The following is a 47,751-nucleotide window of genomic DNA, read 5'->3' on the forward strand; positions in this document are numbered from 1 at the left end:
TACGGAGAACGGGATCGCCGTAGACGCGAATATCCAACAAACTCACGAGCTTTTTCTCTATCGCTGTACGTGTTGCCTCACGAGGCTGACGTCGTCGAGGTCGTTGTCTCGGCGCGCTTCGCGCTCGTCACGCGCGCGATTCGGCCGCGCTCGACGATGAGCCGCGATTCGTCCGACTTGATCGTCACCTGATCGTCCATCGACCTCACCGGCGCGCCGTCTTTCATCGTTTCCTTGATGAAGATCACTCGCCCGACGATGCCGCCGGTCGTCACGATCTCGTCGCCTTTCTGCAAGTTGCGAAGCGACTCCTCGTGTTGCCGTCGCTGCTTCTGTTGTGGCCGCACCATGAGGAAATAGAAGATCGCGAGAATCAGCGCGACCTGAATGCCTAACTGGAACAGTGGCGACGGCGCGGACCCACCGCCGGCTTGAAGTAGAAAGAAGGCGGCTGTCGAGGTCATGCCGGAATCGTCGGTCGGGAGTGATAGCGGGCGAGCCAATCTCGGCTCCATCCGCCGAAAGTACCGGCGCGAATCATTTCACGCGCTATGGCCATCAGGCGAACGAGGAAATGTACATTGTGCAGCGAAAGCAGGCGATGGCCGAGGATTTCGTCGGCGACAAAGAGATGGCGCACGTACGCGCGCGTGAAGCGACGACAAGCGGCGCAATCGCAACTCTCGTCGAGCGGCCGTCTATCCGTTCGAAACTCGGCGCGCTTGATGTTGATGCGTCCGTCCGCAGTGAACGCGGCGCCGTTGCGGCCCATTCGTGTCGGTGCCACACAATCGAAGAGATCGACTCCGCGCCGCACGCCTTCGACGAGGTCTTCCGGAAAACCGACACCCATCAGATATCGTGGCCGGTCCGATGGCAGCACGTCGGCGACGACCTCGAGGATGCGATACATGTCGGGCTTTGCCTCTCCGACGGACAACCCACCAATGCCAAAGCCGATCCAGTCGCCGCTCGACAGTATGTTCCGCGTTGCCTCGAGTCGAAGTGACTCGTGAATCCCACCTTGAACGATAGGGAAGAGCGCCTGCGCAAGCCCAGGCTCGGCATTCGTCGATCGCGCCAACTCGCGGGCACATCGACCGAGCCAGCGCACGCTGCGCTCGCTCGCGTCGCGCGCGGTGGCTTCGTCGCTCTGGCCCGGGATGACATGATCGAACTGCATGATCACGTCAGCGCCGAGGTTGCGCTCGATTTGCGTCACGGACTCGGGCGTGAACCGGCGGCTCGATCCATCGATGTGGCTGCGGAACTCGACGCCATCTTCGTCGATTGTGCGGAGTGCCGCTAATGAGAAAACTTGAAACCCGCCGGAGTCGGTGAGGATCGGCCTCGACCAGCCCATGAAGTCGTGGAGGCCGCCGAGCTCTCGGATAAGCGCGTCGCCAGGACGAAGATGGAGGTGATAGGCGTTAGCGAGAATCATCTGCGCGCCCATCGTCTCGAGCTCCGCGGGATCGAGCGCTTTGACGGTTGCCAGCGTGCCGACAGGCATGAACGTCGGCGTTTTCACGTCGCCGTGCGGCGTGCTAAACACCGCAGAACGCGCGCGTTCTTCCCGCGCCTCGACCTCGAACGAAAACGCCTCCGAGTTCTCTACCACCGAGCACCGAACACCTAGCACCTCTCTCGCCCCTATCCCCAGCGCCTCGCCTGTCAGATGACGACCATTGCGTCACCATACGAATAGAACCGATAGCCGTTCGCGATCGCTCCTCGGTAGGCCGCCATCGTTAGGTCATAGCCGGCGAACGCCGCCACCAGCATGATCAGCGTCGAGCGAGGGAGATGAAAGTTCGTGATGAGGTGGTCGACCGAGCGAAAGCGATACGGTGGCCGGATGAAGATACTCGTCTCGCCTGCGCCGGAGGCCACGCATCCCTTTGCGTCGGCCGCGCTCTCGAGCGTGCGAACGCTGGTCGTGCCGACCGCCCATATCGACCCGCCGCCCGAGCGCGTCGAGTTGATCCTCGCGGCCGCGTCCTCGGCGATGGCGTACCATTCCTCGTGCATGACGTGCTGCCCAGGGTCTTCGACCTCTACCGGCTTGAACGTTCCCGCACCGACATGTAACAGCACCTCGGCGCGCCTAACGCCGTGCTCGGCCAGCGCGTCCAGAAGCTCGGCCGTGAAGTGGAGCCCGGCTGTCGGCGCCGCGACGGAGCCCGCTTCGCGGGCGTACACCGTTTGGTATCGCTCGGCGTCGTCGGGGACGTCCGGACGTGGGATGTACGGCGGCAGCGGGACGTGACCATACCGCTCGATGAGCGCATCGACTGGCTCGTTGCCAATGAGTCGCACGATCCGCGTCCGACGTTTGGTGACCTCGAGTATCTCGACCGAGAAGTCCGGAGCAACGGCAACCGTGCGTCCTGGCTTCAGCTTTCCTCCCGGTGATACCAACGCCTCGTAGCGATCACCCCTCACTGGCTTGAGCAGCATGATCTCTGCCGGTGCACCCGATGGCCGGGTTCCGAGCAATCGCGCGCGCACGACGCGCGTGCGATTGACGACGAGCAAGTCGCCCCCGGGAATTATCTCGACGAGATCGCGAAATTGACGATGGCTAATCGAGCCGCTCGCCCGATCGACGACCATGAGCCGGCTCTCATCGCGCCGCGCGACTGGCTGCTGCGCGATGAGCTCTGGCGGAAGATGGAAGTCGAAGTCAGACGTGCGCACGTGTGCGATTGGTGGCTGGCTGTTGGTGGATGGCAGTGATGTTCACCAACCACCAATCACCAACCCCTAAAACAAACTCGGCTGCCCGCTCGGACTTGGCGGGGTGTATCCGAAATGCCGGTACGCGAGCGGTGTCGCGACGCGGCCGCGCGGTGTACGCTGGAGGAATCCGTGCTGGACGAGGAACGGCTCGTACACCTCCTCGATGGTTGTCGAATCCTCACCGATGGCGGCGCCGATGTTGTTCAGCCCAACCGGACCGCCCTCAAATTTCTCGATGATCGTCTTGAGAATTCGCGCATCCATGTCGTCGAGCCCAAACTCGTCGACGTCGATCATCCGCAGGAGCTGGGAAGCGACCTCCGTCGTGATGACTCCGTCGGCCTTCACCTGGGCGTAGTCGCGCACGCGCCGGAGGAGACGGTTTGCAACACGTGGCGTGCCGCGGGACCGGCGCGCGATCTCGTGCGCCCCGCCTTCGGCGATCTCGACATTCAGCACCATCGCTGACCTCGCCACGATCTGCTCGAGGTCTTCCACCGGGTAGTAGTTGAGACGCTCGACAATGCCGAAGCGCGCGCGCATTGGCGGCGTGAGCATCCCAAAGCGGGTCGTCGCGCCGATGAGCGTGAAGCGCTCGATAGGCATCGTTATTGTCTGCGCCTTTGGCCCTTCGGACAGTCGAATGTCGATCTTGTAGTCCTCCATCGCCGGATAGAGGAACTCCTCGATGATCGGCCGCAGGCGGTGAATCTCGTCGATGAAGAGGATGTCTCCCTCACGCAGGTTGGTGAGAGTTCCGACGAGATCACCCGGTTTTTCGAGGGCCGGACCCGAGGTGGTGCGAATGTTGACTCCAAGCTCGCGAGCAATGAGCTCGGCCAGCGTGGTCTTGCCAAGTCCAGGAGGACCGTAGAACACCGCGTGATCGAGCGGCTCGCGACGTGCGAGAGCGGCATCGATCCAGATGCGGAGGCTTTGCTTCACCTTCTCCTGACCGATGAATTCGGCCAGGCGCTGAGGGCGAAGAGAAAGCTCGACGACCGATTCGTCGGCGAGCGCCTCCGGCGTTGTGATCTCGGCGCGTGACATCAGGATTATTGGGCAAAATTGAACGATAAAGATACTCCGAAGAAAGTCCGAACTATACGGGTAGCTGCCTGCTGATTTCAGCGAGAGGAGGTGGAGTGCGTGCGGAGCGCGCACGACTCCAAATAGGCGTGGTGCGAGCGCAAATGAGCGGCTCGACAACCGTCCGCTCGCCGAGCCAGCGGCGCAATTCTCGCTGTTTGCGGGCAAGCTTGTCTTAACAACTCAGTGTTCGCGTAACGCACTGCAACGTGCTACCAGCAGCAGCGCGTCTGCGCCGGCGAGTAGGGCTGACTCTTTTTTCGAGGAGATTGTTCATGGGACGCGATCGGCTTCTGCGCGTGGGCGTGGCGAGCCTGGGGATGCTGGCGCTGAGCGCAATGGTTCACCCAGTCTGGGCACAAAACCCGGGGCAGATCCTCGACAGCCTGAGGCGACGCTTTGTCGTGCCGCTGGTGCCCTCGCTCGAAGTGGCAGCGACGGCGTCGCGCTTTGCACCGGCGCAAAACACCTCGTCGCAGTCGGCCTACGGAGCGAACTTCGGGGACGGCTTTGTCGGCGCCGGCTTCGCCAGCCGAACACGTAGCGGCGAGCATGCGGACGGATCTGCGGTTGCCGGCTTTGGCCTGTGGAACGCACGTGATTACATAGGCGTCGAGGTCAGCGTCTTCTCGTTCTCGACCGTCGACGAGGGTTTTGGCCAGAACGGCGCGTTCGGAATCAAGATCCACCGTGCATTCCCGGGCAACTGGGCGGCGGCCCTCGGCGGCGAGAACCTCGCGGGCTGGGGCTCCCTGGACGCGCCGAGAACGTACTACGGAGTGGTCTCCAAGGTCTGGCGTCTGCGGCAGCGCGAGGGCGATCCCTTCGGCAGCCTCACGACGAACCTGGGCGCCGGTGACGGTCGCTTCAGCCCCCAGTTCGACAGCCTAACGAGCACATCGCAGCTCGGGAGCGTCGGCGTGTTCGGGAGCGTCGGTCTCCGCGTCCACGAAAAGGTGACCGCGATCGCCGATTGGGGCGGCCAGGATCTGGCGCTCGGCGTCTCCATTCTTCCGCTGCGCTGGGTACCGCTCGTGATTACGCCCGCGTATGCGGATGTGCTCCACCGCGACAACCACCACGGCGCCTTCGTCCTCGGTGTGGCGCTTGGCTTCAAGTTCTGGCAGGTTCGAAACATCTTCTTGCCGCCACAGAGGTAGCCCATGAAAAAGTTGATGATACTCGGGCTGGGCGTGGCGACGTTAGGCGTCGCCGTCTCTTCCCGCGCGAGCGCGCAAGCAGCCAACAACAACACAACGATCCCCTTCGTCGTAGTGACGCTGTTCACGCCGGGAACGGTCGGCGTGCCAATGGATCTCGCCGTCGCGAACGCGGTCCAGAACGAGATGGACCAGTTGCTGCGCAACAAGAACGTCGTGTCACCGATCACGGGCGTCGCGATTCCGCCGGAGATCACGACAGCCGCGATCGACATGATGACCACGGCGACGCCAACCGTGCGAAGTCAAATGGAGAAGGCGCTGTCTGGCGCTGGCGTGAGCAACGGTGTGCAGGAGCAGCTTCTCTCCAATCTTCCGAGCTTGCTGTCACGTCCGACGGCGGGTCAGCTCCAGACGGTGCTCAGCGCCTTCGATGGCTTCGTCAATAACGCGAACGCGGCATTCCTCGTGAATCCACCGGCAGAATTCCTCGCGTTACACGCGATTTTACTCCAGGTGAGTACGTCGGCGAATCGAGTGCCGCATCCGTAGAGGGGCTAGGGGCTGGGGCTAGCGCATAAGGAAGGGGCTAGGGTCAGCTGACTCTAGCCTCTCTTGCGCTAGCCCCTCGTCGCTCCCAATCACACCTTCTCTCTCACCTCGACCAACCGATCCGCCGCTCGGCGAAGCGTATCGAACTTCTTGCAGAACGCGAAGCGCACCAGCGTTCGCCCGAGCTCACGCTCGTGGTAGAAGCTCGAGCCGGGCACCGTTGCGACGCCGATCTCTTGCGTCATCCACTTCGCGAAGGTCACGTCATCCAGATCGCTCAGTGCGGAGAAATCAGCGAGTATGTAATAGGCGCCCTCGGGAACGGCGAAAGAAAAGCCCGCTTCATTGAGTGCTTCGACGAGCACGTGCCGGCGCGCCCGATAGTCGAGCGCGAGGTGATTGAAGTAGTCGGGATCGAATGCGAGGCCGACTGCACCAGCGGCCTGCAATGGTGCCGGCGCTCCGACTGTTAGGAAATCGTGAACTTTTCTAATCGGCCCCGTCTGAGCCGGCGGTGCGACTGCATAACCGAGGCGCCAACCCGTGCAGCTGAAGGTCTTCGATAGGCCCGAGATCGTGATCGTCCGCTCGCGCATCTCGGGCCACGTCGCCATCACGTGATGGTCGCCCGCATAACGAATGTGCTCGTAAATTTCGTCGGTAATCGCCCAGACGTCGTACTTCAAGCATAGTTCCGAGATCAGTGTCATCTCGGCGCGCGTGAGAACGCGACCCGTTGGATTGTGCGGCGTGTTGATGATGATCGCCTTCGTCCGTTTGTTGAACGCTTTCCGAAGGCGATCACCGTCGAGCGTCCAATGGGGTCGCTCGAATGGGACGAAGACTGGCGTGGCACCCGCGAGAATGGCATCCGGTCCGTAATTCTCGTAGAACGGCTCGAGCACGATCACTTCGTCGCCCGGATCCATGAGCGCCATGAAGACCGACGCCATGGCCTCCGTTGCGCCGCAGGTGACCGTGACTTCGCGGTCGGGATCGACCTCCATCCCGTACCATCGACGATACTTCTCTGCGATCGCGATGCGGAGATTCGCCGAACCCCAGGTCACGGCATATTGATTGATATTGCCTTGAATCGCCGCACATGCCGCGTCCTTCATCGGCTCGGGCATCGGAAAGTCTGGGAATCCTTGCGCGAGATTCACCGCCTCGTGCATTTGCGCGATGCGAGTCATCTCGCGGATCACCGACTCCGTGAACGTCGACGTTCGTCTCGCTGCGAGCATTACCGTCCACCTCCGCCGCCGACCTTGGTGAGTGCACGACGAATCAGCTCCGGCGCGTTCATTCCCTTGCCGCCGTCGTCGAGCGCGGCACGGACGGCCCGCTCGGCATCGCCTGTAGAATAGCCCAGCGAAACAAGAGCGCGAGCCGCATCTTCGGCAGTCGCGCCCCCTTCGCCGCGCCCGACGCCACTCGGCGCGGCCGCACGAACCTCGTCCAGCTTGTCCGCGAGATCGAGCACGAGCTGCTCCGCCTTCTTTCGGCCAACCCGCGGGACGCTCTGAAGGGTGACAATATCCTTTTCCCGAATCGCCCGTACCAGTCGCTCGGCCGAGAGCGTCGACAACAGCCCGAGCGCCAGCGCCGGACCCACACCCTTTGCGCCCAGCACGCGCTGGAACACCTGCCGCTCGAACGCACTCGTGAAGCCGAACAGTTGCCAGCCGTCCTCCTTCACGACAAGGTAGGTGTGCAGCCGAACCGCTTCGCCGATCTTGGGCAGCGTTTCGTAAACGCTCAATGGCACGAGCAGCTCGTACCCCACGCCGCCCGCGGTCATGATCTCGACGCGGTCCAACGCCTTGGCCAGCAGCGTCCCGGCGACGTGAGCGATCACGTCTTCCTCTCGTCGCCCGAGCGCCGTGCCGCGAGTCTCGCCATCGCGCGTTCAACCGCCGCGTCGCGCCGTCCACGTTGCGCACGCTCGGTCGTCTCGCGAGTCGCGGACGAGATCGTCGGAAGCCGCGAGCTCATGAGGTACGCTAGCGCCGCCGCGACACCGTCCGCGGCGTCGGAAGGTTGCGGGACGGCCTTCAGGCGCAGGAGTCGTGTGAGCATAAATTGAACTTGCTCTTTCGTCGCTCCACCAGCGCCGACCACTGCCTTCTTTATCTCAGCAGGCGGGAATTCGTGAATGTCCAGATGCGCCTGATGTCCGGCGAGAAGAATCACGCCCCGAGCGTGGCCGAGAACGACCGTTGTCCGCACGTTGCGCGCATAAAACACGTCCTCGACCGAAAGCGCATCTGGTCGATGCCGAGCGATGAGCTGTGTGACGCCGTCGTAGATCTCGGCGAGACGAGACGGTAGTGGATCGCGCGGGCGCGTCCGTATCACTCCGCACTCGACGAGGGTCGCGAGCCCGGGCCGGTCACTGCGAACGACGCCATATCCCGTGTTGGCAGTGCCGGGATCGATGCCGAGTGCGAGCATGACAGAAGGTGCTAGGTGTTTGGTGCTGGGTGCCAGGGGTGCGAAGTCTAGCACCTAGCGCCTAGTGCCCCGCGCTTACTAAGCGCGCACCATCTGTTCGACGTCGATATCGAAGTTCGCCCACACCTTCTGCACGTCATCGAGCTCTTCGAGCGACTCGATGAGCTTGAGCAATGTTTCGGCTTCCCGCCCCTCGACTTTCACCGTCGACTTGGGGACCATCGCGAGCTCGGCTTCAACAATCGGCAGGCCCTTGCTCTGCAAAGCGGCGCGCACGGAATGAAAGTCACCGGGTGCAGTCGTTATGACGTATTGGTCCTCTTCGCGACGAAGATCTTCCCCGCCTGCGTCGAGGACCGCTTCCATGAGCGCATCCTCGTCCCGGCCCGCGCCATCGATGAGGATCTGGCCCTTCTTCTCGAACATCCAGGCGACGGAGTTCGGGGTACCAATATTCCCGCCGCCGCGCGACATCCGATACCTCACATCAGCCACCGTGCGGGTCGCGTTGTCGGTCACGGCCTCGATCATCATCGCGACGCCGCCCGGGCCATAGCCTTCGTACGTCACTTCCTGGTAGTCCACGCCCTCGAGCTCTCCCGTCCCCTTCTTGATTGCGCGCTCGATGTTCTCCTTCGGCATCGAGCTCGCGCGTGCATTATCGACGGCCGTTCGGAGACGAGCATTGCCGTCAGGGTCGCCGCCGCCTTGCTTGGCGGCAAGCGTGATCTCGCGAATCAGCTTCGTGAACAGGGCCCCCCGCTTTGCGTCGGCCGCCGCTTTGTAATGCTTGATCTGCTTCCATTTACTATGACCAGCCATAGCCAGCTCGGTTCGGGGACGAGTCGAGGACCTCGTGACCAATATAGCGTTAGCCCGCTCGCACCCCACCGTCGAAGCGATGAGTTACTGCCCGACGCGAATAGCGACTGCCGCCCGGAATCCGCCGAGATCCGCCGTCCCATCGAGCGCCGCAAAGCGGCCGAACGAGTAGCCAGCGCTCGGCGTAATCGCGAACCCGCCCGCGTCGACGCTATATCGCAGACCAAGCGTGCCGAGCATGCTCGTGCTCAGATTCTCCTGCGTCCAGTTCCGCAATTCGACAGAGGGCTCGAGCACGCCACTCATCGCGCGAAACCCGAGACCCACCAGGACATTCACGATGTTCTCTCGCCCGGTGCGCTCGCCAGTGAAAATGGTCCCCGATCGCCGATAGAGATCCCACGCATTCACGAGGAGATTGGCCGGGCCGAATGAGTCGTTGAAGCCGGCCTGCGTGATGTAGCGATCGCCGGTGTTGTAGATCGATTCGTCAATGTTGTCGTTCCCGAATTTCGAGTATGTGAAACCGAACGCGACGCGTCCTGTGCCCAACGGGTGATCCAAGCCGATGCGTCCGCGATACTCGTTCCCCGGTTGAAAGCGCGGCTGCGCGCCCGTGTTATCGACGAATGGCTCGTACGCCGCGCTCTTTCGCAAGCTGCCGCCGAAGCCGAGGTTCCACGAACCAAGCGGTCGTGCGACCGCGATTCCGGCCGTCGCGCCAAAACCTGTCCCCATATTCGATATGGGAAATGCGAGAAAATCGTTTCCGATCCGAAACGCAGCCAGCTCCTCCGCCTGCGTCGCCGTCTCTTTGCCTGTTGGGAGGTTCAGGCCGGCCGTGAGGACGACAAAGTCTGTTCCGAGGCTGAGATTCGCGCGCACTTGCGTGTCCGTCAGCCCGCTCACGTCGCTCGCCGCCTCGGTGCCAGTGCCGTTAGGCCGGACGCGTGCCGAAACGAACGAGGTGCCAACGTCGAAGTTCAACATCGACGAGACCGGAACAACGACATAGATGGGGAGCGTGAATTCCGAGATCGTCTCGTTTATCGGCGACCTGACCTGATATTGAACGAACTGCGGAGCGCCACGAAGGTTCGCGTCATACACTGATTGGGCGGCGAGCGGCGCGGCGAACGACGTGAAGAGCGCCGCCGTGGCGATGAAATAGCGCATGGTCATCTCCTCACGGCCGCTTGACGACGATTTCGACCCGCGCCGTCTTCTGGCCTGGATTGTCGATTCCCGTGCCCTCGCCAACTGGATCGCGCAGCGGCGGTCCGGTCAGCGCGCCCGCGGCATTCGATGCTGCCGCGCCGGACGCGGATGGATTGAGGTCGCCCGCTACGCCGAGGGCGGTGCCGCCCTCGCTGCTCGTGGCAACGGTGCCTAACGCCGCTTGATCGGCGATTCGGCCTTCGGCGCTCCCGGCGAGATTGCTCTCGATCGACCGCGAGTTGAGTTGGTTGCCCGCGATGAGGAGACGAGTCTGCTGGCTCTTGGCCGCCGCGGCGGCAAAGCCTGGGTCGAGCTGGGCCGCGTTCTGATAGAACGTCTCCGCGGCTTCGAACTGCCCCTCGTCCTCGAGCAAGAGGCCGCGACTATAAGCGACGAAAGCCGCCAGCGATCGGGTCGGTCGCTGTTCGATTTCGTTCCGCTCCGCCGTCGTCAGCGTCACACCGAGCTGCTGAAAGAGTCCGAGCGCGATGTTCTTCTCGAGCGTCAACAGCTGGTCGAGCGCGCGATTGTCGTTCGTCGCTCCGGCAACGCGCGTCGTCGGTACATCGATCACCGCTGCGTCCACACGAAGGTCTTGCCCCCGCTGTAGAATCGAGCCCTGCACGAGTCGTCCCGCCTGAAGAATCTTTCCCGCGCGGACATTGCTCGACGAATCCGTCGCACCCGTCTTCTGGAGCCGGATCTCGTCGAGCACCGCTTGCAGCCGGAGTCGCTCGACGACGGTGAGACGCGACGAGCGAGCGAGATCCGTCGTCAATAGCTCCGCGAGTCCGCGTTCGAGCGGTTTGAGCGACGTGTCGGCACCGCTGAACGCGAGCGGGAGTACCGCGACGACGTTGGGCGTCCCAGGCACCTGTGCGAGTCGCTGCTCGTCCCGAACTTCGGCGCGTGCGGTCTGCTCGAGCTGCTTCCGCTGCAGCGCCGCGAGCCGCGCCTCGAGCGCGTGACGTACCCGGCTCGTGCGCCCGTATTCGACGTATGACGCGTATGCCGTGCGCGCCGCCGCGAAATCGTTTTGGTCCTCAGCCGTTAGGCCAAGATAGAGCGCCGTCGTGCCGTCGCGTGGATTCAGCTTCGCCGCTTGCTCGAGCGCCGTCCGCGCTTCCGTCAACTTTCCGGACTTGTAATACGCGATACCGAGTGAGCGGAGCACGGGCTCCGACTGCGGATTGCTCGATCGCTCGCGCTCGAGCCGGGCGATGGCTTCCGGGCCGGCCGCGGCGCTCCCCGCGGTCGCGCACGCTCCCGCGCCTAACGCGAAAGCAAGGAAGCCAAATGTTCGAATCATGTTCATCCTCGCACTCCTACCGATCGGGATCCAGCATGTCCTCGAAGCGCATCCACTGTGCATAGAAGTAGAGATCGACGTAGCCCACGCTGCCGTGACGGTTCTTGCGCACCAGAAGCTCCGTCGCGCCCTCGATGTCGCGCGCGCTGTCGTACATGCTTTCGCGGTACAGCGCGAGCACGACGTCCGCGTGATGCTTCACCGCGCCGAGCGCCCCGAAATCGTCGAGTTGCGGCCGACGGTCCGGGCGGGCACCAAGCAATGGAAGCTGAGCCGTCGCCAATATGGCGATGCCAGCGTCCAGCGCCAACGATTTTAACGCGCGTATTGCCGACGCCTGTTCCTCCGCCGCGTCGCGTCGCCCAGCGCCAATGCTTTGAATTGCGTCGATGATTACCAGATCTGGAACGCCTGCCTCGTCCCAGCCCTCGGGCAATCCGTCCGCCGAGTCGCTCGACATCCGCCCAAAGCGCGGCAAACGCTCGCGAAGACGCACTACGGCCGCACCGACGCGCGCCCTCGCCAAGTCATCGAGCGTCCCTTGCCGCAGCTCATCCACGCGAACGCGCCCTTCCATCGCCAGTACGCGTTCCATCAACCGCTGTGGTGCCATCTCGGCCGAGAAATAGCCGACCGAGTGATGCTCCGCCGAGCGCAGTGCGATCGCCAGCGCGAACGCAGATTTTCCGCTTGCTACGTCACCGCCAAGAACTGCGAGGTCGCCGCGCCGAAACCCACCGCCGATGCTTCTGTCCAGACTCGGAAAGCCGCAAGTGATGGTGTCGGTGTCGGGGGCGCCCTCGGCAATGGCGTCGATCTGACCGAGTAGCTCCGGCAACGAGGACGCTGTAGTCTCGGATGGCGGTGACTGTGGTGAGTCGCCCGTTGAGCTCATGGCCGATAATGTCCGCGGTGGTCAAGAGGGGCAAGCACTGCGGGCGTCAGGGGCAATGAACGCGCGCTCCAACCGATCGAGTTCCAGCCGCGCCGCCGCGTCGAGATAAGGATCGATCGCGGTCACGACATTCGCCAATGCTTGCCCTACGTCCGCGAGATCGCCTGCGGTGGCATCGGCGAGCTTGGTGAGTGATGCGCGAACCGCTGCAGGCAGCGCGACGCTTCCGAGCCACCCGCGTGCAGCTGCCGAGCGTTCGCCGCGCATGGAAGCGGAAAGTTCTCTCTGAGGAAGAGAATCATCGACGAGGCGTGCCACCAGATACGTCGCGAGCACCACTTCGCGCGGTCCGCCAAGAGGCGCGCGCCCAGCGAGCGCCGCAAGCGCGCGAAATCTGAACGCCGGCGACGACAATGCGTACGGGGGCGCCGCTGGTACGAAAGAGCTGTGCGAACCGTTCACGACGACCAATCTGGAGAGAGTGCGCCTCGCGTGGGAAGCGCTTCCCGGCTTCGACGACGCTCGGCTACATTCTCTCCGCATGGCCGCATATGCGAAGTCCGTGCTCTGGGTGGACGACGAAGCCGAGCTTCTCGAGCCACACCGCATGTTTTTGCGGGACAAAGGCTTTACTGTCGAGTCGGCGACGAACGCCGAAGACGGAGCCGAGCTACTCCGTCGCCGTGCGTTCGATCTGGTGCTGCTCGACGAGCAAATGCCGGGAACTCGCGGCTTGGATGCGTTTCGCGAATTCCGGGAAATCGCGCCGAATCTCGACATTGTGATGGTCACCAAGAGCGAGGAAGACACCACGCTCATGGAAGCGCTCGGCGCTGAGGTCAGCTCGTATCTCGTGAAGCCGGTCACTCCGCGACAGGTCTATGCAGTCGTCGCCCGCCTGCTGCAGGGAACTCGCATTCATCAACAGGTGCTCGCGAGGCGATTTGTCGAGCGCTTTCGCGAGGTGCAGGCCGAGTCGTTTCGCGACCTCGACTGGCGTGGATGGATCGACCGATTCACCGAGCTCACGCAATGGGATCTGGACCTCGTGGCGGCAGGCGAGACTGGCCTTACTGAGACGCTTCGCGGTCTCTATCCGGACATGCGTCGCGAGTTTGCGAACTTCATCCGCCGTGCGTATCCGCGTTGGGTGAGCGAGCTGTCCGGCGACCGACCGCCACTCTCCGTCGATCTCGTCCACGAATTCCTCCTTCCGATCGTGGAGCGCGATCGCCAGGCGCTATTTGTCGTCATCGACTGCCTCCGACTCGATCAATGGCGATTCATCGAGCCAAGCCTCACGACGCTGTTCGAGATCGAGACGACCCACTATTTCTCCATCCTTCCAACAGCGACGCCGTATTCCCGGAACGCGCTCTTCAGCGGTCTGTTCCCGTGCGAGATCGCGGCGCGATTTCCGGATTGGTGGGGCGAACGTGAAGACGAAACACTCAACGCGCACGAACGAGAGCTGCTCGAAGCCCAGCTTTCGGAGCTCGGGAAGCGAGTACCGATTCGCTACGAGAAGATCTCGTCGGCGGGTGAAGCCGACGACCTCGAGCGGCGTCTCGGTAGCTTCCTCGCGGGCGATGGCATCGGCGCGTGCGTCTTCAACTTCATCGATCTGCTCACCCACGGACGTTCGGAGTCGGCGATTCTGTACGAGGTGGCGCGCGACGAGACCGCACTGCGCGAGCTCACGCAACAGTGGTTCCGTCGATCCACGGCGTTCTCGCTCTTCCGTGAAGCGGCGCGTCGAGGCGTGAAAGTGCTCGTCACTAGCGACCACGGCTCCATCCATTGCCGCACACCCGCGACAGTTTTCGCGAAGCGTGACGCGACGCCGAACCTTCGCTACAAGTTTGGTGAGGACCTGCGCGCTGAGAATCCAGATTACGCGCTGCTCTTTCCTAATGAGGATTCGCTAAAGCTGCCTCGGCGCGGTCTCGGCGCCAACACGCTTCTCGCCACCGGCGACGCCTTCTTCGTCTATCCAACGAAATTGCGCGAATACCAAAGCCGCTACCGCGGCTCATTCCTTCACGGCGGTGTGACGCCCGAGGAGTGCATCCTGCCCGTCGCGCTGCTCACTCCGCGCTGATGTATCGACGCCTCCTTCGATTCCTTCGTCCGCACTCGGGCCGCATGCTCGGCGCGATCGGCGCGAGCGCGCTCGCGGCGATCTTCGACGCCTATTCTTTCGCTCTCCTGATCCCGTTTCTGAATGCCCTGTTCGGGATGCCAACGCTGCTTCCCGTGAAGTCTGGTTGGCTCACCGCATTCCTGAATCGCACGATCGGGATGCTCCTCGATCCCAACGACAAGATGGGATCGCTCCAGATGGTGATCGTCATCATCGTGGTCTCGGTCGCGATCAAGAACTTCTTCATCTGGCTGGCCGGGAATCTCGGCGCGCAGTTGCAGGAGTATGTCACGCGTGACGTCCGCGACGCGGTCTACACCCATCTCCAGCGCTTGCCGCTCGGTTTCTTCGCGCGCACCAAGGTCGGTCAGATCATCTCGCGCGTCATCTCCGACACGACGCAAGTCAAGGCGGTCATCACGACGCTGGTGACGCAATCATTTCAAAGTGCGGCGCTCGTCCTCGCCTACATCGCTGTGCTGCTGTCGATCTCGCTGCAGCTGACACTCATTGCACTCATCGTCGCGCCGCTCGTCATCGGCGCCCTTCAGCCATTGCTCAAACGGCTGCGTCGCGGTTATCGCCGCCTCGGCGACGACTACGGCGAGATGACGAGCGTGCTCCAGGAAGCCGTCACGGGTGTTCGACTCGTGAAATCATTCGGCGCGGAGCCGTACGAGGAGCGACGCTTCCTCGAGGCGAGTAACCGCTACTCCGACGGCCTGATGCGCATCACGCGCGTCGCGTTTCTCTCGCAGCCGATAACCGAGTTTCTTGGGACCTTGGTCGCCGTTGCCATTTTATGGATTGGCGCGCGCATGGTGCTCGTCGGTGGAACACTCCAGTCCGCCCAGCTGATCACCTTCCTCGTCATCGTTATGCGTCTGCTGCAACCGCTCAAGCAGCTCTCGCAGGTCCCGACGACAGCGCAGCAAGCACTTGCGGCGAGCGATCGTTTGTTCGAGGTCCTCGATGCGCCGACGGAGCTGATGACTGACAAGGGTACTCGCACTGTGGACGGTTTCCGCGACGCGGTCGTGTTCGAGAAGGTCTCGTTCGCCTACGAAACCGAGCCCGTGCTCGTCGATGTCGATTTCACCGCACGCAAGGGAGAAGTCCTTGCGCTCGTCGGACATAGCGGCGCGGGGAAGAGCACGCTGGTCGATCTCATCCCACGGTTTTACGAGCCGACGGCCGGCCGCATTCTCGTCGACGGCATCGATACCCGTAATATCAAGCTCGCGTCCTTGCGCGGCCTAACGGGAATCGTCAGCCAGGACACCGTGCTCTTCAACGACACGGTGCGCAACAACATTGCATATGGCGCCGCCGGTCGCTTCAGCGAGGAGCAGATCGCGGCTGCCGCGCGCGCCGCCAATGCGCACGGATTCGTTTCGGAACTGCCGCACGGATATGATACGATCCTCGGCGAGCGCGGCACGCGCCTCTCCGGTGGCCAACGCCAGCGGATCGCGATCGCGCGGGCCCTACTCATCGATCCACCCATTCTCATCCTTGACGAAGCGACGTCCGCGCTCGACACCGAATCCGAGAGGCTCGTCCAGGAAGCCATCGATCACCTCCTCGCCGGCCGCACGGTCTTCGTCATTGCCCACCGGCTATCGACGATCATTCATGCCGACCAGATTCTCGTGCTGGACCGCGGACGTGTCGTGGAGCGCGGGACGCACCAGGAGCTGCTGAGCTGTCGCGGCGCCTACTTCCGGCTCTACTCCATGCAATTTCGCGACGAGCCGGTCGAAGGACTGCCACCGGCAGCGACGGCGCAAGCCTGACGCTCGTTATGCGCCTGCTCTTCTATGTCGGCGATAAAGGCTGGAGTGGATGCGCGCGCGCGTTTGTCGCTGCGGCGCGAGGACTTGGCGCCCGGGGCCACCAGGTCACCCTCGTCTGTCCCGGCGGCAGCCCGACTGCGCGTCGCGCCGAGGCATTGGGCGTCGACACCGTGCCGGCTGATCCCGAGGCCACGGCCGCCGGCGATGTGTGGAATCTCCGGCGCATCCTTCAGGAGCGCTTCGTGGAGGTCGCGTTCGTCCACAGCGATCGCGAGCAGCTCGTCGTGAGCTCGGCGATGCGACTCGCCGCGCGCGGTGCCATCATTCGTCGCGTGCCTGCTTTTCTGACGCCCGCTTTGATGCGGAGTGGCCGGCTCGCTCTCCGGATCGCGAGCGCGGGACTGATCTTTACGACCGAGGCCGAGCTGGCGCAGGCGCAGGCTTCGCCCGCGCTCTCAGCGATGCCGCTTCCGCCCATCGTTGCTCCTCTCGGCGTCGACGTCGCGAGTTACGAATCGGTGCGCCCGCTCGCCAGAGCAAGCATCGGCGTGCCGGCGCAAGGTGTGCTTATCGTGTGTAGCTACGAGCCGAGCGCGCGATTTCGCCTCGCCACGGCGATGCGCACGCTCGGTCTCTTGCTTCCGCGACATCCCGGTGCCCACCTTGTTGTGCTCGGTCCCGGCTCTCAAGACGACGATTTGCGCATGCATGCAGCCGCGCTTGGTGTGAGCAATTACGTAACTTTCCTCGGTCACCGCCCGGATGACCTCGCGATCCTGCGCTCCGCTGACGCCGGCTGGGTCGTCGCCGGCGCCGATGATGGAGCCTTCGCCTTTCTCGATCTCATGGCGATGCGCATTCCGGTCCTCGCCGAGCGTGGAACCCTGCCGGAACACTTCGTCGCCGACGGAATCACGGGGTTGCTGCTGTCGCCGAGCGCTCCGTCGCATACCGCCTCGACGGTTGCGCCCTTCTTTGCACACCAGGAGCTGCGCACCGCGATGGGCAATGCCGCTCGCACGCGGGTGCAGCGCGACTTTGATGAAACGGATATGATCGACGGCTTCGAGCGCGCGGCGTCAGCTGGCGCAGACCGAAGACGGTGGTCGGCGCGATGACGCACATTTCCGACGCTCGCACGCCGGATGCGCACGTTAGGCAGTCGAGCGCGCAACGGGCAGTGTCAGCGCCGAGCGACGCATCCAGTACGGCGCGGCACGTCCGGCCGACGATCGCACATCGTGTCGAGTACGGCGCTTTGCGCGGTCTCGTCGCCCTCCTCAAGCGTCTCGGTCTGCGTTCGGCGAGCGCCGTGGGTGCAGGCCTGGGCACCCTCGGCTATCGGCCACTGGCGATCCGTCGTGACGTCGTCGAGCGGCAGGTGCGTGCCGCACTTCCCGAGCTACCGCCTAACGAATTGCGGCGGATTGCCAAGGCAAGCTACGCGCACCTCGGCCGCACAACGGCGGAGACCGCGATTCTCCCACTGTACGATCGCGACCGCATCATCTCGCTCTTCGACGAGGTCGAGGGCTGGAGCATCGTGGAAGAGCGACTCGCGCGCGACAAGGGGCTCATTTTCGTCGCTGGACACCTGGGCAACTGGGAACTCGGTGGGGCTTACGTCGCGGCGCGCGGAGTGCCAATCCAGGCGGTGGCCCGCTACATGGCGAATCCACTGTTCGATCGGTACCTCACGCGGACGCGCGAGCGCATCGGCATGATGATCGTGCACGATGATGAGGCCGTCCGCCGGGTGCCTCGCGCGTTGCGCACCGGACACGCCGTCGCATTCCTCATCGATCAGGGCGCAGTCGGTCTTGCGTCGACGTGGGTGCCCTTTTTCAAGCGGCTCGCGAAAACTCCGCGCGGTCCCGCTGTCTTCGCGCTTCGTCTCGGTGCGCCGATCGTGTTCGGCGCCGCCATCCGCCAACCGAGCGGGCGCTTCCGGCTCAGCTTCGAGGCAATTGATTCGACGCCGACGGGCAACCTGGAAGCCGACGTCGAGCGCATCGTCGCCGACTACACGGCCGTGCTCGAGCGCTGGGTTCGCCGCGCGCCGGAGCAGTACTTCTGGCATCATCGCCGCTGGAAGCATCAGCGACCAAATACGCCGCCCGAGCTCGGAGAGCCGACGTGAGCGAGTCGCGCGCGGGCCGTGCCTTACGAGGCGATCCACGCGCCTGGTTCGGCGCTGGCGTCGTATCGCTGCTGATTCTACTCGCCATCACGGCCCCGCTCGTCGCTCGTCACGATCCCGTGCACATCGATCTCATCAATCAACTGAGCCCTCCATCCGCGGACCATTGGCTCGGCACGGACATCCAGGGGCGCGACGTGTGGGCGCGGCTCGTCTACGGCGCGCGGATCTCGCTCTCGGTCGGCATCGTGTCACAGGGTATCGCGCTATCACTCGGAGTGACGCTCGGGCTCATCGCGGGTTTTTATGGCAGATGGGTCGACGAGCTCGTTATGCGTCTCGCCGACATCACCTTGGCGTTTCCGACTCTCCTGCTCCTCATCGCGATGGTGGCGGCGCTCCAGCCTTCGTTAGGTGTCGTCTTCGTGACGATTGGCGTCGTCGGCTGGGCGGGCATGGCGCGCCTCGTCCGTGGGCAGGTGCTCGTCGTGCGACAGCTCGAATACGTGCAAGCGTCGCGCGCCCTCGGCGGTCGTGATGTCCGGATCATCGTGGTTCACGTACTCCCGGCCGTGCTCGCGCCCGTGATCATCGCCGTCACGCTCGGCGTCGCCGGCGCGATCATCGCCGAGTCGTCGCTCTCCTTCCTCGGCCTGGGTGTTCAACCTCCGACCCCAAGCTGGGGCGCGATGATCGCCGACGGACGCGATCTCAGTCAGCTCCGCCACGCACCATGGACGTCGGTTTTCCCCGGACTCGCGATTGGCGCCGCGGTGCTCGGCTTCAACATGCTTGGTGACGCGTTGCGTGACGCACTCGATCCACGCGCGGCACGCGCCGCGATACCGCGCGGGGCCGGACTCGCCGACATTGCCCGGCCGTGACCACACCACCAAGAGTTACCCATCTTGCCATTTGACGTTGACGCGTTGCGCGAGCGCGAATTCCCCTGGGCGGCGCGCGCCGAGGCGATCTACCTCAACAACGCCAGCACCGGCCCATTGCCCGAGCGCACGCTTGCCGCGATTCGTGAGTTCGACGCGCGCCGCGCCGCGCCGTATCGCCTGTCCGACGAGATTCAGTTCGCGACGTTGGCTCGCGGTCGGGAGTTGATCGCGCAGCTCATCGGTGCGGAGAGCACGGAGATCGCGCTCGCCGTCAACACGTCGTACGGCATCAACGTCGCCGCGTTCGGCTTGCCGTTAGGCCCCGGCGACGTCGTGCTCACGCCTGATCGCGAGTTTCCCGCCAATGTCTATCCGTGGATGCAGCTCGCGCGGAAGCGCGGGGTGGTCTATCGTCGCCTGCCGACCTGCGACGGCGCCGTCGACGAGGACGCGCTCCGTCGCGAGCTCGAGGATCCCGCCGTCCGCGCGGTCTCCGTCTCCTGGGTGGGCTTTGCGAGCGGATACACGGTCGACCTCGAGGCGATCGGGCGCGCCTGTCGCGCACGCGGCGCGTTTTTCATCGTCGACGCCATCCAGGGACTCGGGCCGCTCACGCTCGACGTACGTGCCTGTCACGTCGACATTCTTGCTTGCGGCGCGCAGAAGTGGCTCCTCTCGCCGTGGGGTACTGGCTTCGTGTACGTGAGGCGCGAACTCATTGCCGAGCTCGAGCCCAACGTCGTGAGCTGGATGGCGGTGAAGGGCAGCGACGACTTCCGGCGTCTCGTGGACTATGACCTCACCTGGCGCGACGACGCGCGCCGCTTCGAGTTCATTACCCTGCCATTTCAAGACTTTGCGGGGATGAACGCGAGCCTCGAGCTCATGCACGAGATTGGTCCGCGCGCCATCGCGGAGCAGGTTGGTGTGCTCGCTGACATCGTCGTACTCTGGGCGGCGAGTCAACGCGAGGTGGAGCTCGTCACCCCATCGGTGCCTCGTCACCGCGCAGGCATCGTCGCATTACGGATGCCCAACGCGGAAGGGGTAAGCCGTGTGCTCCGCGAGGCAGGCGTCAGTCACTCTTTTCGTGAAGGCGCGATCCGGCTGTCGCCACACTTTTACAACACCCGTGAGGAGATCCGCCGAGCGCTGGGAATCATCGAAACTGCGCCGACGCACCGGTCCTGACGAGCCTAACGAATGACTCGTACGACGGCGTAGTCCCTCTTGCCCTTGCCGAGAATCAGGTACGAGCCCTGCAGCAGCACGGCACTGGCATCGACGTATCGCTCTGTCGCCCCGAGCTTCCGTTTGTTCAGCGAAATACCGCCCTGCTCGAGCAGCCGCCGCGAGGCGCCATTCGATGGCGCAAGCCCCGCCGCGACGAGCAACTTGAACACGTCGAGACCCTGGGCGCCGTCGCTCACCGCGGACTCGTTCACTTCGACGAAGGGTGCCTCGGCGCTCAGCACCTCGAGCGCCGCGCGTGAGAGCGAGTCCGGCTCGAGCCGGCCGAAGAGAAATTCCGAGACCTCGATGGCCGCTCGCAACGGCTCGTCACCGTGCACGCGCGCCGTCATATCGCGCGCCAACGCCTGCTGCGCTTCACGACGCTCGGGCCGCGCCTCGGTCGCTTGATCGAGCGCTTCGATCTCGTCTCGACCCATGAGCGTGAAATACCGCAAATACCGACCGACATCTCGATCGTCGATGTTCAACCAGAATTGATAAAACTCATATGGCGACGTCAACGACGCGTCGAGCCACACTGCGCCCGCCTCGCTCTTGCCGAACTTCGTGCCGGACGCCGTCGTCACGAGTGGGAGCGTTGCCGCCTGCGCCTCCGACGCCTCCGTTCTTCGAATGAGCTCGATGCCGGCCGTGATGTTTCCCCACTGATCGCTGCCGCCGAGTTGTAAGAGCGCGCCGTATCGACGATACAATTCGAGAAAATCGAATGCCTGCAGCAGCATGTAGCTGAACTCGGTATACGAGATGCCGCCGTCGAGACGTGTCTTCACCGATTCCTTTTGCAACATGTAATTCACGGTGAAATGCTTTCCGACATCGCGCATGAACTCGACGGTGCGCATGCTGACCAGCCACTCTGCATTGTCGACCAGAATGGCCCCGGTGCCGTTGCCACTGGAGTCCTCAAAATCTAGAAAGCGCTCGAGCTGCGCCCGAATGCCACGAACGTTGATCTCCACCTGCTCCGCTGACATCAGCGTTCGCTCCGAGGGCCGACCGCTCGGATCACCAATGAGCCCTGTGCCTCCACCAACGAGCGCGATCGGTCGGTGTCCGCTTCGCTGCAGATGCACCAGCGCCATGATCGGCACGAGACTACCGACGTGCAGGCTCGTCGCGGTCGGGTCGAAACCCACATACCCAGACGCCACGCCACGCTGCAACAAAGCAGCGACTCCCTCGGTATGCTGGTAGAGCAGACCGCGCCATCGAAGCTCGTCGAGCAATGCGTGCGTCATCGTCTCCATGATCGTCAAAAATAGACGCGTGATGCAGAGCCCGCAGCTATCTTGATTCTATGCGTGTATTGGCTTCCTTCCGACGCTTTCGTTCACAACATCCGCGAATCGTTCGCGGCTCGCTCATCGGCCTCGCGTTCGCGCTCTCGTTCGCGGTCGGCTTGTTCTACGCCAGCTGGGCACTCGTCTGCCGAGCCGGTCGGTGTCCGGCCGTCGAAGTCCTCGACGAATACACGCCGCGACAGACCTCGAAGCTCTATGCGGCCGACGGTCGATTCATCGCCGAGATCGGTCTCGAGCGCCGGACCGTCGTCAAGATCGATCAGATCCCGCCAGTCGTCCGCAATGCGTTCATTGCAACGGAGGACAAGCGCTTCTACGAGCATGCCGGCATCGACTGGAAGCGCGTGCCGAGCGCGATTCTCAACGACGTTCGCACGCACAGCTGGAGTCAGGGTTTTTCGACGATCACGATGCAGCTCGCTCGGAACATTTTCCCCGAGCGCATCTCGCGTGAGAAAAACGTCGTCCGCAAGTTGAAAGAAGCGAAAGTGGCGCGCGCGATCGAAGCGAAGTACTCGAAAAATCGCATCCTCGAGCTCTATCTCAATCAGATCTACCTCGGCAATGGCGCATACGGCGTCGAGAGCGCGGCCGAACGCTATTTCGGAAAATCCGTAAAGGATCTGAATCTCGCCGAAGCGGCGACGCTCGCCTCGATTCCGAAGGGCCCGGGTCGGTACGATCCACGTCGCTTTCCTGATCGGGTCATTCAGCGGCGGAACACAATTCTCGAGCTGATGCGTCGCGACGGCGAGATCACCGACGCCGACGCCAGCCTCGCCAAGGCCTATCCGCTGCGCCTCGCGCGAAAGACCGACGCTGGCGAATTCGCCCCGTATTTCGTCGAGTGGGTGCGCCAGCTGCTCGACGAACAGTTCGGTCGGCAATTGTATGAGCAAGGTCTAAAGGTCTATACGACGCTCGACGTCGAGCTCCAGTCGGCGGCTGAGCGCGCGCTCGAGACCCAAATGCGTGCGATCGAGGCGGGGAAGTACGGCGCCTACAAGCACCAATCCTACGAGCAGTACGCCGCGCAGGCCGTCGACAACGACAACGAGAGCGCGGCTGCAAACTCCCCGTATCTGCAGGACGCTTTCGTCGCCATGGATCCGCGTGACGGCTCCATCCGCGCGCTCATCGGCGGACGCAACTTCGACGACTCGAAGTTCAATCGCGCGGTGCAAGCGTTGCGTCAGCCGGGTTCCACATTCAAACCGATCGTCTACGCCGACGCGATTCAGAATGGTCGTCCCCCATCATACATCCTCGACGACTCACCATTGAGTTACACGCCTCCAGGTGGCCAAACGTGGGAGCCGCAGAACTACGACAGCAAGTTCGAGGGGAAGATGCCCCTCCGACGCGCGCTTTATGAATCTCGAAACCTCGCCACGATCCGCCTCGGCATGGAGCTCGGCGAGGCGAGCGTCATCGACGAAGCGCGCAAGTTCGGCTTAACGACGCCGATTCCGCCGTATCCATCGATCCATATCGGCGCCGCGTCCGTCTATCCCATCGAGCTAGTCGCGGCATACTCCGCGTTCGCCACCCTCGGCACGCGGTCGACGCCGATGGCCATTGTGCGCGTCGAGAATCAGAAGGGCGACGTCCTCTGGGCCCCGCCGCCCCAGCGCACCGCCGTGCTCTCTCCCGAAGAAGCATGGCTCATGGTCGACATGATGAAAGACGTCGTCCGTCGCGGAACGGCCGCGGGCACCGTCGGATCCGTGTTTCATCTTCCCGCAGGTGGCAAAACGGGAACGACGAATGACGGCACCGACGTTTGGTTCATCGGCTATACCTCGGATCTCGTCGCCGGCATCTGGATGGGACTCGATCGTCCGCAGAAAATCAAAGCGAATGCACAAGGCGGTGTTCTCGCAGGGCCTGCTTGGGCCGCTTTCATGAATCAAGTCTACAAGCGCAAGCCAGCTCCTCCGGATTGGCCGCGTCCATCCGGACTCGTTGCGCAGTCGATCGACGTCACGACGAATACACTGTGGACGCAGGGCTGCGGCGGCGTGCAATCCACGGAGTACTTCATTCCTGGAACCGAGCCGACTCAAACTTGCGCGCCGTCGGTGGCGCCTGATACAACGGGGCTTGGCACGCCGCTCCGGCCGGACACGGGCGGCGCAGCGAATTCCGCCACGCAGCCGTCCAATCCGTTTGCGAATCCTGTCGTCGTTCCGGGAGCGGTGCCGTCGCCGCGACCCGCGCGGCCGACCGATGGCGACTCGATCCGTCGTCGCGATTCATTGGTCTTCCCGCGGACACGCACGCGCGACACGACGCGCCCGCGACGTGACACGACTCGCGTACCGCCGCTGAACCCGGCGGCGAAGTCACGCTGACGATCGCGGAGTGACCACCGGACCGTCCAACGGGTGGCTGCCCGTCGACTGCCACGCGCATACCACGTTCTCGGACGGCCAGCTCACGGTTGATGAGCTGATCGGGCGCGCGCGCGATCGCCACGTTTCGCCCAGTGTGAGCGATCACATCTCGTCTTACATGGACAGCGCCGTGTCGACGGTCGACGAGGTGCGCGCCTATCTCGACGAGCTCGCGCACTACGACGTGCTCCGCGGCGGTGAATTCTGCTGGCATGACTCGTTATGGCGCGAGATCACGAACGACCTTGTCGCTCGATTCACGCATCGTCTTGGCTCGCTGCACGGAATCTGGTTGCCGAACGGAGAGCTCGTCTACGCGTTCTCACGCCGCTTCCCGAACGTCTCGCCCGACGAGTACATGGAGGCGCATGTGGAGAATCTCGAGCGCTTCGCGCAAGAGATGCCCGTCGATGTCCTCGCGCACCCGACGCTTCTCCCGCTGGCGCTCCGTCTCTTTCCACCCGAAGCCCTGTGGACCGAGCAGCGCGAGGAACGCGCCGTACATGCGCTGGCTGACGCCGGGATCGCGTTCGAGATCTCGAACCGCTACCGGCCGCACGAGCGTTTCGTTAGGCGCGCGTGGAGCGCCGGCGTCCGCATCTCGCTCGGCTCCGATGGACATACCGAAGCGCAGGTCGCGGACATCGAGTTTCCCCTCTCGCTCGCCCGAGCGATTGGCGTGCCCGATCATGAGCTCTACGATCCTCGTCGTCACGGTTCGCGCACCGGCTTCTTTGAGCCGGGCGCGAAGCGCTCCCGCTGATCCAGCACGTGATCCGCTACCGCGCCCAGTTCGTCGTCCCCGTCGCGTCGCCGCCCATCACGGACGGCATTGTCGCCGTCGACAGTGGCCGTATCGCTTACGTCGGACCCCGCGACGGCCACGAACCCACCGCGGACGTCGTAGACCTTGGCGATACGCTGCTTCTGCCCGGACTGATCAATGCGCATTGTCACCTCGAACTTACGGCGATGCGCGGCTTTCTCGAGGACCTGGACTTCCGCACCTGGATACTACGCCTAACGAATTCCAAGCGCGCGGTGCTCTCTCGAGAGATGCTCCTCGATGCCGCCCGTTACGGTATTGCCGAGGGCCTTCGCCACGGCATCACCACCTACGCGGATACTTGCGATTCCGGCGTCTCGTTCGATGCAATGCGCGAGTGTGGTGTTCGTGGCATCATGTACCAGGAAGTATTCGGTCCCGACCCTGCGCAGTGCGGTGCGTCCCTCGCGGAGCTTCGCGAGAAGGTGAACCGGATGCGTCCATTAGAAACGCCGCTCGTTCGCATCGGTGTTTCGCCGCATGCGCCGTACACGGTTTCGGATTCACTCTTCTCGGCCGTTGCGCAATACGCAAGTAACGAGTCGCTTCCGATCGCGATTCACATCGCCGAGAGCCAAATCGAGTACGATCTCGTCGCAAGCGGCAGCGGGCCACTCGCGGACGGGCTTCGCGCGCGCAAGATCGACGTCGCAAGCCGCGCGCGAACGCCGATCGAGTTGATGCAATCACTCGGTGTACTTGCAGCGCGTCCTCTCCTCATCCACTGCGTTCACGTCGATGACTCTGACATCGCGCAAATCGCAGCCTCCCGTTGCGGAGTTGCGCATTGTCCGGCGTCAAACGCGAAGCTTGGACACGGTGTCGCACCTCTCGGTGCTATCCTGAGCGCCGGCATTCCGGCCGGCGTCGGCTCGGATTCGGTGGCCAGCAATAACCGCATGGATCTACTCGAGGAGGCACGTCTTGCCGCGCTGCTTCAACGGGCGTGGCGCGGTGACCTGCGTGAGGTGTCTGCCCATTCAGCACTCACTCTCGCAACGCTCGGCGGCGCACAGGCGCTGGGCATAGCGAACGATGTCGGCTCGCTGGAAGTCGGTAAATCAGCCGATCTTGCGGCTTTCCCCCTCGCTGACGTCGGTCCCGTCCACGAGCCTGAAACCGCTGCGGTCTTCGCTTTGCCAGGCACGCCAGCATCCTTTGTTGCGGTAGCCGGCGAGATCCTCGTTCGGGACGGCGAGCTTCTCAAAAAGGATCTCGCGCTCGAAAAACGTGTCCAGGAGAGCGCGAATGCTCTCGAAAGGTGGATGAGAATCACATAACTCAGGGTCTTGCGCCTCCGAGGCCTCCCGAATCCTCTCGAACGCCGCAGGCCAATTTGGCCGAGTGCGCCTTGTCGACTATTTTGCCTGCGAATAGCTTCCGAAGTACACGTACCCTTCCGGCGCGCCCATTCGTCGTCTGGAAGGAAGTTACAAGTGAGCGTTTTCGAGCCGTCCACCTCCCCAATTGACGAAGCGCGATCTTAGCGGCGCGCGGCCTCAATTGGACTGCTTGCGACTGCAAGCGAGCAAGCTGTCGAGCGTCACGCGCACGAAGGCCTACGGAGGTTTTGCGTGGTCGTTGGTTGTTTGGCTCTGAATGCGTCGTTCGAGCCTCTCACCATGGTCCCGATGCGAAGAGCGCTTCGCCTCGTGATCGATGGCAAGGCGGAAATTGTCGAAGCGGATCAGGATAAGGTCGTCCGCTCCGAACGCCTCACGATGCCACGCCCTGCCGTTATTCGACTCACGAAGTTCATCCACGTGCCACGTCGCTTTCGTCGTCAGGTGACGAACACGTTTCTTTTCGCGCGCGATCGTTACCGCTGTCAGTACTGCGGACGCCACGCGACAGAGCTCAAGATTCGGGAGGCACTCACGCGCGATCACCTCATTCCGCTTTCACGTGGCGGCACCAACGATTGGAACAACGTCGTCACTGCGTGCAGCCCGTGTAACACGCGGAAGGGGAATCGGCTGCCGGAAGAAATCGGGATGCACCCGCTTACGCATCCAGTCGAGCCGCACTTCGTACATCTGAGCTGGGCGGTTCGACGCCTCACGCCAACTCAGGCGCGATACATCAAGACGTTTTACGGCGACGAAGTACTGCATCAGATCGAGCTTCTTGAGCATCGCGGGTCCGGGGCCGCTCAAGTATCGGCTGCGCTCGGTCACGCTCACCACGGCGGCCACGGCCAGCGGCACCCGTGAAGTGAACGCATCGAGAACCGAAACGCCGCGAGCAAAGCTCGCGGCGTTTTGTTTTCACCAACAACGAGTCACCGCCACCCATCAACTACCCTGCCGTGAACGTTTCCGAGCGTTGCTCATAGTGCCGCCGTTCGCCGCCTAACAAGCGCGAGAGCAGCGTACCGATACCGTTCTTGAGGGCGCTCGCCGGATTCGTCTTCCCGCGCACCGCGGGCTGAAATTCGCCATGCAACCAGCGCTGGAGCTCGTCCAGGTCGCTCACGTCCAGCGTCGAAATGTCGAGGAAGACGTTGTAGTAGTATCGGCCACCCTGCGCGCGCGGCCGTAGAGGTACCCGATACGGTCGGCTCAGAGGCGCCTCGGCCGATGTCAGCGTGGCAAACCCGCCGAAATCCTCGAGCGAATTTCCATTGCGCCGCACCGCCCGGTAGACCTGCGCTGCGGGATCGTACTGCACGAGCACTTCCCACTCGGTCGACCCTTCGATGTCGTTGAACAGGCCCTTCTCGCGCCAGAGCTCGACCTTGTAATGGATCTTCGTCGGAAATCCATTGCGAAGCAGCTCACGCGTCGTTGGATCCGACAGCAGGTTCTTGCCCACGATGCTTGGCGATTGCGTAGCGGCGAACGTGCCGCCTGGAACGATGATGTCCAGCTGCACCGGACTCTGAGCCCGAGCCGTTGATACCGGGGCCAAGCTCAGAGCAACGCCAAGCGCGATCAGCGATCGAGTGGACAAATCGAGAAAGGTTAGAACCTGTGTCGCAGCCGCATGAACAATCGCAGCGGCTCGCCTGACGAGGACAGCGCCTTCGCCATGTAAAAACCTACACCGCCAAAGTCGAGACCACCGCCGATGTCTGTTCTGAAGCTGCTGAGCGGCGGTATGCGTCCGCTCGCGTATGTAAGCGATCCATCGGGCGGACCGACGAGCCAGCCGCGTCCCGCATCGACGAACACGACCCAATTGCCCGTGCTGCGAAAGTGGTGAGCCCGCGCTCGCGGCGCGGCATCGTCTTCGCCGCGCCCGATTGCGTCATCGTGCGATTCCCAATCCGGCTGAATATCGAAATGCAGATCGCCGCGATACTCGGCTTGCAGGAGCGCGATGCGATCGCAGAGCGCAGGCTGGCCGGGAAACACCGGTCCCACATTACAAGTTCCTAAATCAACTCCGGATGCATCGCTGCGGAAACCGTATCCTGGCATGACGCCCGGTCCATCGGCCGAGACGCGTCGCTCGATCGGGAGGGCATCGCCGCTCAGCCATCCGCCGATCAAGGCTCGGAGATTCAGCTGCGCCTCCGGCGATACCCGATTGTACCGGCGCGCATCGAGGAACCCCCTCGAGTACGTCGTCGGGATCGGCGACGTCCAGGACACATCCGTCCCTCCAGTCGTATTCGTGGCCACGTTCACTCGCTCCAACGTCCCGACGCCTCGCTCCCAATCGGCGCTGACTCGCCAGCCGGACCACGGATTGTCTTCGTCGTTTCGTGTATCGACGACGAACGTGCCCGTCGCGATGTGCAAACGGCCCTCATCGACCGGTGGATTCGGCCGCCAATCCACCTCGCTTCGAAACAAGGTGAATGGGTTGCGGGCGTCGCGCGTTATCCAGCGTTCATCGCCAAAACCGCCCGTTAGGCTCACGCCCCGCCATGCGAACAGCGAGGCCGTCGCGCTCGCGCCATGACGCTGGTAGTAGTCTCGATAGTCGCGGTGTCCCAGGAACGATGCGAGCCCGACCTCGAGATCCGAGAGCTGCCATGGTTCGATGCCATCGACGACGTTGAACAGTCGTCCACCGAGCGCGAATCCCTCGAGACGTCCAATGCGCAACTCGCCGCGCACATTGTGTCCAACATCATCGTCGCGCGACGAAAAGCTGCTGCCGGTGCGCAGAATGGCGTATGCGTCCAGCCGCGTGCTGCCCCACGGCGTCGTTCGATTGATCTGTGGACCCAGGTTGATTGGCAGCCCCTCGACGCGATTGTAGGCGCCAGCCGACGCGATCTGCAACCTGCTCCAACTTCGATCTGCTCGCCGATGCTCCCATCGGCGCCACCATGGGTCGCCCACGTCAGCGAGTGTGTCTCGATCCGCGATGATCTGATCTCCATCCTGCTGGTAGCGCAGCGGCTCGCGATAAATGCGGATCTCGCCGCCAATGTCCGCGACGTCTCTCCCTTCGACGTCGCCGCCAACCACGAGCAGGTCGCCATCGATGCGCGCCGAAGGCCGCAGAATGACATCCGAGTTCAACGCAATGACGCGCCCGGTAACGTGGCCGCCAATCGTGAGTGGCCCGTTCAGCACGGCGACGTCGCCGAAGATCTCACGTCCTCGTTCGATCTCGAGCGGTCCGCTCAGTCGCAACCCAGTGCTCGCGTTGAACAGCGACGCGGCCTCACGGGCAACGTCCGCCGGGAGGCCGCGGCGTCGAAAGGCAGTATCCGGCGCCGTGCGATCCTGGGCTGCGGCGACGGCGAAGCACGCCGGCAGCATCGCCACCGCGATCGCCAAAGAAGTCCGCATTGCTACTCCACCGAGTGAAGGGTCCGCCCGTCGTTGGGCACCCCACGTACCCACCCCGCGCCCCGATTATAACGATCGTTCCGAGAAAGAGTTGCCTTCTCGACGGATCTCCGAAACATTCAACACCTGTCCACCACAGGTCACAGCCAGAGCGTGTCGCTCCGACGCTGTTCATCTGTGGCGGTTTCCAGCTCTCGAGCCGTCCGTCGCGCCGATCAACTGCGTTGTCCGTCCGTCGCGCCTTCCCCCATGGTAATACCCAGTCGGCGCATTCTGCGATAAAGATTTGGACGGTCCGTCTTCAGTCGACGCGCGGCTTCGGCGACGTTGCCGCTCGCCATCGAGAGAGCGCGCGTGATCAACATTTTCTCGTAATCGTCCAGCGTCTCGCTGAGCGAGGAATCGAGTGAAGCCGGATCAGGAAGCGGCGCTTCGGGCGGCGCACCGCGACGCCCGTCGCCATCGATCGCCAGAACCGTCGAGACGTCCTCTCCATCGACCGGCAGCCCGGCGTGAAGAATCACGAGACGCTCGACGATATTCGCGAGCTCGCGGACATTCCCTTGCCAACGATGCCGCGTCAGTAGCGCCATCGCGTCTTCCGTCCAGGCGGGCTGAGCTTGCCCCGTGCGCATTCGGTGAAGGGCAGAGAAGTGCCGAACGAGCGAGGGTATGTCGCTGGGCCGCTCGCGAAGGGGTGGAATCGGAATCGGAATCACATTTAGCCGAAAGAACAGATCTTCTCGAAATGTCCCCTCATGCACGCATCGACCGAGATCTTTGTTCGTCGCCGATAGAATGCGCACGTCGATGCGAATCGGTTTTCCCCCGCCGACACGCTCGATCTCCTTCGCTTCGATTGCGCGCAGGAGCTTCGCTTGGGCTTCGGGACCCAAATCTCCGACCTCGTCGAGTAGCAGCGTGCCGGTGTGAGCGAGCTCGAAGCGACCAATGCGTCGATCGGTCGCTCCCGTGAACGAGCCTTTCTCGTGACCGAACATCTCACTCTCGACGAGATCACGGGGGATGGCCGCGCAATTCACGCGAATGAAGGGGCGATCGCGCCGCGCGCTCGCGCCGTGGATCGCGGCCGCGACCAGTTCCTTGCCGGTTCCCGACTCGCCAGTGATGAGTACTCGTGAGTCAGTCGGTGCCACGCGAGCAATGAGCTCCCGAACGCGCATCAGCGCTGGGCTGTCGCCGATCATGTCGCCACTCAGCCCGTACTCGCGTCGCAGTGATTTCGCCTCGCGGCGAACCTGGCGGAGCTCCAGTGCCGAGCTCAGTGCGAGGAGCACACCTTCGGGACTCAGTGGCTTCTCGAGGAAATTGAACGCGCCAAGCTTCGTCGCGCGCACGGCGTCCGAGAGTCCGGCCCGGCCACTCATCATCACAACGGGTACGTCGGGCAGCTTCTCTCGCATTTGTGCGAGCGTCGCGATACCGTCCATCTCGCCTGGCATCATGAGGTCCAGCAGCAACACATCCGGCTCGCTCTCGAGCGCGCGCTGCAACGCCGACGCACCATCCTGCGCGTCGCGAACCTCGTACCCCTCGGCGCCGAGGAGGGCACCGACCATGCGCCGAATGTTCGGCTCGTCGTCGACGATCAGTACACTAGGCATTCGCGCTACCGCGGCCGCTGGGCAATGCGCGCGGCTCGGCCATCAGCTTCGTGATGTATCGCTGCGATTCGGAAATGCGCTCGACTTCGATCGCGACTGCTTCGACCGCCTGCTCGATGCGCTCGAGCCGATTCTGCACGTCGGCCGGAATCGGCGGTGCCGCCGGCGGCCGGTCGATCAATCGCCGCGTGAAGGCGCGGATGATCGGAATGCCGAGCGCGATGACGGCGATCGTGATGAAGAAAGACTGGACGATCTTCACGGCCTCCGGCGGAATCATCCCTGGAGGAAACGGCGGACCCTGCATGAGCGTCATGAGTATCCGAGTCGTTAGGCTCATAAGAGAGCGGCAAGAATTCCGGCTTTGGCAACTGCCATGGCAGCCATGTGCTCTGTTTCGGCCATCTAACCCTCACGCCTGCGGCCAGGGGTCGCGGCAACGCCGCCTTCCGTCGCGCGCTCCGCGAGCAGCTTGGTCGTGAATCGCTGGCCCTCCGAAATCCGCTCGACCTCCACCGCAATCGAATCGATCGCTTGCTCCATCCGTTCGAGTCGCGCCAGTACGTCCGGCGACATCTTCGTTGGCCCGCCTTGCTCGAGCCGGCGCGCGAATCCCCGCGCGAGTGGAACGCCGATCGCCACCACGGCGACCATCGCCAATAGCGATATTGGAAAGAAAACGGGATTAACCATCAGAAGTCCTTGCGTCGTTGACAGGAAGAACGAATCGAATCGTCGTGCCCTCACCGGGCTGGCTCTCCGCACCAACCGAACCGTGGTGCGCGAGCACGGTCTGCCGCGCAATGGCGAGACCAAGGCCGGTGCCGCCCGGTTTAGAAGTTACATACGGTTCCCAGATGCGACTGAGCTGCTCTCGTGGAATTCCACAGCCGCTGTCCGCGACCACGATCTCCACTCCGCGCGCCGCCCCATTGCCATTCCCATTCGCGGAAGAACCGTTACTCTCGCGAGCACGTTCGATCGTGAACGGCCGGACGCGTACGGTAATCTGTGCCGAACGTCCTGTGGAAATCGTTCGGCACGCGTCTACCGCATTCAGAATCACATTCGACAGCGCACGCGCGAGCGCATCGTGATGACCATGAATCATTGGCGTCGCATGGTCGACATCGATGTCAAGCGAGATATCCGTGGGCACGGTCGAACGTGCCGTATATCGCACGAGCTCCCCCACGTCGATTGCGGCTTGCGGTCCCTCAGGTAGACGACCGAACTGCGAGAAGCTTCGCGCCATCGCTTCGAGTCGTCGCGATTCGACGTCCAACACCTCCACCGTCTCCACAAGCGCCGGAGAGAGCGACGGGAGCTCGCGTCGCAAGCGCTCAACGGCGAATCGAATTGGCGTGAGTGGGTTCTTCAATTCGTGTGCAACCTGTCGCGCGGACTCTCGGAGCGTTGCGGCGCGTTCGGCTTCGAGCGCGCGCGCCCGGCCGAGCTCGAGCTCGCGTGACATGTCGCGCATCCGTTGGCGCAGGACCTCGAACTCCGGCGCGCCGCGACGCGGCGGACCTTCCGGCAGTGGCTGGCTTCGGCCGATTCGCTCCGTCCAGCCGACGAGCTCCTGCAGCGGCCGGCTCATGTTGCGACTCAAGTGACCGGCGACGCGAGATGCCAGCAGCGCCAGAATGAGGAATGACACGAGTGCACCGGCGAGCGCACGCACCGCGGCCGCTTTGTAGATGTAGCTCGCTCTCCTCGCCTGAAGGGCATTTGCTCCCAGCGTACTGTCAAATTGTGCGAGTGCCTTTCGCTGATCCGTCGTGAGGGGAGCCGTGCGCGCTACGCCAAGAGCTCGGTTCCCGGAGGCCGCGACACTGTCCCAGGCTGCCTGCGCACCGACGAGCTTCAGCGCCCAGTAGCTCGTGATCCCGCCCGACAACGTGAGCACGATGGACGGGATAAGGGCGAACGACAGGAGGATGGCAAAGAGGCGACCACGAAACCCAACTCGCTTCACTGGCACCTCTTACGCGCAGGCCCGAATGGCAGTTTCGTGTAGAAACCTACAGGCAGTACGGAACGGCATCCACCCTGACTGGCCATCGCACGATCATGAAGACGCACACCGATTATCTCACCTTCAAGACCAAGCAACGTCAGGAAATCATCGACATCACGGACCAAGTCGAGAAATGTCGCGCGGCCGCCGACATCGATGATGGAATGGTGCTGGTGTCGGCTATGCACATATCTGCATCAGTCTTCGTCAACGATCACGAACCCAATCTGTGGCAGGACATTCTGCAGTGGCTCGAGGAAAACATCGCACCCTGGGATCCGGGCCGCTATCGACACAACAGCGGCACGGGCGAGGACAACGCTGCGGCCCATTTGCGATCTCTCACTGTGGGCCACGAAGTCATCGTCCCGGTCACAAAGGGGCGGCTCGATCTCGGGCCATGGCAGAGGATTTTTTATGGCGAATGGGACGGCCAGCGACCCAAACGAGTCATTCTCAAGGCCACCGGAATGTGAGTGTAACCAAAATTGCTCACTTGGAACGAGTTACTGCCTTTCATGAGCCGCCGTTCGTATTTAGATTACATCCCGACTCGCGGTCTAGCCCAATCGGTGGGCGGCGAGTCTTGAAATCGCTCAGCGCGAGTGAAGTGTGACGCGGCACCGGCGAAGACGTGCGCGGAGACGTCGCTATACGCCTCCACGACCCGTCGGGTCGCCTCGCCTCACTGCACTCGCCGGCAGGTGCGCGAGCGGCTGGCTCGTCTCACATTCGTGCGAGAGTGCTGGCTGCGGGACGCGCACAAAGAACAACCCGCAGAGAAGTCATGAACGGACGCCATCCGCGTACCCCCGCTTCGAGCCCTGTGTCGCGCACCCAGGGCGCTCTCATTCACCGTGGACCGGGCGCAATCGCCGCCTCCCACTCCCTCACAGCCCCGTTCGTCCACGCGCCGAATGCCGCGCTGCTCATCGATTTCGACAATGTCACGATGGGCATCCGCTCCGATCTGGGCAAAGAGCTGCGCACGCTGCTCTCGTCGGACATCATCAAGGGCAAAGTCGCTGTTCAACGAGCATACGCTGACTGGCGACGATATCCGCAATACATCGTCCCGCTGTCGGAGGCGTCGATCGACCTGATCTTCGCGCCCGCATACGGATCTTCAAAAAAGAACGCGACTGACATTCGCCTCGCGATCGACGCCCTCGAACTCGTTTTCACTCGCCCGGAGATCGGAACCTTCATTCTGCTCTCGGGCGATTCTGATTTCTCGAGTCTCGTTATCAAGCTGAAGGAGTACGGGAAGTACGTCATCGGCGTCGGTATTCGCGAATCGTCGAGTGACTTGCTGGTCCAGAACTGCGACGAGTACTACAGCTACAACGCGCTCGCCGGGCTGGTAAAAGCCAGCGAAGAGGAGCCCGCCCGAAAGTTCGACCCGTGGGAGCTCGTCACCGAGGCCGTCACTCGCATGAAGCGCAACGGCGACGTTATGCGCTCCGACCGGCTCAAACAGGTCATGCAGGATATCGATCCTGCCTTCGACGAGAAGAACCTCGGCATGTCCAAGTTCTCTCGCTTTGTGCAGGAAGCGCATCAGCGTGGCCTCCTCTCGATGACGAAGTTGGAGAACGGTCAGCTCGAAGTTGGACCACCCACGTCGGCCCCCGCCACGGAGACTCGTGCGCCACTCGCTGCGCTCGAGCCGATCGAAATCGAGCATCCGAGCACGCCCAGCGATGGGGTCATGCGCGAGCGCGAAGCGGCCGAGCCTGCAGAGGAGCGCGAGGAGCGAAGCCGCCGGGGTCGACGTGGACGCGGACGTGGACGCGGACGCGAGCGTGAGGAAAAGGGCCGCGCGCCGGCTGCGGCTTCCGCGGCCTCGACCGATCTTCCGGCGCCGCTGCGTCTCGCCGAGGAGCCCATTGCTCCATCGGGTGATACCATCGGCGCTGCTGGCGAGCGCCTAACGCGTAACGAAGCATTCGATCTCGTCCGCCGCGCGGTCGAGACGCTCACGACCGACGACGACGACACGACGCGCGCCAGTGCCGTTAGGCATCGCGCACGCGAAATCCTCGGCCGCGATAGCGAAAGCCTTAACGAGCGAATGTTCATTCGCATCCTCAAGGACGCGCACGATTCGGGCGTCGTCGATCTGCGACGTCGCGGCGACGACTTCGAGGTCGCGCGCGCGGTCGAATCCCTGCCGGTCGCGGATCAAGTCGCGCGCGCAGACGCCGCGAACGCACCGCCGCGTGCAGCCTTAGGTGCGCCGACACCGCGGCTCGGAATGGGCCCGCGAGGCGCCGGGCGTGGCCGCGGCCGTCTCGAGGGTCCACCGCCGGAGCTCCTCGCCGTGGGTGTCGTCGACGAGGCCGCGTCTCCACGCGAGGTCGCTGCGCAGGAGACGCCGCTCGTCGAAGGAGTGATGTCGAGTCCGGCCGCCACCAACAGGGGCATTAGCGAAACTGAAACGCCCGCTCCCGTCGAGGAACAGCCGCAGCGAGGCGGTCGCAAGCGAGGACGTCGCGCTACGCCGGCCGCCTCGGTGGAGACCGTCGCCGCTGCCGCTCCAGTCGAGACACCATCGCCAGCACCTGCGGCACCAGCGCCGCGAAAGTCGCGCGCTCGCACTGCGGCCAAGACCGCGCATCGCCGGGCCCGCGCCAAGAAGGCGCCGAAGACCGAGAGTTGAGCACCGTCGCGCCAAGGACACGGCGGGCCACCAAGCCCGCCGTGCTTCCTCCCGAATTCTACGATCGACCCACCGAGCTCGTCGCGCGCGATCTTCTCGGCGCCGTCCTCGAGTGTCGTACGCGCGAGGGAAGCGCCAGTGGGCGCATCGTTGAAACGGAGGCTTACATTGGCGAACACGATCTCGCCTGCCATGCCGCCGCTGGACGCACTGCTCGTACCGAGCCACTCTACGGCGCACCGGGCATTGCGTACGTCTATTTCATCTATGGCATGTACTGGTGCTTCAATGCGGTCACGCGTGCCGCGGGAGAGCCGAGCGCCGTTCTCGTTCGCGCTCTCGAACCGCTCACCGGCATCGATCTGATGCGCGAGCGGCGTGGCGTTCGTCGTCGCGACACCGATCTCACCAACGGACCAGGGAAGCTCTGTCAAGCGTTAGGCATCGACGCACGCCATAACCGAACTCCACTCCAGGCTCCGCCGCTGGTCATTCGTCGCGGTCTCGAGGTTGCTCGTGAGTCGGTGACCATCACACCGCGCATTGGTATTTCGCGTTCCGCCGACTGGCCGCTTCGGTGGTTCGTCTCCGATAGCCCCTTCGCATCGAAGACTCCACCAAAGTTTCCACGCCTCAGCGCCGATCGCTGACGCGCCGGAAACACGAAGGCCCGCATCCTGAGACACGGGCCTTCGTCGCAGCTATGGCTCGATCAGTCCTTGCTGATCGAGCTTCCGATGTTGTACCGCAGTCCGGCCTCGTATGTGAGGTGGAAGGCCTTGCCGTTGTAGAGGAACATATTCTTCTGCGCCGGGCTCGCCGTACCCTGGAAGAATACAGAGAAGCCGATCAGGCGAAGTTGGCTGCCGATGACGAAATACGGCGATGCGCCGGTTCGCAGCTGGCTGATGTACGCCTGAGTGGCGTTGTACTCGTCCATCGACGAGAAGTTCATGTCAGCTGGCGCCGCGCCGCTGATCTGCTTGATCGAGAAGCCGATTCCGGCGTACGGATGCAGGTACAGGTTGCTGCCGGGGAAGATCATGGCCGATACATCCAGCCGACGCATGTTCTTCAAGTTGATGATCCGCGGAATCGTGTCCGAAGGGCTGGTATTCGTTAGGATTGCCGCCTGGTCGGTGAAGAACGCCTCCGAGTACGAGACGTAGAGTCCGCCGTGGCTGCGCGTGATGAGCCACTCGATGCCGGCGAGTGGCGCTTGGCGATGGGCCGTCGTGCCGGAGTTGAAGTCCATACCGCCGGCCTTGACGCCCCAGAACCACGCATCCTTGAATGAGCTTCCCAACTGTGCCGTCCCAGCGCGCGGCATCGCGGCGATGATAGCCACGGCGGCGGCCAGGGCACGGGTGATTCGCATACGAATCCTCGACGCTGAGGTCCTCTCGGTTCACCAAGCACAAACAACCAGCCACCAGTCAACCGATGGCATTCTCCTGCTGTTCGACGCGCAGAAGCGCCGGGGCGTCACGGTTTGCCCTTTGGCGTGCCGGACGCATACTATGGGAAGAGAGCTGGCCCGCAGCCCCGACCGGGGGTGGGCAGGTCCATTCAGCCGTTCCGTTTCCTGCCACGGAGGCCCTATGTCTTCCATTCTCCCCGGAGCGCGGGAGTTTCTCGCGCCGGTCTATGGCACGGTGTTTGGTCAACGGACGGCGGTCGTCCACCGGCTCAAGCAGGGTGACAAGCTCATTCTCGTTCCCGATCCACCGGGCGTCGACCAGCCCAGCGTCTGGGTCCACGCGCGCGGTGGCGATGTCGTTGGACATCTGTCACCGGACGTGAACTCATGGCTCGTCCCGACCATGTTCGATGGCGAACGCTATACGGCCGAGGTGAGTCGCGTTGCTGGCGATGACGTCGCGAGTTGGAAACGACTTGTTATCACAGTTCGCTGCGCGCGTGATTCGTCGAACGTTTAGATCACGTTCAGCCGGCGGCCAACTTTCTTGAAGGCCTGAATCGCCGTATCCAGATCGTCCCGCGAATGAGCCGCCGAGATCTGACAGCGAACGCGCGCCTGTCCCTGCGGCACCACCGGAAAACCGAATCCGGTGACGAATACGCCTTCATCGAGCAGCATGTCGCTCATTTGGATTGCCGCGGCCGTCTCGCCGACGATGATCGGGATGATCGGCGTTTCGCCTGGCAGCGGCTTGAATCCCGCCTCGATGACCTGTTCGCGGAAATAGCGCGAGTTCTCACGAAGGGTCTCGACGCGTTCCGGATGCTGCTCGATCAATCGCACCGCCGCCAACGCGCTCGCCGCGACAGTTGGCGGCAATGCGTTCGAGAAGAGTTGGGGACGCGAGCGTTGCGTCAAATAATCGGTGAGCGCTGCCGAGCCAGCCACGAAGCCTCCTGCCGCTCCGCCGAGCGCTTTGCCAAGCGTCGAGGTAACGACGTCAATCTCTCCGAGCAATCCGTAGTGCTCCGCCGTGCCGCGACCGTATTTCCCCAACACGCCGGTCGCGTGCGAATCATCGACCAGAACCACAGCATCGTGTGATCGCGCGATCTCGAGAATGTCGGGCAGCTTTGCGATGGCGCCCTCCATCGAGAACACGCCGTCGGTCCAGATCAATCGACGACGATTACCGGCGGCTCCGCGAAGCTTCTCGCGCAGATCATCCATGTCGCTATGCTTGTACACGGCGGTCGTGCATTTCGTAATCGCTTTCGCCAAGCGCATCGAATCGATGATGGACGCATGGTTGAGTGCGTCGGACACGACGAAGTCGCCTTCCTGCACGACGGTGCTCGTCAACCCTTCGTTGGCATTCCACGCCGACACGAAGCTCATCGACGATTCTGTTCCGACGAAGCGCGCGAGCGCTTCCTCCAGCTCACGATGAATAGTGAACGTCCCGCAAATAAAGCGCACGCTCGCTGTGCCCGCGCCATAGCGCCGGATTGCCTCGATCCCCGCTTCGACCACTGAAGGCTCGTCGCACAACCCGAGATAGTTGTTCGACGACAGAATCAGAATCTCACCGCGTCCCTCCATGCGGACCCAGGCCGACTGCGGCGAATCGAGATAGTTCAATCGCTTGTACACGCGATCGCGCTTGAACTGCTCGAGCTGCTGCTCGAGCGTGCCATCGAACGTCGTATTGGTTGCCGTCACGTTCCCCTCACCAGTTATCGATCGTGCCTTACGCGATCTCGAATATTACCTTGCCAGCTTCGCCGCTCTTGATCGCGTGAATCGCCTCGTCGGCGGCGTCGAGCGGAAAGCGATGCGTGATCACTGGCGATGGATCGAAGTTGCAGGACCGGAGAAATCGCGTCATCTGATGCCATGTTTGATACATCCGACGCCCAACGACGCCGTACACGGTGATCCCTTTGAAGATCACCTCCGTCGCAAAATCCACTTCCATCGGTTTCGCCGGGATGCCGAGCATCTGAACGTGTCCGCCAACGCGAACGAGCGCGAACGCTTGATGAATTGCCGAAGGGACGCCCGACATTTCGAGCACGACATCGACGCCGAGGCCGTCGGTGTGTCGCTTAACGACCGTTGCTGCTTCATTCGGATGCACGACGTCGTGCGCACCCATTCGTGAGGCAAGCGCGAGCCGGGTTTCGTTGATGTCGGACGCAATGATGCGCGACGCGCCGGCTGCCTTACAAATCCCGATCGCGAACAGTCCAATTGGTCCACACCCGGTCACCAGCACCGTCGCACCGGGAATGTCGGCGCTCAGCGCGGTATGGAATGCGTTGCCCATCGGATCGTGAATGCCGCCGATGTCGAAGGAAATGTTGTCGTCGAGATGCCAGACATTGGTCGCTGGCATCGCGATGTACTCGGCGAAGCAGCCGTCACGGTCGACGCCGATGATTTTCGTGTAGGGACATACGTGCGCGTTTCCCGTGCGACACAACAGACAGCGGCCATCGACGATGTGACCCTCCGCGGTCACGCGATCACCCTCACGAACATCGGTGACGAGTGCGCCAACTTGCACGACCTCGCCGGCGAATTCGTGTCCGACGATAAATGGCGGCACACACCGTCCGCGCGCCCACGCATCCCATTCGTAGATGTGTACGTCAGTGCCGCATACGCCGGCCCGGCGCACATGAATCAACACTTCATTGTCCCGAATCTTCGGTTCGGCGACGTCTTTCAGTACGAATCCTGCTCCCGCGGATTCTTTTACGAGCGCTTTCACGCGCGGTCAGCTCCTCTCAATGTCGTGCGCTTTCAATGCCGCGATGGCGTTGCGACGCGGGAAGCGCGAGTCGAAACCTCGCATTTCATCTTCGGCGATGGAAGTGCAACGCGTGCACACCTATTGCGTGTGATATGTGTGCTTCCTATATTCGCGTTTAGCGACTGTTCTCACTGAACGAGGGTATTGCGTGGATCTACCGCAACGAAGGTGCTCGTTCTCGACGTCGAACTCTGCGGCGAATGCGTTGACCGCCGCTGGTCGCTCTGCCCCCCTTCAACAACAATTCCAGGTTCCGTCATCAGCGCGCCGCATCAGCGGCGCGCGTGTCGTTTTTGGCGTGACCATCGAGTGTCACGATCGTTATTCGGCGCAGATGACGCCGTCATCTGCGTGCGTCGATGTAGCATGGCCAGCACGAACGCTCTGATGTAGCTGTCTCCAAGCTTCGCGCATCTCCGCGGAGATGCGTGTTGCGGCGATCGAAACGCCTCGGCGTTGCGTCGCCGTCTCGCCGGTCCACCGGGGGATCGATCGAGAGCAATACACTCCATTATGGAGAGGTTACCATGGCTGCAAAGAAGCGCGGTGGTCGGAAAGGCGCCAAGAAGCGTGGTGGTGCCAAAAAGCGTGGTGGCGCCAAGAAGCGTGGTGGAAGAAAGCGCCGCTAGGCAACGCGCTCGTACGCAAGAAGCCGGCGAGTCTCGCCGGCTTCTTTCTTTCTCTACATCCCGCGTCAGCGCGAGTAACGAGCGAGCGCCAGCTCGAGTATCCGCGCGATCAGTGCGTCGTACGCGAGTCCACCTTCTGCCGCCGCACGCGCGAACTCGCTCTCGCGTTCCAAATAACAATTCGGGTTGACTTCGATGACGTAGATGTCGTCGTTGTCCGTCACGCGTAAATCGATGCGCGCGTAATCTCGAAGCCGCAATGCATTGAAGGCTTCGACTGCGACGCGTTGCATGCGCTCGCTGAGCTCCTTACTGACATCCAGCGGAAACACGGAGCGCGTTCCCGCGAACTGCTCGCCGCTTCCCGCGCCGTCATCGCCCCACTTCGCCTCCCAGCTTGCGATTCGTGGCACACCGGCCGGGAATCTCGAGAAATCGAGCTCCATCACCGGCAATGCCTTCGCATTTGCGTTGCCGAGAACGCCAACGTAGAACTCGCGCCCTTCGACGAATTGTTCGACGAGCACGGGTTGCTGAAAGGCCGACTGCAATTCGTCGATGCGAGTGAATAGCTCGCGCAAATCGTTCACGACCGAATTGCTGCTGATGCCGAGTGACGCATCTTCCTGCGGGGGTTTCACGATCAATGGAAACGCGATGTCACCGGCCCAGTCGAGTGCTCCGCGAAACAGCGTCGCGAATTCTGGCGTGAGAATGCCATGAAAGCTCAGCACCTTCTTCGTGAGCGTCTTGTCCCCAGCGAGCAGCAGACCCGCGGGACTCGAGCCGGTGTAACGCAGCCCAAGCAGGTTGAGAAGGGCTGCGACGTTCGATTCGAGCGCACTCTTGCCGCCGAATGATTCGGCGAGATTGAACACGAGATCGGGTGGCCCCGACTTCAGCGCGTCGACGAGTGGCTCGACGCTGTCGTCGACGGCTAGCGGTTGCACGCTGTGATCACACGCTTCGATGGCACTGCGCAATTGCTCGAGCACCGGATCCACTGGTGGCTCGAGTGCATCCGCCGAGTGCATTACGACGACCTTCATGCTTCGACCGTATTGTGTCGTTCGTCGGCTTTTGTGCGCGCTGTTCGTCGGAGCGACTGCGTGTGCCGGTAATTCATGACCACGGCAGCCCCAAACGCCGTCAACTCGATCAACGTCGCCGCCTCCAGGCCGCTCACGTGCAGGCCAAGCGCACGCGCGCGCGCGATCAAGTGATCGAGCAGCGAGCGCACGACCGCCGGTGCTTCGCCGGTCCAGTACGACAGTCGCACGAGTATTTCTCGGTAGTGGCGCGCGATGAATTCATCGGCTGGCGTGCCGCCGGGTGCGTCCGCTCGCGCTGCGAAGATCCGACGGAGATCTGCGTCGAATTGGCGCGCATCGAGGATCGGAATATCTTCCACTTCGCTGTCGTAGTGTTCGGCGACGGTATAATTCATCGACTCGACAGGGAGGTCCTCGGCGGTCGGTGCAACGGCGTCGGGCTGCAAGTCGCCGATTTCCGCCATCACGCGATCGACATATTCGAGCTTCGCGAGCGCAGGCCATCCCGCGTAATCCTTTCGCCAATCGATGTCTGGTGTGAGCCATACTGCGAATGTCTCGGCAAAGTCTTCATCCGGATGCTTCTGCGCGTACCATCCGAGAATGTGTCGGACGTGTTGGCGGGAAAACGGATCGGCTCGATAGCGTTCGCGATACGGGCGAGCAAAGGAACCGAATGCGCGTTGCCAATCCGCACGATCATAGAGTTGGAATGCGTAATTGACCGCGTGTCCAGCTTCGTGCCGCAAATAGCGCATTGCCTCGACGTCATCTTCCACCGCGCCCGACATTTCCTCTTCGAGTCGTTCGAGACGCCGGTCGACCAAATAAAACGGCACGCCAATGATTGGCGTGCCGTCTGGACAGCCCCATTGGTCGGTCAGATAAACCGGCGGTTTGAACGAGATCGACCGCGCCGCGAGCTCCTTGTACAGCTGGTCGATCAAACGCTCAACTCGAGAGCCGCGGATCTGAAGTCCCAGCTCCGAGATTCGCCTCCCCAGCAATGCACTGCGTTCCTCGGCCCACTCTACTGACTGGTCCACGTCTCTTCAAACGGGCAATCCCCGTACCGAACCCGACGCAATAGAAAAGGGCGCCAGTACAGTGGCGCCCTTCAGTCAAATCCGATCCCAATGAGCTAGGCCGCTTTCGTGTCTTTTGAAACTGGTGCCAATTCCGGCGCTACGCCCCAGACGAATGAATGAAAAATTGGCGCGGGCTCGATCTGCCTGCCGCGTGAAATTATGATCCCGACAGGTTCGTTCGCGCGCGGATCCTGGGTGGAAGCCTTCATATATAGTACTGGGCTAGGTCTCTGCCGAGACATCGATAGGAACGAGCCGAACCGGGGCACGCGACGAGAACGGTTCGCCGCTATGCGCCCGGTCGCTCAGTCATTAGCTTCGGTCCCCTCTAAAGCAGTCTCGGTGCCACGGTCGCACGCAGCGATAACTTTCGATAATTCAACGACATAGAAACAAGAAAAGCCAGCAGCAATGCTGGCTTGTATTGCTTCGACACGATCGCATTGAGACCACCCGTGTCACTCCGAATGCCTATCACGTAATCTCCTTCCGCGCCAGGAACATCTCACTGCTTCCATCGCGCTCGAGAGATACAGCCCACCCGCGGTAGCGATTCTCCAATTCCTGAAGCGTTGGAGCGGTGCGCTGTGTGTCGGAAGGCACGACGAGATGAATACCACCGTCGGCTGTTGCGCTTTGCAGAAGTCCGATGACGCGCGCTCGTTGGGCAGCGGACAATCCTCGTAATGCATTCGAACTCACAATCACCGCATCCAGTTCGGCGTCAGGCGCCCACGCTGACCAGTCCGCCCTCAGCGCGTGAACTCGTTCTCCGAGACCGGCCGCCGCGGCGGCGCTGAGGACGCGCTCCACTACATCATCCTCCGCGGCGACGGCTGTCACCTCACAACCATTCGCGGCGAAATACAGTGCAGGGCCTTCGGCAGACCCGGCGACCAGCACTCGTGCCTCGCCCGTCGGTCGTACCGCTCGGACGAGGACGTCGTCCGCCTGCAAGCCCCAATGCTCGGGCCGGCGAAGCTCGTTTAGCAGCTTCAGGCGTCGACGCCGCCAAGTCTGGTAGCTCGGAAGCCGTAGTCGACAGAAGATCAGCCGATCCACTTCCTCGCAGAGAAGCAATTCCGTCAGCGCAAGCTGCGGCTCTTGGGTGAGCATCGCGACCGCCTCATCGCCGATGCTCAACAGCGCGCTTCGAGGGATCGACTCCTTGTAACTCTCGATCTCCTCTTCGACGAACAGTTCGTATTCGTACTTGAGGGAGCGTGCTGGTCGATTCGCCATGCGCTCGGGGTGGCTGCTCGTGAGCAGAAGCTAGGTTCGCTGGAGAGTTACGCAAGTGCGAAACGCTTGATCGTTCACGCGGGCTCGACGTGGACGGTGATGTCGGCCGGCCCGTACGCGGATGCAACGGCCTCCTCGACGCGATCGGCCAGGGAGTGCGCGAAGTCGACCGGAGTACTGCCTGGTACGGCGATCGTCAGCTCCGCGAACAGCACTCCGGATGCGGTGTAGCGCGATCGTACGCGGCGCACCTCCACGATGCCAGGAATATCCGCAATGATGCGCCTCAAGTCGCCAGCTTGCACTGCGCGTTGATCGACGAGAATAGGAATGGATCGCCGCAGGATGCGCCAGCCGCTGAATGCTATGATCAACGCGACAGTGATGGCGAGTACGGCATCGACGTGACGTCCGCCGTGTCGGCCGAGCACGAGTGAGATCAGTGCGAGCATCGTTACCAGAATGTCGCCGCGCGTGTGCTCGGCGTCGGCCAGCAAGAATGCGCTTCCGATCTGCCGCCCGCACCGACGTTCGTACCAGACGACAAAGGCATTCACGAAAAGGGTCGCGCTCACGATGCCGAGGTCCGCGCGCGCAGTATGCGTTATCGATCCACCGCCGATCAGCGTCGTTACACCCTCTCGCATCAACTCGAAGCAAGAGATCGAGAGAAATCCGACGATCCCCAGCGCGCCGAGCGTCTCGAACTTGTCATGGCCATACGGATGGTCCTCGTCAGGCGCGCGAGCGGCGATGCTGACCAATGACATCCCGATGACATTGTTCAGCGTGTCCAGCCCTGACTCCAGTGCTGCGCCCAGCACCGTCAGCGACCCGGTGCGAACGCCGACGATCAATTTCACCACGACGACAAGCGCATTGAGCGCGAGAACCTGCCCGAGTACCCGGCGTACGGCCGGAGAACGTTCGTCGAGCCGCAGCGCATTCGGCGTGCGTTGTTGAGGTCTTGCCGTCATCGTGTCAACTTCACCTCCCTGGGTAAGCCGAGTCAACAACACAAATCGATTGCGAATACGTGCGTGCCTGAGCTTCCGGAGGTCGAGCGAGCCGTTCGCGCTCTGCGCGACGCAATTGATGGCGCAATCATCGAGCGCGTGAGGGTTCTCCATCCTTCACTGCAACGTCGCGTGTCGCGCGGCGCACTTCGAATGTTGCGGGGAGCCCGTGTCGGCAGGGTGGAGCGACGTGGCAAGCACCAGCTGATTCATCTCGAAGATGGTCGAGTCATTCACGTGCACTTCCGCATGAATGGAGACTGGGTAATCGGCTCGAGCGCGGACCCGCTGCCGCGGTTCGCGCGCGCCGTGTTCGAGTTCACGAGTGGTGTGCGCGTGGTATTGGAAGACTCGCGCGCGCTTTCGACGCTCGATATCCATGCGGCAGGCTCAGCGCTGCCGATCGATCTTGGTCCTGAGCCGCAGGATCCGGCGCTCACGCCAGAGCGCTTTCGCGCATCGCTGGCACGACGCAGAATCCCGATCAAAGTCGCACTGCTTGATCAGCGAATCATCGCCGGGCTAGGGAACATCTATGTGTCAGAGGCGCTTTGGCGCGCGAAGATCGACCCGCGGTTGGCTGCCGCCTCGCTGGAACTCTCGGATGTTCGCCGCCTGCTCATCGCGATTCGGACGGTGATCGAGCGTGCGACGGGAGCGCGGTACACGAGCACGGAGGGAGCACGGCTCGACGTCTATGATCGCGAGGGCCGGCCGTGTCGGCGTTGTCGCTCGAAGATCGGCCGCATCGCACAGTCGGGTCGTTCGACGTATTATTGCCCTCACTGCCAGCGCGGCGCTCCCGTTAGTCGAGTGCCTCGATCAGCGCGCTCTTGAGATAGCCGGTCTCGGGAATACCCAGAATCTCTGGGTGGTCGAGAGGCTGGCCCCGGAGCTCGCGAAGCGTCAAGCGTCGCCCCGAGTCCGACGCTGCCGCGCGAAGCATGTCGAGGAAGAGGGGAGTCGTTAGGTGAAAGCTGCAGCTCGCCGTGAGAAGCATCCCTCCCGTGGTGAGCAGCTGCATCGCGCGCAGATTGATTTCCTTATATCCGCGAACTGCCGATGGAATCGACGCTCGGCTCTTGGCGAATGCCGGCGGGTCGAGAACGATGGTGTGGTAGCGTTCGCGGGCTCTCTGCTGCGCCTTCAGAAACTCGAACGCGTTTGCCTCGATGAAGTCGATGTTCGAGAAGCCATTCAGCGCCGCGTTCGTCTCGCCGCGGCGCAAGGCCTCACTCGATACATCGAGCGCGGTCACGTGCGCCGCGCCAGCGGCGAGATGGAGTGCGAACGATCCGTGATAGCTGAAGCAGTCGAGCGCTCGGCCGTGCGCGCGCGCTCCGATGGCGACGCGGTTCTCGCGCTGATCGAGAAAAGCGCCGGTCTTTTGCCCATCCCAAGGCGCGGCCAAATAGCGAATGCCGTGCTCGCTGACTTCAATCTCGCGCGGCACGTCGCCGGCGAGCAGCTCGACCATTGTCGTCAGATCCTCCTTGCTGCGGAGCGGCACGTCATGTCGCGCAAGAATGCCTAACGGTTTCGTGAGGGCCGAGAGTGCGGCGACGATCCGGTCGCGAAAGCGCTCGATCCCCGCGCTCATCAGCTGCACGACGATCCAGCGATCGTATCGATCGCAGACGAGAGACGGACAGGCATCACCTTCGCCATGGACGAGTCGGTAGGCATTCGTGCGTTCTGCGAGTGGCGCGCGGCGCGCGACCGCAGCTGTGAGCCGGTCGCGCCACCAGCTCTCGTCGAGTGAGGCGCGCGGGTTGCGATCGAGCAGGCGGAGGGCGATCTCCGAGGTGGGACTCCATAGTGCGCAGCCGAGCTCGCGACCGCGCTGATCGCTCACGATGACGGCGCCTGCTGGGGCGTCGGGGCGAGTGAGCACGTCGCTACGGTAGATCCACGGATGGCCCTGGGCCCATCTTCGCGCTCCCTTCGACGAAACGATTGCCGAGTCGAGTGCCTGGCGTCGTCGCGCGGTTGCTTGCGGTTTCATCGAGTCCGCTGCGATTTCGGTGCGGGGTTGAATTGGGCTTCGAGAGCGGGTACTATTCGGGCCCTTTCGCGTTGTCCGAGACCGATCGCAGTGCATGGGTCGGACTTGAGCCGATCGCGAAGGATGAATTAGGATTCATGGCTCGGCGCGAGCCCAACAATGCGCGCCAACGCTGTTTGAAAAGTGAAGGCAAGGTAGATCGTGGGATGTGAATCCAAACATCGTCCGAGCGTCGTCGCATTCGCGAGGTCGTTCGTGTCGATGGCTGAGAATTGCAACTCACTTGTAAGAAGCGCGTGCTCTGCTTGTCTATAGTGATGTAGTCAAGCGGACGAAGGCATGTGGAGGATGCCTGGGCACACGGAGGCGAGGAAGGCCGCGGTAAGCTGCGAAAAGCTCGGGGGAGTGGCACACACGCAATGATCCCGAGGTG

Annotated in this window: 45 protein-coding genes and 1 rRNA gene (1 of these 46 cut by a window edge); 18 read left to right on the top strand and 28 right to left on the bottom strand. The window is 62.8% G+C overall.

Translation table 11 applies throughout. The features are described 5' to 3' along the window. The 5 genes from def to ruvB all read right to left on the bottom strand — a co-directional run. Positions 1 to 46: the start of a peptide deformylase gene (gene def, locus VGH98_25955; GenBank protein HEY2379453.1), read on the bottom strand. Its footprint begins 515 nt before the window's first position; only the first 46 of its 561 coding nucleotides appear in the window; the start codon lies at positions 44 to 46; its stop codon lies beyond the left edge, outside the window. Between the two features lie 31 nt (positions 47 to 77). Continuing rightward, the gene (gene yajC / locus VGH98_25960; protein HEY2379454.1) at positions 78 to 464 is read right to left on the bottom strand and encodes a preprotein translocase subunit YajC; all 387 of its coding nucleotides are present in this window, start codon (positions 462 to 464) and stop codon (positions 78 to 80) included. After that, the gene (gene tgt, locus VGH98_25965) at positions 461 to 1,621 is read right to left on the bottom strand and encodes a tRNA guanosine(34) transglycosylase Tgt (protein ID HEY2379455.1); all 1,161 of its coding nucleotides are present in this window, start codon (positions 1,619 to 1,621) and stop codon (positions 461 to 463) included. The genes yajC and tgt overlap by 4 nt, the downstream gene beginning before the upstream one ends. A 53-nt stretch (positions 1,622 to 1,674) precedes the next feature. Then, positions 1,675 to 2,700: a tRNA preQ1(34) S-adenosylmethionine ribosyltransferase-isomerase QueA gene (queA, locus tag VGH98_25970; protein ID HEY2379456.1), complete on the bottom strand. Its 1,026-nt coding sequence runs from the start codon at positions 2,698 to 2,700 to the stop codon at positions 1,675 to 1,677. A gap of 66 nt (positions 2,701 to 2,766) precedes the next feature. Continuing rightward, complete coding sequence (gene ruvB / locus VGH98_25975) at positions 2,767 to 3,792, bottom strand: Holliday junction branch migration DNA helicase RuvB (protein ID HEY2379457.1); 1,026 nt, start codon at positions 3,790 to 3,792, stop codon at positions 2,767 to 2,769. Positions 3,793 to 4,106: 314 nt separating this feature from the next. Here ruvB and VGH98_25980 point away from each other — a divergent pair, with 314 nt between their 5' ends. Together VGH98_25980 and VGH98_25985 are read left to right on the top strand one after the other, a co-directional pair. Continuing rightward, positions 4,107 to 4,991 carry a hypothetical protein gene (locus VGH98_25980; protein ID HEY2379458.1) on the top strand — a complete coding sequence of 295 codons (885 nt, stop codon included), beginning with the start codon at positions 4,107 to 4,109 and terminating at the stop codon, positions 4,989 to 4,991. Positions 4,992 to 4,994: 3 nt separating this feature from the next. Beyond that, positions 4,995 to 5,543 (top strand): hypothetical protein, encoded by a 549-nt coding sequence (locus VGH98_25985; GenBank protein HEY2379459.1) that lies wholly within the window; start codon positions 4,995 to 4,997, stop codon positions 5,541 to 5,543. Between the two features lie 89 nt (positions 5,544 to 5,632). Here the strand turns inward: VGH98_25985 and VGH98_25990 are convergent, their stop codons facing one another. From VGH98_25990 to VGH98_26025, 8 genes are all read right to left on the bottom strand, one after another. Then, positions 5,633 to 6,790 (bottom strand): aminotransferase class I/II-fold pyridoxal phosphate-dependent enzyme, encoded by a 1,158-nt coding sequence (locus VGH98_25990; protein ID HEY2379460.1) that lies wholly within the window; start codon positions 6,788 to 6,790, stop codon positions 5,633 to 5,635. After that, complete coding sequence (gene ruvA / locus VGH98_25995) at positions 6,790 to 7,404, bottom strand: Holliday junction branch migration protein RuvA (protein ID HEY2379461.1); 615 nt, start codon at positions 7,402 to 7,404, stop codon at positions 6,790 to 6,792. Before ruvA ends, VGH98_25990 begins: the two co-directional genes overlap by 1 nt. Next, on the bottom strand, positions 7,401 to 8,000 hold the full coding sequence (gene ruvC, locus VGH98_26000) for a crossover junction endodeoxyribonuclease RuvC (GenBank protein ID HEY2379462.1): 600 nt from the start codon (positions 7,998 to 8,000) through the stop codon (positions 7,401 to 7,403). The genes ruvA and ruvC overlap by 4 nt, the downstream gene beginning before the upstream one ends. 78 nt (positions 8,001 to 8,078) lie before the next feature. Further along, on the bottom strand, positions 8,079 to 8,822 hold the full coding sequence (locus VGH98_26005) for a YebC/PmpR family DNA-binding transcriptional regulator (protein ID HEY2379463.1): 744 nt from the start codon (positions 8,820 to 8,822) through the stop codon (positions 8,079 to 8,081). Positions 8,823 to 8,906: 84 nt separating this feature from the next. After that, positions 8,907 to 9,998 carry a hypothetical protein gene (locus VGH98_26010; protein HEY2379464.1) on the bottom strand — a complete coding sequence of 364 codons (1,092 nt, stop codon included), beginning with the start codon at positions 9,996 to 9,998 and terminating at the stop codon, positions 8,907 to 8,909. Positions 9,999 to 10,008: 10 nt separating this feature from the next. Beyond that, positions 10,009 to 11,349: a tetratricopeptide repeat protein gene (locus tag VGH98_26015; protein HEY2379465.1), complete on the bottom strand. Its 1,341-nt coding sequence runs from the start codon at positions 11,347 to 11,349 to the stop codon at positions 10,009 to 10,011. A gap of 16 nt (positions 11,350 to 11,365) precedes the next feature. Beyond that, entirely contained in the window at positions 11,366 to 12,244 is an 879-nt protein-coding gene (locus tag VGH98_26020) for a DnaB-like helicase C-terminal domain-containing protein (protein ID HEY2379466.1), read from the bottom strand. A 21-nt stretch (positions 12,245 to 12,265) separates the two neighbouring features. Beyond that, entirely contained in the window at positions 12,266 to 12,706 is a 441-nt protein-coding gene (locus tag VGH98_26025; protein ID HEY2379467.1) for a hypothetical protein, read from the bottom strand. 79 nt (positions 12,707 to 12,785) lie between these two features. Between VGH98_26025 and VGH98_26030 the strand changes: the two genes are divergently transcribed. The 6 genes from VGH98_26030 to VGH98_26055 are packed head-to-tail and all read left to right on the top strand — an operon-like array spanning position 12,786 to position 20,401. Then, a complete protein-coding gene (locus VGH98_26030) occupies positions 12,786 to 14,345 on the top strand; it encodes a bifunctional response regulator/alkaline phosphatase family protein (protein ID HEY2379468.1) in 1,560 nt (519 codons plus the stop codon). Beyond that, positions 14,345 to 16,183 carry an ABC transporter transmembrane domain-containing protein gene (locus VGH98_26035; protein HEY2379469.1) on the top strand — a complete coding sequence of 613 codons (1,839 nt, stop codon included), beginning with the start codon at positions 14,345 to 14,347 and terminating at the stop codon, positions 16,181 to 16,183. The genes VGH98_26030 and VGH98_26035 overlap by 1 nt, the downstream gene beginning before the upstream one ends. A gap of 8 nt (positions 16,184 to 16,191) precedes the next feature. Further along, positions 16,192 to 17,301 (top strand): glycosyltransferase family 4 protein, encoded by a 1,110-nt coding sequence (locus VGH98_26040; GenBank protein HEY2379470.1) that lies wholly within the window; start codon positions 16,192 to 16,194, stop codon positions 17,299 to 17,301. Continuing rightward, on the top strand, positions 17,298 to 18,323 hold the full coding sequence (locus tag VGH98_26045; protein HEY2379471.1) for a lysophospholipid acyltransferase family protein: 1,026 nt from the start codon (positions 17,298 to 17,300) through the stop codon (positions 18,321 to 18,323). The genes VGH98_26040 and VGH98_26045 overlap by 4 nt, the downstream gene beginning before the upstream one ends. Further along, positions 18,320 to 19,207, top strand: coding sequence for an ABC transporter permease (locus VGH98_26050; GenBank protein ID HEY2379472.1), 888 nt, complete (start codon positions 18,320 to 18,322; stop codon positions 19,205 to 19,207). The genes VGH98_26045 and VGH98_26050 overlap by 4 nt, the downstream gene beginning before the upstream one ends. Before the next feature lie 24 nt (positions 19,208 to 19,231). After that, on the top strand, positions 19,232 to 20,401 hold the full coding sequence (locus tag VGH98_26055; GenBank protein HEY2379473.1) for an aminotransferase class V-fold PLP-dependent enzyme: 1,170 nt from the start codon (positions 19,232 to 19,234) through the stop codon (positions 20,399 to 20,401). 5 nt (positions 20,402 to 20,406) lie between these two features. On the opposite strand, the gene tyrS is transcribed toward VGH98_26055, so the two are convergent. Continuing rightward, positions 20,407 to 21,711 (bottom strand): tyrosine--tRNA ligase, encoded by a 1,305-nt coding sequence (gene tyrS / locus VGH98_26060; protein HEY2379474.1) that lies wholly within the window; start codon positions 21,709 to 21,711, stop codon positions 20,407 to 20,409. 50 nt (positions 21,712 to 21,761) lie between these two features. Here tyrS and VGH98_26065 point away from each other — a divergent pair, with 50 nt between their 5' ends. From VGH98_26065 to VGH98_26080, 4 genes are all read left to right on the top strand, one after another. After that, a complete protein-coding gene (locus VGH98_26065) occupies positions 21,762 to 24,119 on the top strand; it encodes a PBP1A family penicillin-binding protein (protein HEY2379475.1) in 2,358 nt (785 codons plus the stop codon). 10 nt (positions 24,120 to 24,129) lie between these two features. Beyond that, positions 24,130 to 24,924: a hypothetical protein gene (locus VGH98_26070; GenBank protein ID HEY2379476.1), complete on the top strand. Its 795-nt coding sequence runs from the start codon at positions 24,130 to 24,132 to the stop codon at positions 24,922 to 24,924. Positions 24,925 to 24,932: 8 nt separating this feature from the next. Next, entirely contained in the window at positions 24,933 to 26,267 is a 1,335-nt protein-coding gene (locus VGH98_26075) for an amidohydrolase family protein (GenBank protein ID HEY2379477.1), read from the top strand. Positions 26,268 to 26,618: 351 nt separating this feature from the next. After that, positions 26,619 to 27,200: an HNH endonuclease gene (locus VGH98_26080; protein HEY2379478.1), complete on the top strand. Its 582-nt coding sequence runs from the start codon at positions 26,619 to 26,621 to the stop codon at positions 27,198 to 27,200. Positions 27,201 to 27,285: 85 nt separating this feature from the next. On the opposite strand, the gene VGH98_26085 is transcribed toward VGH98_26080, so the two are convergent. From VGH98_26085 to VGH98_26110, 6 genes are all read right to left on the bottom strand, one after another. After that, positions 27,286 to 27,939 carry a hypothetical protein gene (locus VGH98_26085; GenBank protein ID HEY2379479.1) on the bottom strand — a complete coding sequence of 218 codons (654 nt, stop codon included), beginning with the start codon at positions 27,937 to 27,939 and terminating at the stop codon, positions 27,286 to 27,288. Positions 27,940 to 27,950: 11 nt separating this feature from the next. Beyond that, a complete protein-coding gene (locus VGH98_26090) occupies positions 27,951 to 29,738 on the bottom strand; it encodes a polymer-forming cytoskeletal protein (GenBank protein ID HEY2379480.1) in 1,788 nt (595 codons plus the stop codon). A gap of 215 nt (positions 29,739 to 29,953) precedes the next feature. Further along, positions 29,954 to 31,363: a sigma-54 dependent transcriptional regulator gene (locus tag VGH98_26095; GenBank protein ID HEY2379481.1), complete on the bottom strand. Its 1,410-nt coding sequence runs from the start codon at positions 31,361 to 31,363 to the stop codon at positions 29,954 to 29,956. After that, positions 31,356 to 31,679: a hypothetical protein gene (locus tag VGH98_26100; protein ID HEY2379482.1), complete on the bottom strand. Its 324-nt coding sequence runs from the start codon at positions 31,677 to 31,679 to the stop codon at positions 31,356 to 31,358. The genes VGH98_26095 and VGH98_26100 overlap by 8 nt, the downstream gene beginning before the upstream one ends. 89 nt (positions 31,680 to 31,768) lie before the next feature. Then, the gene (locus VGH98_26105) at positions 31,769 to 32,056 is read right to left on the bottom strand and encodes a hypothetical protein (GenBank protein HEY2379483.1); all 288 of its coding nucleotides are present in this window, start codon (positions 32,054 to 32,056) and stop codon (positions 31,769 to 31,771) included. Then, positions 32,049 to 33,341, bottom strand: a complete 1,293-nt coding sequence (locus VGH98_26110; protein ID HEY2379484.1) for a HAMP domain-containing sensor histidine kinase — start codon at positions 33,339 to 33,341, stop codon at positions 32,049 to 32,051. The genes VGH98_26105 and VGH98_26110 overlap by 8 nt, the downstream gene beginning before the upstream one ends. A 95-nt stretch (positions 33,342 to 33,436) precedes the next feature. On the opposite strand from VGH98_26110, the gene VGH98_26115 reads away from it, so the two are divergent. From VGH98_26115 to VGH98_26125, 3 genes are all read left to right on the top strand, one after another. After that, entirely contained in the window at positions 33,437 to 33,859 is a 423-nt protein-coding gene (locus VGH98_26115; GenBank protein ID HEY2379485.1) for a secondary thiamine-phosphate synthase enzyme YjbQ, read from the top strand. A gap of 350 nt (positions 33,860 to 34,209) precedes the next feature. Then, positions 34,210 to 36,045 carry an NYN domain-containing protein gene (locus VGH98_26120; GenBank protein HEY2379486.1) on the top strand — a complete coding sequence of 612 codons (1,836 nt, stop codon included), beginning with the start codon at positions 34,210 to 34,212 and terminating at the stop codon, positions 36,043 to 36,045. Positions 36,046 to 36,086: 41 nt separating this feature from the next. Then, the gene (locus tag VGH98_26125) at positions 36,087 to 36,695 is read left to right on the top strand and encodes a DNA-3-methyladenine glycosylase (GenBank protein ID HEY2379487.1); all 609 of its coding nucleotides are present in this window, start codon (positions 36,087 to 36,089) and stop codon (positions 36,693 to 36,695) included. Between the two features lie 62 nt (positions 36,696 to 36,757). Here VGH98_26125 and VGH98_26130 read toward each other — a convergent pair whose 3' ends face one another. Beyond that, a complete protein-coding gene (locus tag VGH98_26130) occupies positions 36,758 to 37,423 on the bottom strand; it encodes a hypothetical protein (GenBank protein ID HEY2379488.1) in 666 nt (221 codons plus the stop codon). A gap of 223 nt (positions 37,424 to 37,646) precedes the next feature. Here VGH98_26130 and VGH98_26135 point away from each other — a divergent pair, with 223 nt between their 5' ends. Next, positions 37,647 to 37,985 (top strand): hypothetical protein, encoded by a 339-nt coding sequence (locus VGH98_26135; GenBank protein ID HEY2379489.1) that lies wholly within the window; start codon positions 37,647 to 37,649, stop codon positions 37,983 to 37,985. Here VGH98_26135 and VGH98_26140 read toward each other — a convergent pair. From VGH98_26140 to VGH98_26165, 6 genes are all read right to left on the bottom strand, one after another. Next, positions 37,982 to 39,190, bottom strand: a complete 1,209-nt coding sequence (locus VGH98_26140; protein HEY2379490.1) for a glycine C-acetyltransferase — start codon at positions 39,188 to 39,190, stop codon at positions 37,982 to 37,984. The two genes, VGH98_26135 and VGH98_26140, sit on opposite strands and share 4 nt — an antisense overlap. 28 nt (positions 39,191 to 39,218) lie before the next feature. Continuing rightward, a complete protein-coding gene (tdh, locus tag VGH98_26145; GenBank protein ID HEY2379491.1) occupies positions 39,219 to 40,244 on the bottom strand; it encodes an L-threonine 3-dehydrogenase in 1,026 nt (341 codons plus the stop codon). 736 nt (positions 40,245 to 40,980) lie between these two features. Beyond that, entirely contained in the window at positions 40,981 to 41,964 is a 984-nt protein-coding gene (locus VGH98_26150; GenBank protein ID HEY2379492.1) for an ATP-grasp domain-containing protein, read from the bottom strand. Beyond that, positions 41,961 to 43,013, bottom strand: a complete 1,053-nt coding sequence (locus tag VGH98_26155) for a hypothetical protein (GenBank protein ID HEY2379493.1) — start codon at positions 43,011 to 43,013, stop codon at positions 41,961 to 41,963. The genes VGH98_26150 and VGH98_26155 overlap by 4 nt, the downstream gene beginning before the upstream one ends. Before the next feature lie 516 nt (positions 43,014 to 43,529). Further along, the gene (locus tag VGH98_26160) at positions 43,530 to 44,297 is read right to left on the bottom strand and encodes a hypothetical protein (GenBank protein ID HEY2379494.1); all 768 of its coding nucleotides are present in this window, start codon (positions 44,295 to 44,297) and stop codon (positions 43,530 to 43,532) included. Between the two features lie 74 nt (positions 44,298 to 44,371). Next, a complete protein-coding gene (locus VGH98_26165) occupies positions 44,372 to 45,274 on the bottom strand; it encodes a cation diffusion facilitator family transporter (protein HEY2379495.1) in 903 nt (300 codons plus the stop codon). 63 nt (positions 45,275 to 45,337) lie between these two features. Here VGH98_26165 and mutM point away from each other — a divergent pair, with 63 nt between their 5' ends. Then, on the top strand, positions 45,338 to 46,150 hold the full coding sequence (mutM, locus tag VGH98_26170; GenBank protein ID HEY2379496.1) for a bifunctional DNA-formamidopyrimidine glycosylase/DNA-(apurinic or apyrimidinic site) lyase: 813 nt from the start codon (positions 45,338 to 45,340) through the stop codon (positions 46,148 to 46,150). Here the strand turns inward: mutM and VGH98_26175 are convergent. Continuing rightward, a complete protein-coding gene (locus tag VGH98_26175) occupies positions 46,119 to 47,318 on the bottom strand; it encodes a class I SAM-dependent rRNA methyltransferase (GenBank protein HEY2379497.1) in 1,200 nt (399 codons plus the stop codon). The genes mutM and VGH98_26175 overlap by 32 nt on opposite strands. A 321-nt stretch (positions 47,319 to 47,639) precedes the next feature. Here VGH98_26175 and VGH98_26180 point away from each other — a divergent pair. Further along, positions 47,640 to 47,751, top strand: a 23S ribosomal RNA gene (locus VGH98_26180); the annotation flags it as partial.

Source organism: Gemmatimonadaceae bacterium, assembly GCA_036496605.1.
Classification (GTDB): domain Bacteria; phylum Gemmatimonadota; class Gemmatimonadetes; order Gemmatimonadales; family Gemmatimonadaceae; genus AG2.

Coding starts and splice junctions, on each gene's coding strand:
- yajC (HEY2379454.1), bottom strand. CDS start 464: ATGACCTCGACAGCCGCCTTCTTTCTACTTCAAGCCGGCGGTGGGTCC.
- ruvB (HEY2379457.1), bottom strand. CDS start 3,792: ATGTCACGCGCCGAGATCACAACGCCGGAGGCGCTCGCCGACGAATCG.
- VGH98_25980 (HEY2379458.1), top strand. CDS start 4,107: ATGGGACGCGATCGGCTTCTGCGCGTGGGCGTGGCGAGCCTGGGGATG.
- VGH98_25985 (HEY2379459.1), top strand. CDS start 4,995: ATGAAAAAGTTGATGATACTCGGGCTGGGCGTGGCGACGTTAGGCGTC.
- VGH98_25990 (HEY2379460.1), bottom strand. CDS start 6,790: ATGCTCGCAGCGAGACGAACGTCGACGTTCACGGAGTCGGTGATCCGC.
- ruvC (HEY2379462.1), bottom strand. CDS start 8,000: ATGCTCGCACTCGGCATCGATCCCGGCACTGCCAACACGGGATATGGC.
- VGH98_26005 (HEY2379463.1), bottom strand. CDS start 8,822: ATGGCTGGTCATAGTAAATGGAAGCAGATCAAGCATTACAAAGCGGCG.
- VGH98_26010 (HEY2379464.1), bottom strand. CDS start 9,998: ATGCGCTATTTCATCGCCACGGCGGCGCTCTTCACGTCGTTCGCCGCG.
- VGH98_26015 (HEY2379465.1), bottom strand. CDS start 11,349: ATGATTCGAACATTTGGCTTCCTTGCTTTCGCGTTAGGCGCGGGAGCG.
- VGH98_26020 (HEY2379466.1), bottom strand. CDS start 12,244: ATGAGCTCAACGGGCGACTCACCACAGTCACCGCCATCCGAGACTACA.
- VGH98_26030 (HEY2379468.1), top strand. CDS start 12,786: ATGGCCGCATATGCGAAGTCCGTGCTCTGGGTGGACGACGAAGCCGAG.
- VGH98_26035 (HEY2379469.1), top strand. CDS start 14,345: ATGTATCGACGCCTCCTTCGATTCCTTCGTCCGCACTCGGGCCGCATG.
- VGH98_26040 (HEY2379470.1), top strand. CDS start 16,192: ATGCGCCTGCTCTTCTATGTCGGCGATAAAGGCTGGAGTGGATGCGCG.
- VGH98_26045 (HEY2379471.1), top strand. CDS start 17,298: ATGACGCACATTTCCGACGCTCGCACGCCGGATGCGCACGTTAGGCAG.
- tyrS (HEY2379474.1), bottom strand. CDS start 21,711: ATGGAGACGATGACGCACGCATTGCTCGACGAGCTTCGATGGCGCGGT.
- VGH98_26065 (HEY2379475.1), top strand. CDS start 21,762: ATGCGTGTATTGGCTTCCTTCCGACGCTTTCGTTCACAACATCCGCGA.
- VGH98_26080 (HEY2379478.1), top strand. CDS start 26,619: ATGCGAAGAGCGCTTCGCCTCGTGATCGATGGCAAGGCGGAAATTGTC.
- VGH98_26090 (HEY2379480.1), bottom strand. CDS start 29,738: ATGCGGACTTCTTTGGCGATCGCGGTGGCGATGCTGCCGGCGTGCTTC.
- VGH98_26095 (HEY2379481.1), bottom strand. CDS start 31,363: ATGCCTAGTGTACTGATCGTCGACGACGAGCCGAACATTCGGCGCATG.
- VGH98_26100 (HEY2379482.1), bottom strand. CDS start 31,679: ATGACGCTCATGCAGGGTCCGCCGTTTCCTCCAGGGATGATTCCGCCG.
- VGH98_26105 (HEY2379483.1), bottom strand. CDS start 32,056: ATGGTTAATCCCGTTTTCTTTCCAATATCGCTATTGGCGATGGTCGCC.
- VGH98_26115 (HEY2379485.1), top strand. CDS start 33,437: ATGAAGACGCACACCGATTATCTCACCTTCAAGACCAAGCAACGTCAG.
- VGH98_26130 (HEY2379488.1), bottom strand. CDS start 37,423: ATGCGAATCACCCGTGCCCTGGCCGCCGCCGTGGCTATCATCGCCGCG.
- VGH98_26135 (HEY2379489.1), top strand. CDS start 37,647: ATGTCTTCCATTCTCCCCGGAGCGCGGGAGTTTCTCGCGCCGGTCTAT.
- VGH98_26150 (HEY2379492.1), bottom strand. CDS start 41,964: ATGAAGGTCGTCGTAATGCACTCGGCGGATGCACTCGAGCCACCAGTG.
- VGH98_26160 (HEY2379494.1), bottom strand. CDS start 44,297: ATGGCGAATCGACCAGCACGCTCCCTCAAGTACGAATACGAACTGTTC.
- VGH98_26165 (HEY2379495.1), bottom strand. CDS start 45,274: ATGACGGCAAGACCTCAACAACGCACGCCGAATGCGCTGCGGCTCGAC.
- VGH98_26175 (HEY2379497.1), bottom strand. CDS start 47,318: ATGAAACCGCAAGCAACCGCGCGACGACGCCAGGCACTCGACTCGGCA.